Annotated in this window: 43 protein-coding genes (1 of these 43 running past the window's edge); 25 read left to right on the top strand and 18 right to left on the bottom strand. The window is 44.3% G+C overall.

Going from position 1 to position 57,671, the window contains the following annotated elements; genetic code table 11:
* Positions 1 to 207 precede the first annotated feature (207 nt).
* Entirely contained in the window at positions 208 to 1,299 is a 1,092-nt protein-coding gene (locus tag JGK11_RS05465; protein ID WP_293210886.1) for an ATP-binding protein, read from the bottom strand.
* A gap of 159 nt (positions 1,300 to 1,458) precedes the next feature.
* On the opposite strand from JGK11_RS05465, the gene JGK11_RS05470 reads away from it, so the two are divergent.
* Entirely contained in the window at positions 1,459 to 1,734 is a 276-nt protein-coding gene (locus tag JGK11_RS05470; protein ID WP_293210888.1) for a hypothetical protein, read from the top strand.
* Between the two features lie 80 nt (positions 1,735 to 1,814).
* Here JGK11_RS05470 and JGK11_RS05475 read toward each other — a convergent pair whose 3' ends face one another.
* From JGK11_RS05475 to lepA, 3 genes are all read right to left on the bottom strand, one after another.
* On the bottom strand, positions 1,815 to 2,234 hold the full coding sequence (locus JGK11_RS05475; RefSeq protein ID WP_293177042.1) for a type II toxin-antitoxin system VapC family toxin: 420 nt from the start codon (positions 2,232 to 2,234) through the stop codon (positions 1,815 to 1,817).
* Positions 2,231 to 2,803 (bottom strand): type II toxin-antitoxin system HicB family antitoxin, encoded by a 573-nt coding sequence (locus tag JGK11_RS05480; RefSeq protein WP_293177040.1) that lies wholly within the window; start codon positions 2,801 to 2,803, stop codon positions 2,231 to 2,233. The genes JGK11_RS05475 and JGK11_RS05480 overlap by 4 nt, the downstream gene beginning before the upstream one ends.
* A 275-nt stretch (positions 2,804 to 3,078) precedes the next feature.
* On the bottom strand, positions 3,079 to 4,893 hold the full coding sequence (lepA, locus tag JGK11_RS05485; protein ID WP_293177038.1) for a translation elongation factor 4: 1,815 nt from the start codon (positions 4,891 to 4,893) through the stop codon (positions 3,079 to 3,081).
* Between the two features lie 795 nt (positions 4,894 to 5,688).
* Here lepA and JGK11_RS05490 point away from each other — a divergent pair.
* The 3 genes from JGK11_RS05490 (at position 5,689) to JGK11_RS05500 (ending at position 10,710) form a co-directional block, all read left to right on the top strand.
* Positions 5,689 to 5,916: a type II toxin-antitoxin system CcdA family antitoxin gene (locus JGK11_RS05490; protein ID WP_293146178.1), complete on the top strand. Its 228-nt coding sequence runs from the start codon at positions 5,689 to 5,691 to the stop codon at positions 5,914 to 5,916.
* An 855-nt stretch (positions 5,917 to 6,771) separates the two neighbouring features.
* Entirely contained in the window at positions 6,772 to 8,688 is a 1,917-nt protein-coding gene (locus JGK11_RS05495) for a GAF domain-containing sensor histidine kinase (protein ID WP_293177036.1), read from the top strand.
* A 1,209-nt stretch (positions 8,689 to 9,897) separates the two neighbouring features.
* On the top strand, positions 9,898 to 10,710 hold the full coding sequence (locus JGK11_RS05500; RefSeq protein ID WP_293177034.1) for a GAF domain-containing protein: 813 nt from the start codon (positions 9,898 to 9,900) through the stop codon (positions 10,708 to 10,710).
* 595 nt (positions 10,711 to 11,305) lie between these two features.
* On the opposite strand, the gene JGK11_RS05505 is transcribed toward JGK11_RS05500, so the two are convergent.
* A complete protein-coding gene (locus JGK11_RS05505) occupies positions 11,306 to 12,844 on the bottom strand; it encodes a PAS domain S-box protein (protein ID WP_293210890.1) in 1,539 nt (512 codons plus the stop codon).
* Positions 12,845 to 13,161: 317 nt separating this feature from the next.
* On the opposite strand from JGK11_RS05505, the gene JGK11_RS05510 reads away from it, so the two are divergent.
* The 8 genes from JGK11_RS05510 (at position 13,162) to JGK11_RS05545 (ending at position 21,711) form a co-directional block, all read left to right on the top strand.
* Positions 13,162 to 13,812: a DUF3386 domain-containing protein gene (locus tag JGK11_RS05510; protein ID WP_293177030.1), complete on the top strand. Its 651-nt coding sequence runs from the start codon at positions 13,162 to 13,164 to the stop codon at positions 13,810 to 13,812.
* A 237-nt stretch (positions 13,813 to 14,049) separates the two neighbouring features.
* Complete coding sequence (locus tag JGK11_RS05515) at positions 14,050 to 14,289, top strand: NifU family protein (protein ID WP_193975189.1); 240 nt, start codon at positions 14,050 to 14,052, stop codon at positions 14,287 to 14,289.
* A 606-nt stretch (positions 14,290 to 14,895) separates the two neighbouring features.
* On the top strand, positions 14,896 to 17,142 hold the full coding sequence (locus tag JGK11_RS05520) for a glycoside hydrolase (RefSeq protein WP_293210892.1): 2,247 nt from the start codon (positions 14,896 to 14,898) through the stop codon (positions 17,140 to 17,142).
* A 294-nt stretch (positions 17,143 to 17,436) separates the two neighbouring features.
* On the top strand, positions 17,437 to 20,064 hold the full coding sequence (locus JGK11_RS05525; protein ID WP_293197172.1) for a PAS domain S-box protein: 2,628 nt from the start codon (positions 17,437 to 17,439) through the stop codon (positions 20,062 to 20,064).
* Positions 20,065 to 20,101: 37 nt separating this feature from the next.
* Positions 20,102 to 20,335, top strand: coding sequence for a hypothetical protein (locus JGK11_RS05530; protein WP_293177024.1), 234 nt, complete (start codon positions 20,102 to 20,104; stop codon positions 20,333 to 20,335).
* 232 nt (positions 20,336 to 20,567) lie between these two features.
* The gene (locus JGK11_RS05535) at positions 20,568 to 20,960 is read left to right on the top strand and encodes a response regulator (RefSeq protein WP_293210894.1); all 393 of its coding nucleotides are present in this window, start codon (positions 20,568 to 20,570) and stop codon (positions 20,958 to 20,960) included.
* A 212-nt stretch (positions 20,961 to 21,172) separates the two neighbouring features.
* A complete protein-coding gene (locus tag JGK11_RS05540) occupies positions 21,173 to 21,391 on the top strand; it encodes a hypothetical protein (RefSeq protein ID WP_293177020.1) in 219 nt (72 codons plus the stop codon).
* 107 nt (positions 21,392 to 21,498) lie between these two features.
* A complete protein-coding gene (locus JGK11_RS05545) occupies positions 21,499 to 21,711 on the top strand; it encodes a hypothetical protein (RefSeq protein WP_293210896.1) in 213 nt (70 codons plus the stop codon).
* Between the two features lie 195 nt (positions 21,712 to 21,906).
* On the opposite strand, the gene JGK11_RS05550 is transcribed toward JGK11_RS05545, so the two are convergent.
* Positions 21,907 to 22,050 (bottom strand): chlorophyll a/b-binding protein, encoded by a 144-nt coding sequence (locus tag JGK11_RS05550; protein ID WP_325314842.1) that lies wholly within the window; start codon positions 22,048 to 22,050, stop codon positions 21,907 to 21,909.
* Positions 22,051 to 22,795: 745 nt separating this feature from the next.
* Here JGK11_RS05550 and JGK11_RS05555 point away from each other — a divergent pair.
* Together JGK11_RS05555 and rnc are read left to right on the top strand one after the other, a co-directional pair.
* Positions 22,796 to 23,293: an NYN domain-containing protein gene (locus JGK11_RS05555; RefSeq protein ID WP_293197174.1), complete on the top strand. Its 498-nt coding sequence runs from the start codon at positions 22,796 to 22,798 to the stop codon at positions 23,291 to 23,293.
* A 150-nt stretch (positions 23,294 to 23,443) separates the two neighbouring features.
* On the top strand, positions 23,444 to 24,157 hold the full coding sequence (rnc, locus tag JGK11_RS05560) for a ribonuclease III (RefSeq protein ID WP_293210899.1): 714 nt from the start codon (positions 23,444 to 23,446) through the stop codon (positions 24,155 to 24,157).
* A gap of 217 nt (positions 24,158 to 24,374) precedes the next feature.
* On the opposite strand, the gene JGK11_RS05565 is transcribed toward rnc, so the two are convergent.
* Positions 24,375 to 25,310 carry a polysaccharide deacetylase family protein gene (locus JGK11_RS05565; protein ID WP_293146205.1) on the bottom strand — a complete coding sequence of 312 codons (936 nt, stop codon included), beginning with the start codon at positions 25,308 to 25,310 and terminating at the stop codon, positions 24,375 to 24,377.
* Positions 25,311 to 25,712: 402 nt separating this feature from the next.
* On the opposite strand from JGK11_RS05565, the gene JGK11_RS05570 reads away from it, so the two are divergent.
* Positions 25,713 to 26,141: a DUF1824 family protein gene (locus JGK11_RS05570; RefSeq protein ID WP_293210901.1), complete on the top strand. Its 429-nt coding sequence runs from the start codon at positions 25,713 to 25,715 to the stop codon at positions 26,139 to 26,141.
* Between the two features lie 173 nt (positions 26,142 to 26,314).
* Here the strand turns inward: JGK11_RS05570 and glgA are convergent, their stop codons facing one another.
* The gene (gene glgA, locus JGK11_RS05575) at positions 26,315 to 27,742 is read right to left on the bottom strand and encodes a glycogen synthase GlgA (RefSeq protein WP_293177010.1); all 1,428 of its coding nucleotides are present in this window, start codon (positions 27,740 to 27,742) and stop codon (positions 26,315 to 26,317) included.
* Positions 27,743 to 28,095: 353 nt separating this feature from the next.
* Positions 28,096 to 30,375 carry a tetratricopeptide repeat protein gene (locus JGK11_RS05580; RefSeq protein ID WP_293210903.1) on the bottom strand — a complete coding sequence of 760 codons (2,280 nt, stop codon included), beginning with the start codon at positions 30,373 to 30,375 and terminating at the stop codon, positions 28,096 to 28,098.
* Between the two features lie 327 nt (positions 30,376 to 30,702).
* Between JGK11_RS05580 and JGK11_RS05585 the strand changes: the two genes are divergently transcribed.
* The gene (locus tag JGK11_RS05585) at positions 30,703 to 30,930 is read left to right on the top strand and encodes a hypothetical protein (RefSeq protein ID WP_293210905.1); all 228 of its coding nucleotides are present in this window, start codon (positions 30,703 to 30,705) and stop codon (positions 30,928 to 30,930) included.
* Positions 30,931 to 31,302: 372 nt separating this feature from the next.
* On the top strand, positions 31,303 to 37,023 hold the full coding sequence (locus JGK11_RS05590) for a VWD domain-containing protein (protein WP_293210908.1): 5,721 nt from the start codon (positions 31,303 to 31,305) through the stop codon (positions 37,021 to 37,023).
* Positions 37,024 to 37,699: 676 nt separating this feature from the next.
* Here the strand turns inward: JGK11_RS05590 and JGK11_RS05595 are convergent.
* From JGK11_RS05595 to JGK11_RS05620, 6 genes are all read right to left on the bottom strand, one after another.
* Positions 37,700 to 38,530, bottom strand: coding sequence for a S1C family serine protease (locus tag JGK11_RS05595; protein ID WP_293176982.1), 831 nt, complete (start codon positions 38,528 to 38,530; stop codon positions 37,700 to 37,702).
* 492 nt (positions 38,531 to 39,022) lie between these two features.
* Positions 39,023 to 39,994, bottom strand: a complete 972-nt coding sequence (hemC, locus tag JGK11_RS05600) for a hydroxymethylbilane synthase (RefSeq protein ID WP_293176980.1) — start codon at positions 39,992 to 39,994, stop codon at positions 39,023 to 39,025.
* Between the two features lie 349 nt (positions 39,995 to 40,343).
* The gene (locus JGK11_RS05605) at positions 40,344 to 40,781 is read right to left on the bottom strand and encodes a type II toxin-antitoxin system VapC family toxin (RefSeq protein WP_293210911.1); all 438 of its coding nucleotides are present in this window, start codon (positions 40,779 to 40,781) and stop codon (positions 40,344 to 40,346) included.
* Positions 40,778 to 41,014 (bottom strand): type II toxin-antitoxin system prevent-host-death family antitoxin, encoded by a 237-nt coding sequence (locus tag JGK11_RS05610; RefSeq protein WP_293210913.1) that lies wholly within the window; start codon positions 41,012 to 41,014, stop codon positions 40,778 to 40,780. Before JGK11_RS05610 ends, JGK11_RS05605 begins: the two co-directional genes overlap by 4 nt.
* Positions 41,015 to 41,084: 70 nt before the next feature.
* Positions 41,085 to 42,089: a hypothetical protein gene (locus tag JGK11_RS05615; protein WP_293191440.1), complete on the bottom strand. Its 1,005-nt coding sequence runs from the start codon at positions 42,087 to 42,089 to the stop codon at positions 41,085 to 41,087.
* A 158-nt stretch (positions 42,090 to 42,247) separates the two neighbouring features.
* Positions 42,248 to 42,808 (bottom strand): hypothetical protein, encoded by a 561-nt coding sequence (locus tag JGK11_RS05620; protein WP_293210915.1) that lies wholly within the window; start codon positions 42,806 to 42,808, stop codon positions 42,248 to 42,250.
* Positions 42,809 to 43,000: 192 nt separating this feature from the next.
* On the opposite strand from JGK11_RS05620, the gene JGK11_RS05625 reads away from it, so the two are divergent.
* From JGK11_RS05625 to JGK11_RS05635, 3 genes are all read left to right on the top strand, one after another.
* Positions 43,001 to 44,086 carry a T4 RnlA family RNA ligase gene (locus tag JGK11_RS05625; RefSeq protein ID WP_293197190.1) on the top strand — a complete coding sequence of 362 codons (1,086 nt, stop codon included), beginning with the start codon at positions 43,001 to 43,003 and terminating at the stop codon, positions 44,084 to 44,086.
* A 106-nt stretch (positions 44,087 to 44,192) separates the two neighbouring features.
* A complete protein-coding gene (locus JGK11_RS05630; RefSeq protein WP_293176971.1) occupies positions 44,193 to 45,041 on the top strand; it encodes an AAA family ATPase in 849 nt (282 codons plus the stop codon).
* Positions 45,042 to 45,182: 141 nt separating this feature from the next.
* Complete coding sequence (locus JGK11_RS05635) at positions 45,183 to 45,749, top strand: Uma2 family endonuclease (protein ID WP_325314844.1); 567 nt, start codon at positions 45,183 to 45,185, stop codon at positions 45,747 to 45,749.
* Between the two features lie 166 nt (positions 45,750 to 45,915).
* Here the strand turns inward: JGK11_RS05635 and JGK11_RS05640 are convergent, their stop codons facing one another.
* A complete protein-coding gene (locus tag JGK11_RS05640) occupies positions 45,916 to 47,451 on the bottom strand; it encodes a mercuric reductase (protein ID WP_293210917.1) in 1,536 nt (511 codons plus the stop codon).
* 16 nt (positions 47,452 to 47,467) lie between these two features.
* A complete protein-coding gene (locus JGK11_RS05645) occupies positions 47,468 to 48,199 on the bottom strand; it encodes a TVP38/TMEM64 family protein (protein ID WP_293210919.1) in 732 nt (243 codons plus the stop codon).
* Positions 48,200 to 48,399: 200 nt separating this feature from the next.
* Here JGK11_RS05645 and JGK11_RS05650 point away from each other — a divergent pair, with 200 nt between their 5' ends.
* Positions 48,400 to 49,443, top strand: a complete 1,044-nt coding sequence (locus JGK11_RS05650) for an isochorismatase (protein ID WP_293192337.1) — start codon at positions 48,400 to 48,402, stop codon at positions 49,441 to 49,443.
* A gap of 243 nt (positions 49,444 to 49,686) precedes the next feature.
* Here JGK11_RS05650 and JGK11_RS05655 read toward each other — a convergent pair whose 3' ends face one another.
* Positions 49,687 to 50,709 carry a cysteine peptidase family C39 domain-containing protein gene (locus JGK11_RS05655; protein WP_293192335.1) on the bottom strand — a complete coding sequence of 341 codons (1,023 nt, stop codon included), beginning with the start codon at positions 50,707 to 50,709 and terminating at the stop codon, positions 49,687 to 49,689.
* A 483-nt stretch (positions 50,710 to 51,192) separates the two neighbouring features.
* Between JGK11_RS05655 and JGK11_RS05660 the strand changes: the two genes are divergently transcribed.
* The 4 genes from JGK11_RS05660 to JGK11_RS05675 all read left to right on the top strand — a co-directional run.
* Positions 51,193 to 53,961, top strand: coding sequence for an HAD-IC family P-type ATPase (locus tag JGK11_RS05660; RefSeq protein ID WP_293176959.1), 2,769 nt, complete (start codon positions 51,193 to 51,195; stop codon positions 53,959 to 53,961).
* A gap of 834 nt (positions 53,962 to 54,795) precedes the next feature.
* On the top strand, positions 54,796 to 55,179 hold the full coding sequence (locus JGK11_RS05665) for a response regulator (protein WP_293210922.1): 384 nt from the start codon (positions 54,796 to 54,798) through the stop codon (positions 55,177 to 55,179).
* Between the two features lie 5 nt (positions 55,180 to 55,184).
* A complete protein-coding gene (locus JGK11_RS05670; RefSeq protein WP_293210924.1) occupies positions 55,185 to 56,528 on the top strand; it encodes an adenylate/guanylate cyclase domain-containing protein in 1,344 nt (447 codons plus the stop codon).
* A gap of 755 nt (positions 56,529 to 57,283) precedes the next feature.
* Positions 57,284 to 57,671: the 5' portion of a CmpA/NrtA family ABC transporter substrate-binding protein gene (locus tag JGK11_RS05675; protein WP_293210926.1), read on the top strand. It continues 1,010 nt past the right edge of the window; only the first 388 of its 1,398 coding nucleotides appear in the window; it begins with the start codon at positions 57,284 to 57,286; the stop codon falls past the right edge of the window.

Raw genomic sequence — 57,671 nt, forward strand, 5'->3', positions numbered from 1 at the left:
AGGCGATTATTGTTGGTGAACCTGCCCCTACGAGATATTGGATTGTGCGATCGCATATCTATCAATTTATATAGTCTAGTGAATCTTGGCTGGGGAGGGAGGGCAGGTTTATGAGATTGTCTGTTTTAGGCGATTATTGTTGGTGAACCTGCCCCTACGAGATATTGGATTGTGCGATTGCGGATCTATCATATTTTATATAATATTTTAGGGTGATTTAGAATCATTGAGATAACGATCGTAAGTTTGATAGCACAATTGCATCAATTTCTGAGGATAGCCGTTACTTTCGGCAATTAACTCCACAATTTCTGCCTCTGTAAAACTCACGGGTTTGTCAACAGGTGTTAACCAGTCAGCCTGGAGGCGACTAATAATAAATTCGCGGCTGATTTTTTCATCCCATTGCTTCAGATTTTCCTCAATGCAAATTCCTTTGAAAGGAGATGTCATATTTTTGTCTTGACTGTCAGGAAACAGTGTATCGAGAGAGGTGCAGGCGGCGACAACTAAACGCAATGGTGCATCGGTTCCCTCCGCCAAACCCCGCAATTGGCCGCGTACTTGGTTCGTAAATCCATCCCAGGTCATTTTCTCGACTTCATCTAAAAGCAACAGGAATCGGTGCGATTCTAGAGCCCGTTTTAGTTGATATCCTTTGACTGTCTCGATACCCGCTTCGCCACACAAAGCATCGTAAAAGTCATGTTCATCATAAACATTATTTAAGTTAAGGTAAATGGGTTGGCGCGGATGACGGAGTTCAGTTGGGGTTTCTCGGTAAAGGGCTTGTAGGAGGGAACTTTTGCCGATCGCCCTTTCGCCAATAATTGCTACACTACTACCACCATTCAGCGTCTCAAACACCCGCCGTATTTCTCGTTGTCTGCCAAAGAAAAATCGCGGATTGTCTATCTTGCCATGTTGGGGAATAAACGGATTGTTGTGGTTGGAATTATCAACTGCGATCGAAGAAACCGGGTTTTTCACCGAATCTATCGACTGCAACGAAGTATTGTCGTGAAAAAACCCGGTTTCTGGGCCCCGCGTAGTTGTATTGGGATTTGTAATGTCTTGCCAATCCAATCCTAAAGCCTTACAAATTCCAACAAAACACTGCGGGCTGACACGCTTCTGCTTGAAAAAATTATTAACTGTTTGAATATCAATACCTATCTTTAGACTTTTGTCTTCTCCCATTAAAACACGATCGGCTAAGTCTTTGCGACTCCAGCCTTTGTCTATGAGAGCTATTTTTGCTTTTTCGATTCCAGCCTCAGATGCTGCGATTCCCGCCATAGTCAAATTACAAACCTTTTAAGTATTATAACTGGCGATCGCGAACCAAACGCATCTTAAACGCATATCAAACTCATAGTATTTGAAACCCATACACACCTTGGCTTTCAAGGTTTTACCCTTTATGATTAAAACATCACCAATCAAAAGGTAGCAATTATGAAAGCTCAACCAAATATGACACCTGCTAAACCTAAATCTCCTAAAATGATTCGTAAAAATACCTCTCCTCAACCTCCCTCTCCTTTCGAGAAAGTCTTTGCAATAGTTGTCTGTATTACCTTACTTTCTGGAGGCGTGTCCTTATCGCTTAGTATGGAAGATCGGCTATCTCCGCAACAAATTCGCATTTTTGAGACTTGCAAGGATACTTGGAATATGGGTGTCGGTGCAATTTTCGGACTTTTAGGTAGTAAAGCAGATGATGATGAGTAATCTCTGATGGTTTATTTGCAAAAGTGCGATCGCCCTTAATGTCCAAAAGTGCGATCGCATTTAATCCCTCACCCAATTCCTCAAATTGTCCAATCTTCAAACCTCAAACCCGGTACTCGCTCAAAATCTCGCCGGTTCCGCGTCACCAGGATAGCATTTCTTGACATCACAACAGCAGCAATCCGTAAATCTTTTGTGCCGATGCGAATCTTTTGACGCACCAAATCTGTATAGCAATTGTAAGCATCGCGATCGAACTTCAACACATTCACACTGTTGAAATACTCTACTCCATCCAGAAATCCCTTATAACCCCAGATTACTCGCTCCGATTGAGAAGATTGATTGATCGCATTCAACCATCCCCGCATTTGTTCCTCAACGGTAATCACTGTTACTGCAATCTCTTCAGGATTAACCTGACTAACTCGCAGCTTTACCAGCGGATGATCGTTTTGAAAAAGCGTCAAACAATCCGTATCTAATACCCACAAACTCATTTTACTCCTATCTCCACATCAACTTGTGGGTAATCTGTTCCCATTTCCTCATCAAGGGTGTTGCGATCGGCTTCCATATAAGCAACCACCTCATCAAATAGCGGATTGTCTTTATACATTCCAGCAAACTTCATCCAAGGATGTTCCGGTTTGGGCGGTTGAATTGCCAAAGAAATGAGTTCGGCTTTCTCTAGCCGATCGCCCACAACTAAGCTAATATTGGTAATAACCTCTTCCCGGCTATTACCCTCTGCCTTACATTCTTCCCAACCCAAAGCCATCGCTTGATACTTTCCCTCTGTTTCCTGTTCGATCAGGATTGTCAAAGCTGGGCTATCGGGTTTTTGCTCTTGGATTTCTAGCGAAATGAATTCAGCTTTTTCTAAATGATTCGTCACAAGTTGGCTGAGATTTGCGATCGCCTCTTCGCGAGTATTTCCCTCAGCTTGACATTCAGGTAAACCCAATACCATCGCTTGATATTTTCCCTCTGTTTCCTGTTCGATGACGGCTGTCAATGAAAAGTTAGTTAATTTGTCCGACGACTTCAGTAATATTTTGGTAGTCATAATAGTAAATTCAAGTGAGAATTATATTGTTAATTATATCAACATCTTATATCATTTTCAATAAACCTTTTTGGCACGGGCAAGATGCCCATCCCACAAGAAAATTTACTCTTTGTGGAACAGGCATCTTGCCTGTTCGAGGTGATTGCAAAAAACTACGATAAAATTGACTCTTTGTGGAACAGGCATCTTGCCTGTTCCTAGAACCCCACAAGAAAAATGACTGTTTGTGGAACAGGCATCTTGCCTGTTCCTAACAAAGCCCTACAGACAAATTACGAATCGCGATCGAGCTTAAGCACAGCCATAAAAGCCTCCTGCGGCACATCCACAGTACCCACAGACTTCATCCGCTTCTTACCCTTCGCCTGCTTTTGCAGCAACTTCTTCTTCCGCGAAATATCGCCGCCGTAGCACTTCGCCAACACATCCTTCCGCAAAGCCGGAATATGTTCCGAAGCAATCACCTTAGCGCCAATAGTCGCTTGAATCGGCACCTTAAACTGGTGGCGGGGAATCAACTCCTTCAGTTTTTCCGTCAAGCCGCGGCCAACATTGTAAGCCTTATCCCGGTGCACGATCATCGCCAAAGCATCAACCGGATCGCCATTAATTAAAATGTCCAATTTCACCAACGGATTTTCGCGATAACCGATGATGTGATACTCCATACTTGCATAACCGCGCGATCGCGATTTCATCTGATCGAAAAAGTCCGTCACCACCTCCGCCAAAGGCAACTCATAAACCAACGTAGTCCGCCCCTGACTCAGATACTTCATATCCATAAAAATGCCCCGCCGACTTTGAGACAACTCCATCAGCGCCCCCACATAAGTTTCCGGCGACAGCATTTCTACCCGCACATAAGGTTCCTCAATCTTCTCCCGATATTGAGGATCTGGCAAGTGACTCGGATTGTCAATTGTTAACACTTCTCCCTTAATTGTTGTGACTTGATAAACCACAGAAGGAGCCGTAACAATCAAATCCAAATTGTACTCTCTCTCCAATCTTTCCTGCACAATTTCCATGTGCAGCAAACCCAAGAAACCGCAGCGAAAACCAAATCCCATCGCACTAGAAGTTTCCGGTTCGTAGGAAAGCGCCGCATCGTTGAGTTCCAGTTTTTCCAAAGCTTCCCGCAAGTCAGGAAATTGGTCTGCATCGATCGGGAATAAGCCACAAAAAACCATCGGCTTAGCCTCCGTATAACCAGGCCAAGGCTCCGGTGCAGGCTTTTTGACCAAAGTAATCGTATCCCCGACGCGAGCATCAGCTACCGCCTTAATTGCCGCGCCCAGATAACCCACTTCTCCCGCGTGCAGTTCGTCTACTTGTACTTGCGTCGGTGACAAAATGCCCAATTCATCGATGACATATTCCTTCCCCGAAACCATCAACAAAACCCGATCGCCCTTTTTGACACTTCCGTCCATCACCCGGAAATACACAATTACCCCGCGATAAGCATCGTAATAACTATCAAAAATTAGCGCCCGCAGCGGTTTCTCAACAGTATCCTGCGGCGGCGGCACCAATTCCACGATCGCCTCCAAAATATCATCAATACCAATTCCTTCCTTAGCAGAAGCCTCAATCGCCCCGCTACAGTCCAGACCGATAATTTCTTCAATTTCCCCTTTAACCCGTTCCGGTTCCGCCCCCGGCAGGTCAATTTTATTTAGAACCGGAATAATTTCTAAATTATTTCCCAAGGCAAGGTAGACATTTGCCAAGGTTTGTGCTTCCACGCCTTGAGATGCGTCTACCACCAGCAGCGCCCCTTCGCAAGCAGCGAGCGATCGCGAAACCTCATAGGAAAAGTCAACGTGTCCGGGAGTGTCGATCAGATTTAGCACGTACTCCTGACCGTCCTTGGCAGTGTAATTCATCCGAGCCGCTTGCAGCTTGATCGTAATGCCGCGTTCGCGTTCGAGATCCATATTGTCTAAAAACTGCTCCTTCATTTCCCGTGCCTTCACAGTCCCAGTCGCCTGCAACAGTCGATCGGCCAAAGTCGATTTTCCGTGGTCGATGTGAGCAATAATCGAAAAATTACGAATGCGAGATACAGGAACGTTTGTCATAAAACCTATCGGCAAAAGATTGACTTTTGTTATATTATAAAACTTCATTCAATCTACAGTCATTTATAGTCATTTAGAGACTTAAATAGAATTTAATTTTTTCTCGGTTGTGGGTTGACAAAGCCATTGTATTTATGCTATGTTCTATCGCCTCTCCAGCCTAGACGCCCTCCTCAGAAAAAGTTTTGTCTCTGTTGTTTTACAGAAAAGTCTGGAACAGTTGAGAAAAAGGCGATCGGCAGCATCCCGCATCAAACTTCCAGCCCAGTCGATTTGTTAGAGATTTTAGACTTCGGGGTGAGACTTCAACGAGCGCGAGCCTCGATTCGGAATACAGGAGAACGATTTTAGATTTACTGCACAACAGATTTGAGATTGGAGACAGCGACGTGAGACTTGAGCGAGCGCGAGCGTCGAACTCAAAAAAGAAGAGCGATTTTCAATTTACTGCACAACAGATAAATCTGGGAGATCGAGCAGGGGTCTAAAATTTTGGGCCGAGCACCACGATTGTCGGGCGCTTGTACCCATTTTTGGCGTCAGGTTACTCTACAGAGGCGGATAGCAAACTGAAAAATATTGGTGAGAAGTTGCTAGCGCTTGACAAGAAGCAGATAATTTGGTCAAATGACGGAAGCGGGGCGGCAAGGGTGTAAAAAATACAGGTTTTGAGCCGCTGTGCATCTCTACTAGGGATAAGGCATCACTTCCTTCAAAACACTTCCTTCAAAACAAAAAGGCGTAAATTCCTAGAAGGAATTGAAACTTAAGAATTAAAACTAGGATTTTTTAAGTATGAGCGAGTCAAGTATACACTCCCACAGTTCGTCAGAAAAAGTGGAACTATCTATCCATATAGATTCTGAACTGCTAGACCAAATTAAGCACTTGACAAATGACCCCAGCAAAGTCATTGAAACAGCAATCAAGCAGTGGCTCAGAGGCGAGCGTCGCGAAGACGATCAGGCTATGAGTTTGCGTCGCACCCCTCCTGTCCCGCCCCGCGGCGAATGGAACGACTGAGGTTGTCTCCTGTCTCGCCCTCCTACGGCGCGCACAAATCTGCTGGGCATAAAATTTCTGGGTGTGAAATTTAGATCGTCCGATCTCCGGCGAGATAACTCCGGCAGATTTCCGGGCGAAATACAGGTGGTTCGGAGCAATATTGGTTAAGTAGAAGGAGCTTTTCTATTGTGACGGCAAAAATGCGATCGCCAGTCCCCGACTTGAGTTTTTGGCAGCCTCAACTTTTGGCGGAATTTTTAAACTCGATAGTTAATATGTGCAGACTACTAATTCCTACATCTTAAGTTGTATTTTTAAATTACCGAAAACTGCTGACAACAAATAGTTTTGAGTTTTGAGTTGAGTTATAAATTAATTTTTTGGGAAATTATTGATAACTAAAAATGCTGTGGTAGAAGTCTAAAAGAGTTCTGAGTTTCGAGTCTCGACCTGTGAATCATTCATTAAAAAGCCAACTACTTTGCAGTCAATTAATATAGCCACCGTGCCCGATCGCGGGGAATTTATTAATTGCTAAAACTAATGCGCTCGATTGCATCTTCCATCTTCAATCTTGCATCTTCCATCTTTTTAGCTTGAGCGACTTATACGGCTTAGCCGAAGGAAGCCGCAAGGGCTTATTCCTTCTTCCTTCTGTTAACCCTTGTCTTGCGCGATCGGGCTCTTCTGTCAACCCAACGACCGGCTTTTCGGGCTCTTCTGTCAACTATCAACTGTCAACTCTCCACTCTTCCTTATTGCTTCTACCATAACTCACATCTTAATTATCAAAACCCAAAACAATTTTGAGTTTTAAATTTTAAATCAAAAACTCAATACTCAAAATCAGAATTACTTTTATCCCCTAATCTGATGGACTCTAACACAGATTTCCGGCGATCGAACCTCGCCTCTACAGCATTTTTTCAAGAGTTAGGGGCAGAATTAGTATTTACCCAAGACGCAAGGGGTCGATATCTGTCTTTTTACTGGCAAAAAGCCGAGGAGTACAACCTCACAGCAGAAGAAATTGTCGTTAGCGAAGCCCTCGAAGAGGATCGCCCCCTCAGCGAAACCCTGCAACCCATCGCCCCTGCACCTTATCTCGAACGCCTGCGGCGGGCGCTCGAAACCCTTGTCCCCCAAAGGTTTAGCTATCCATTTTGCCACGCCGAACAATATTTTCTCTTCGATTTGACAGTCACTCCGGCGATCGACTCCAATGGTAAAGCTACAAAAGTCTTAGTTATGGGCAGGCTGCTGTCGGACAAACCCGTACAATTGTCGGCAGATTCCCCAGAATTCATGGCATATCCAGCTTTGCCATCTTCCTCCGACGCCAGCCAACAAATGCTGTATCCAGCCAGCCTCATCGGTAGACCGCTCACTACCTACTCGGAAATCGATCGCAAAATTATCTCCCAAATCGCTCAAAACCTGCACAGAACCCTCGATTTACAGACAATTTGGCAGCAAACAGTTAACAGTTTGGGTGAAGTTTTGAACGCGAGCCGCTGTATCATCTGTTCCTCCAAAAAAGACAGCGAAAACCTCGAAATTTCCCCCTTCCCGATCTCAGAAAATCAGCAAAACTATCCAGATCTAGCAGCAGAATTGCAACACTCAATTGCCAGCGATGGATCGCCCCCGCTGTCTGCCGATCAAATCGAAAATCTCCAATCGAAAACTTTTAAAGTAGTAGCTGAGTACCGCCAAGAACCTTACTCTTCGATGCTGGGATTACAACTGCGCGCAGCCGAACAGCCGGGCTGGATTCAAACTTTAGCCACGTTAAAACCCGTAGCAGTCGATTACGCCTCCCCCATTGTCGATCGCTTCGATCGCCATTCCGTACTCGTAGCAGCTACCTTCTATGAAGACCAACCCAATGCCCTGATATGTTTGCACCGCTGCGGCAATTCCCCGAAATGGAGTCCTGTCGAACTCGAATTTGCCCGCGAGTTAGTCGCTCAAGTCGGCAGCGCGATCGCCCACGCTACACTTTACCAAGAATTAGAACAAGCCCGTGCCGAAGCCGTCGCCCTTTCCCAACTTAAAAGTCAATTTCTTGCCAATACTTCCCACGAACTCCGCACCCCCCTCAACGGCATCCTCGGTTTCCTGAAACTGGTTCTGGATGGCATGGCAGATGACCCCGAAGAAGCGCACCAATTTATCGAAGAAGCTTATCAATCGGCATTACACTTGTTCAATGTGATTAACGATATTTTGGATATCGCTAAAATCGAAGCTGGCAAAATGGAGTTAGACCTCGCTCCAGTCAAACTCGGCGAACTTTTGCAGCAAGTGGAGAACTTTACACGGGTTCAAGTGCAAGAAAAGCGATTGCAATTTCAAATCCAAACACCAGCCATCGAGGACGAGATTATTTTGTATGCCAACTACCAACGCCTGCTTCAGGTAATTTTGAACCTCACCGGCAATGCAATTAAATTTACCAAGGAAGGCGGAATTCGCATCAGTGCCGAAGTTATTAAGAAAAAAGTAACTGTTAACAACCAGGAGTTACCCGGAATTGTGAAAATCCGAGTTGCGGATACTGGCATTGGGGTTTCTCTAGACAAGCAATATAAATTATTTGAGTCATTTTTTCAGGTGGACGGCGCTCGTACCAGACAATACGGCGGCACTGGTTTGGGATTGGCTATTTCTCAAAAACTGGTAGAAGCCATGGGTGGCACAGTAAATTTTTACAGTATGGGGGAAGGACTCGGATCGACAGTTACTTTTACTGTGGTGCTTTATCAAGAACCGCTCTTGAAAAATTAATTATTGGTAATTGGTAATTGGTAATTGGTCATCGGTAATTGCTTCAGTTCTGGGTTATCCGAAGAGAGGAACGCTATCCATAAAAGCGATATCCGATCTATGAAAACTTTTGTGGGGTAGGCATCCTGCCCGCCCCAAAGATCAACTCATTTGATTAAAACTCTTGTGGGGTAGGCATCCTGCCCGCCCCAAAGATACAAACTAAATGCAAGACATTGTTTTTACCAGAAAGAATTGGTTGAAAGCCCCAAGTCTTTGAGGGAGAAATTAAAATCAGACTATTCATTACTCCAATCCTCTTCCTTCTAGGTAGAGGTCGCTCTCCTTCGGTCAACTGTCAACTATTGAAAGCTTATCCCAAGCGTATTGGATCGTCGCGACGTTCAAGGACGTGGGGAAACGAATCAGTTTCAGGGATTTGACCGATTTAACGGATAGATGTTGAGGCCAGAAGTCCGAGATCAGAAGCCCGAGCAAATCACCAAGAAGCAAAACTTGTCCGCAGCCAAAGGAGGGAATAAGCAAGAAGCAAGAAATAAAAAATAGCTATAGCTGTTCTCAACTTGGGTGTCTCGCCAGTTGTCTTACCACTTACCAATTACCACTTACCACTTACAAATTTGTATATCACTCAGTTGATTATGTCGGGATCGGTGTATCCCTGATTACAAATTCGCGCATAAAAATCATTGATAATTGGTGGTTTTCATAATAACACAGTTATATTGCCCGTCGCAGTATCAAATTTTACCTTGTCCGCCACCAATCTCCCTCCTTCGGTGTTTTCCACTCAGACCGATCGCCCCACCGCTGCCGAACCCACGCAGAATTCGCATCAATGGCATTGGGGGGGGTAGGACAACAGATCATCTCGCTCTGTCTCTTCGCGGCTCACACCTGCGAATAAACCCCCCCAAAAAATCGCTAACCTTACCAGAACTGAATGCCCACCCATAGGACTGATTTAACTTCCACAGCCCTATTGTAAAGTTATATTAAGAAAACTTGACGTTCTTAGTTTTATGTGAGAATTGTAAAGATATTGTAAAGATCCTTGCAATAGATAGTATTTTTTGACTAAGTGTGGGAACATTTAAGTGTAATTACGCAAACCTCTATTTGAACAGTTTGCGTCTGGCAAATTAAGTAAATTTCTGCTGTGTTGGTGGAGTGGTAGACTTTTGCCAGTCTAGTAGAAAGAGGGTTGCTATGAATCAGCAAGTATCAGCTCAATCGCAAAAACTTTTGCTCCAAATTGGCAGAAAGATTCGTCGAACTTTGGATCTCGATACCATTTGGCAACAAACAGTTAACTCTCTCGGACAAACATTAGGTGTCAGCCGTTGCATCATTTGTCCCTATCAAAGTTCTAGCCAGCAAGTCACAGTGGCTGCTGAATACTGCCAAGAACCATTTCTACCAATGCTGGGAGTGAAAATCTCGCTCACGTCAGCACCTCATATTACTCAAGCTCTAGAGACCCTAAAACCGGTGGTAGTAGAATCGTTAGGAGCCGACGATCCTTTTGAACGGCATTCGCTGCTAGTGGTCGCTACCGCTTATCAAGATAAACCTAATGGCATAATTAGCTTGCACCGGTGCGAGGGCGGATTGTCAGGGAATGATGGTAATGCCGATCGACCTTGGACTCAAGACCAGATCGAATTCGCAGAAGAAGTTGCGGATCAAGTCGGAAGTGCGATCGCCCTAGCCACCCTCTACCAAGAGCGCAGCCAGCGAACAAAAGAACTATCCCAGTTTAAAAAAGAGTTTTTGTCAACCGCATCCCACGAGCTGCGAACTCCACTAAATCACATCATCGGCTATCTACAACTAACTGTAGATGATATGGCCGACGATCCAATAGAGGAAAGAGCTTTTATCCAAGAAGCTCACCGTTCGGCTCTCCATCTTTCCAAGGTAATTGGTAATGTCTTAGATTCCATTCAGTCAAGTAAAGCTTGTCAGGCTCACGTAGAGTTAGATGCTTTGAGGAGTCAGCAAAAATCTCTAAACAAGTAAAGATGCAATTCCCGCATTCAAAAACTCGAATATTGATCGGGCACACAAGTCTTCTGCCTGGAAAATGTGACACTTGCATCTATATAGCAATATAGCAATACTAATTTATTTGCTAGTTCTAGAAAAATTTAAATCCTTGTTCAACAAGGAGTCTAGCCAGACAAAAAAGTTTTTATCTTGTGCCAATCCGCTCTGATTGCTATAGATTTTTTCAAGAACTTCGATAGCTGGTTACTAAATTATTTTTAGGTCATTAGGGTTGTGTCTAACACAGCATAGCAAATAATAAAGGTAGAATCAGGGTGTATTTATTATGATATTATGTGGGATCGATCGAATAGCTTTGTAGTGAGGAAGTCCGTACTAATAAAACTCAGAATACCGACTTCCTTACTACAAATCTGCAACGGCTATTTTACCGGAGATGATATCGCCAGCAGAAGATTGCTGCTTCGGACTTTTAGTGTTTTTAACTTATAGCCTTTCTCAAAAAGATGAGGTATGACTGACAGCTTATATAACCGCTTAAACCAAGAGGGCCCAAGCCCAACAACATCCGCGAATCTTTCTGAGAACCGCTATATGCTTGAGGGAATTAGTTATCCCCATCTTTTTTCTTGGTTGGCGGGCGGCTGACATAGCGGGCCCAAAAAGGTTCTTCCATATTTTTCAGGGATGCTAGTTTTTGGCGCTCATCTTCTATGCGCTTGCGTTCTGAAAGGTCAGAAAATATGTTGATACTGCCGACTGTCTCGCCGCCTACATCTTGTACGGGTGCGGCAAACAGCCAAAGGTCGATCGAACTACCGTCTTTTTTGGGCAAAGACACTTCCAAACCGTTTTCCGGTTTGCCATTACCCGCAGACTTCAGCAGCGCGTAAAAATCTTGCTTTTGTCCTTCAGGAATATTCGGCAATGGTTGGCCCAAAACCTCAGCAGCAGTCCAGCCAAAAAGTTCTTCGGCGGCGCGGTTCCAGACAAGGGTGCGGCCGTCATTGTCGGTACAGTTAATCGCCAGCGGCGCCGATGCAATCTGGGCTTGCCAAACTCTGTTAACGAGTTGCAGTTTCAATTCTACTTGCTTGCGATCGGTAATTTCCTGACAAGCGCCCCACAAACGAACAACCCGCCCTTCAGTTTTGTCCCACACGGCTTGCCAGCAGTCCCGCACCCAGCGCACACCACCATTTTTGTTAACAATTCGATACTCATTGACTCCCATACCTCTAGAAGTACAGCCTTCTAATTGTTTAATTAACATTTCCCTATCATCAGGGTGAACGATATCTGAACTCCACCAGCCCGAGGCAGTTAATTCTTCAGGGAGATGACCGCTCACGCGCGCCAAAGCTTCCGTTACCCACTCACAAACAAAGTTACCGTTGGGAAGTGCCTTGAAAGAATAGGCAAAATCCGAAGTAATTTGTGACATAATTTTGTAGTGCCGTTGCGACTCCAGGAGTGCGCTTTCTGCTTGCTTGCGTCCCTCAATTTCCCGGGAAGCAATCAGAATTCCCTGTACGCTAGAATCGTGAAGCAAACTATTGCCGATCGACTCCAAGTAGATCCAAGAACCGTCCGCGTGGCGTTTGCGATATTCGATCGGCTTCCCAACTCCAGGAAATTCTAGCAACTTGCCAAAATATGCCTTCCAACTCAGCAAATCGTCTGGATGGATCAACTCGCCATGAAACTTGCCAATTCTCTCTTCTGGCTTGTAACCCAAAACTCTCTCTAGCGCTGCGCTGTGATATCGGACTCGCCCGTCGGAGCCAACAATAGTAATTATATCTGGAGAATTACGGAGCGCAGCCTGAAGTTTGGCTTCGCTTTTAGTTAATGCTTTATTATCCCGGCGGTGCTGGTTGATTTCTTCGTTCAACTGCTCCTGTAGCTTTCTGAGTTGCGCCGCTTGCTGGGCGACAGTGCGTTCCAAAAGACGATTTAAATTTTCCGCCTCAACTAACTTTGCCGCGTTATTTGTCGCACTTTCAAACTGGCGGCTGGTTGCCATTTCTTGCAAAGAAGTTGACAGAGTTTCCACAGTTTTTATTAAAATTGCCTGTTGGGGAGGTGGTAAATGCTTAACTTGTTCCTGCAACGTTTCTAGGTATTTGTAAATTGTTTCTAGCATTTTATTAATTAGGGAATCTAATAGTTGCCACAGGTGAAAACTCTAAAAAGCGGACAGAAGTTTTTTTTAAGATAACCCATAACTAAGAGTGATGTATGGCGATCGATCGCGATCTTAATCACCAGTCATTGCGTGACTTTATTTTGACATCATAGCAACTGAGACTGAAAGTAATTTTTTGTGGCGGTAAAGTTAATAGCCTAGCGTCAGCACCCCATTCGGGAACCTGCGAGAGTCGGCAACCCGCCCCTGCCGTCAATGCAGGGCACAGGAGCGGTTACGCTAAACTAGATGGGTGTAAATAGAAAGAGAGATTTATGACAGAGCCAGCCAACGCTCGCGATTTGTTTCGCGCTGCTTACGAACACCGTTACACCTGGGATGCCAACTTTCCCGGTTACAGCGCCGATATTGAACTCAAACAAGGCGACGAAGTATATACGGGTCATGTTTCCATTAAACCAGACATGACAGTGGAAGTCAGTGGCATTGCCGATGAGGAAGTAAAGCAGAGCGTTTACACTCAAATGCGCGATATTGTGACTCACCGGAAGCGATCGACATTTGAAAAATCCCACGGCAAAAACAGCTTCACCCTCGGCGAGAAGGACAGTACCGACGCTGTGGATATTTTAGTGCAAGGCGACTCAATGGGCTCGAATTATAAAATCCGAGGTCTGTCAATTTGTCAAGTCAGCCGGGTGATGGGTCGCATGGCTTTCGTCATTGACACGCACAAAAGCTTAGAGACACCCGAAGGTTCTTTGGCTAGTCATTACGATGCCGTTTTTCGCAACCCCGAAACCAACGAAATCACCAGAGAACTGGAATTTGAAGATACCTTTGACAAGATAGGCGACTATTATGTCATGACCAAGCAAGTAGTGCGATCGAAAGAAAAAGGTCAACTGACAACAACCGAGTTTAACTACTCCAACGTCAAACTGCTAGAACCAGCAGTAGTCTAGGGTTATACCCTTTTCGAGTTGCGCGTTGAAGATTAAAGACTTGGCAACGATGGATGACAACCCAGGTGGGGGAATCTCTCCTACAGTTGCAGTCATTCTGGGAAGGATTAATTGCAAAATCCGTTTTGTTGGAGCAAGCGGGTTTTGCGATTAGTGTCTCGGACTCAACTTCATTTAACGGCAAGTAACGGTACGATCGAACTAAGTCAATTGTACGAATAATTTTTGAGGCAAAATATGACAACACTAGCACTAACCAGAGATAACGTCGAAACAGTTCTCGATGAAATGCGCCCCTACCTGATATCAGATGGTGGCAACGTCGAACTGGTAGAAATCGACGGCCCAGTAGTACACCTGAGACTGCAAGGAGCTTGCGGCTCTTGTCCGAGTTCCACAATGACTCTGAGAATGGGCATTGAACGCCGCCTGCGCGAAGCAATCCCTGAAATTTCTGAAGTCGAACAGGTAATGTAATTAGTCAGTTGACAGTTGACAGTTGACAGTTGACAGTTGACTGTTAACGGTTGACTGTTACCTTTTTTCAATTCCTTATATAGCGACAGGTGATTTTAATCCAGAATTTACCAGCCTGAGTGTTAATTCATGACTGTACGGAAATGAAGATAATTCTAGTTGACTGGCTATTAAAGCTTTTACCGCTATTACCAGAAAGAATTGGTTGAAAGCCTGTCCATTTTAAGGAGAAATTAAAACAAGACGATTCATTACTCCAATCATCTTCCTTCTAGATAGAGGCTGCTGTCAACTGTCAACTGAATCCAATCCTCTTCCTTCGAGTTAAAGGTCGCCCTCAAGCGGTCAAATATCAATTGAATAAAAGCCCTAGATACAAAAAGTAGTTTTATGTGCTACTCGATGGTAGTAATGTGTGCAGCATCAACCTGCAATTGAGAAGTTGGAAGCGCTACTTAATAGGGACAATCTGCGCTGTTCATCACCCTAAAGATAGAAGTTAAGCATTCCTGACAAAATTACAAAATACCAATTACAAAATACCAATTACAAAATACCAATTACAAATTATAATTACCCATTACCCATTACCCATTACCAAAATCAATGTCTCATCCACTTTACGTAGCCTTCATTTGGCACCAACACCAACCCCTCTACAAATCAAGATCGTTCACTAGCGCCGGAGCATCCGAGTATCGACTGCCTTGGGTGCGCTTGCACGGAGTCAAAGATTACTTGGATTTAGTCCTAATTCTGGCAAAATATCCCAAGCTGCATCAAACTGTAAACCTGGTTCCGTCCTTAATTTTGCAGATAGAAGACTGCATCGCCGACAAAGCATTAGACCCTTACTTGGCGGTAACTCTCAAGCCAGCAGAAACTTTAAACATCGCTGAACAAGAGTTCATTTTAGAACACTTCTTTGATGCCAACTACCATACCCTGATTCAGCCGCATCCCCGGTACGCTCAACTCTACACTCAGCGGCAGGAAAAAGGGATTCAATGGTGCTTGGCAAACTGGAAAGTGCAGGATTTTGGTGACTTGCTGGCGTGGCACAATTTAGCTTGGATCGATCCGCTGTTTTGGGATGACCCCGAGATTGCAGGGTGGCTGAAACAAGGACAAAATTTCAATCTGGCCGATCGCAAAAAGATCTATTCAAAACAAAAAGAAATTCTCGCCAGAATCATTCCCCAGCACCGTAAAATGCAAGCTGAGGGACAGTTGGAAGTGTCCACAACCCCCTACACTCACCCGATTTTGCCGCTGCTTGCTGACACAAATGGCGGCCGCATAGCGATTCCTAACATGACTCTGCCAGAACATAGGTTCCAGTGGGCTGAAGATATTCCCAGACATTTGAGAAAATCTTGGGATATGTATCAAGACAGATTTGATTGTAAACCGCGGGGTTTGTGGCCGTCGGAACAGGCAGTTAGCCCGGAAATTTTGCCCTACATTGCTAAACAAGGGTTTAAATGGATTGTCTCGGATGAGGCGGTATTGGGGTGGACAATTAAACACTTTTTTCACCGCGATGGGGCGGGGAATGTTTGCGAACCAGAATTGTTATATCGCCCTTATCGTTTAGAAACTCCTGATGGCGATTTGGCGATCGTATTTAGAGACCACAGATTGTCGGATTTGATTGGTTTTACCTACGGTTCGATGGAACCGAAGAAGGCAGCGTCGGATTTGGTGGGACACTTGGAGGCGATCGGCAGAACTCTCAAACACCGACAACCCGACGGCCACACATCTTTAGAAAATCCGTGGTTGGTGACGATCGCCCTAGACGGCGAAAATTGCTGGGAATTCTATCCTCAAGATGGCAAACCGTTCTTAGAATCACTCTATCAAACTCTCAGCGACAATCCCGATATCCAATTAGTCACAGTGTCGGAATTTCTCGACAAATTCCCCGCCACCGAAACAATACCCGCCGCCCAACTGCATACCGGTTCCTGGGTAGACGGTTCCCTGACAACTTGGATCGGCGATCCTGCGAAAAACCGCGCTTGGGATTTGTTAGGGCCAGCCAGACAAATGCTGGCAAACCATCCAGAGGCTACGGAAGAAAGCAATCCCGAAGCTTGGGAAGCGCTTTATGCGGCGGAAGGTTCCGACTGGTTTTGGTGGTTTGGCGAAGGCCACACGTCGAATCAAGATGCTATGTTCGATCGGCTATTCCGCGAACACGTAGCAGCAATCTACGAAGCTCTCGGCGAGCCTGTACCCCCGGAAGTGCTGCGACAAGTAGAGGCACACGAGGTTCAAGGCGACCACCAACCGCTGAGCTTTATTCACCCGATTATCGACGGTATCGGCAACGAACAGGATTGGGACAAAGCCGGCCGGATTGAAGTTGGGGGAGCAAGGGGTACGATGCACCGGAGTGCGGCAATTCAGCGGCTTTGGTACGGCGTAGATCACTTGAATTTTTACCTTCGCGCCGACTTCAATGCTGGGGTGCGGCCGGGCATTGATTGCCCGCCGGAGTTAAACTTGTTCTGGTTTTATCCCGATCGCACGATGCACAACAGCTTGATTCCGCTGTCAGGTTTGCCCGATGAAGCACCCATCAACTATCGCTTCCACCATCAGTTAGAGATTAATTTGCTGACGAAATCGATTGGGTTTCACGAAGCAGGAGAGGGCGATGAGTGGCAGCCCCGCCTCAGCCGGGCCCAAGTGGGATTGGATAAATGTTTGGAGATAGCAGTGCCCTGGGCGGATTTGCACATTATGCCAGACTGGCAAATGAGGCTGATTGCGGTTTTATCGTCCGGGGAGCGCTACTCTAGCTGTCTGCCCGAAGATGCTTTGATTGGAATTGGAATGCCTTAAAGAGTCATGAGTCATGAGTCCTGGCGTCATTAGTCATCAGTCATTAGTCCGATCGCGTCCGGTCGATCGAGCGCTATAAAATAGGTTTGTAGTCAGGAATTCAGTCCTCTGTTTTTTGAGGACTGAAGTCTTAACTACAAACCTGCTATAAAATAGGTTTGTAGTCAGGACTTCAGTCCTCTGTTTTTTGAGGACTAAAGTCCTCATTACAAACCTGCGCTAGAAAATTGGTTCGTAGTAAGGAATTCAGTCCTCTGTTTTTTGAGGACTGAAGTCCTCACTACAAACCTAATAATGGGTGAATTTACTGGACATCTAATCATTAGTCATTGGGAAATCATCAAACTAATGAGCCGCATTTTGCTCTCGCTCGATCGCTACCAACAACCCTTGCAGATCGCACACCTCAACACTGAGCATGAGGTGATGCTACTCGATTGGACTTCCGAACCAAACTCAGAATTTATTCTTCCAAAAATAGCTTTTGACTTGTGCATTCTCGACGAGGCAAACTTCGATCGTATCGGGCACATGGTTGAAACATTAAAAACTGCGGTGGAGCCTAGTTTTTTACCGTTTTTGCTATTGATAAATTCCCAAACGCCGACTCTTTCCGAGCAGCAGTTTTTGCTGAGTTCCAAACAACTCGAAGGCAGAATTGATGATTTGATAGTAAGTCCCATAGATGCCAGCCAACTGCACTTGCGCGTAGAAAATTTGTTAGCTCGCAGGCAGCTATCGTTAGAACTCCACAGACTTCAACAAGTAATTAAAGAACGCACTTTTACAGAAAGTTTGTTGATCGACTCGCTGCAAACGGCAAACGAAAATTTGCAACGGGAAATCGCCAAGCGGGGAGAGGTAGAAGCTGCACTCCAAGAAAACTCCTATCTCGAATCGCTGATGAATGCCATGCCAGATATTGTCTGCTTTAAAGATGGCGAGGGCAGGTGGCAGGAGGCAAATCAAGCAATATTGGAATTGTTTGAGCTATCAGCAGATAACTACCGGAGCCTCACAGATACTCAGTTAGGAAAACTCAGCAGTTTTTACGGGGAGGCTCTACAGGCTTGCGAGGTGAGCGATCGAGCAGCGTGGGAAAAAGGTACTCTTTGTAGGGGAGAAGAAGTGGTTCCCCGATCGAACGGTACTGTAAAAATCTACGATGTAATTAAAGTACCCGTATTTCATGCCGACGGCAGACGTAAAAGTATCGTGATACTGGGCCGCGACATTACTGAATACAAGCAAGCTAGAGATGAACTCGTGCGCTTGGCGTCGATTGTCGAGTCTTCCGACGACGGCATCGTGGGCAAAACCCTCGCCGGGACAATTCAGAGCTGGAATGCAGGAGCCGAGAAGATTTACGGCTACTGCGCGCAGGAAGTCAAGGGACAGTCGATCGAGATTTTAGCAATTCCCGAACGCCCCAAGGAAATCCCCCAAATTCTGGAAAATATTCGGGCTGGAACTACGATCGACCATTACGAAACCGTACACTTGCGTAAAGACGGCGAACAGATAGATGTGTCTCTGACGATTTCTCCGATTAAAGACGCCACAGGAGCAGTAACGGGCATTTCAACTATCGCTCGCGACATCACCGATAGCAAGCGAGTTCAAAAAGCTCTCGAACAACTCCGCCACCAAACAGAAATGATTTTGTTCTCCGCAGCAGAAGGAATTTGCGGGTTGGACAAACAGGGAAAAGTAACTTTTGTCAATCCGGCGGCGGTGAGAATGGCTGGTTGCGAATCGAAGCAATGGATCGATCGACCTTTGTCTGAAAGCTTACACCGTTCGCAGGCAGAATGCTCGAAGGCGATCCTCTTCGAGGGCTGCGCTAACGAGCAAATGTCACCTGCAACAGATATCAATTCCGGCTCTCAACTTGCCCCCGAGGGCGCCACACCAACCACGGGAAAACTCTCGAACCCAGTATGTTCTCAAATTTTAGACACCTTGAGAGACGGAGAGGTTCGGCGTGTCACGGATGAGGTTTTTTGTCGGCAAGACGGCAGCAGTTTTCCAGTTGAGTACGTTGTCGCTCCGATGCGAGAACAAGGCGAAATTATTGGCGCTGTGGTGACTTTTAAAGATATCACCGATCAGCTTGCGGTCGAGCACATGAAAGATGAATTCATATCTGTTATCAGCCACGAACTGCGGACGCCCATGACTTCGATTCACGGGGCACTCGGTCTCCTCAACAGCGGCCTGCTTGAGGCTCACCCCCAGAAAGCCAAGCGGATGCTGGAGATTGCGATAGCTAATACTGACCGGTTAGTGCGCTTGATCAACGACATCCTGGATTTAGAGCGCATGGATTCTAATTACAGCACTGCCATCAAACAAACTTGCAATGTCGCGGATCTGATGTTGCAGGCGGCTGACGAGATGCAGGGAATGGCCCAGCAGGCAGGAGTTACTCTGTCTGTGAGACCTGTGAGGGCGCAATTGCTCGCTGTTCCCGATCGGCTAATTCAGGCATTGACAAATTTGCTCAGCAATGCTATAAAATTTTCGCCCGCAGGTGCTACGATTTGGCTGAGCGGTGAGTCGATCGAGCATCCGGATTTGGCAGAAAAAGCTGAGTTGAAGTCAGTGTCGTCTCCTTGTTTGTTGTCTCCCGAGACTGCCACCAATCCGCACTTACCCGTGAGTTCGGAAATCCTGATTGCGGTTAAAGACCAAGGACGCGGCATTCCGGCGGACAAGCTAGAGATGGTCTTTGAGCGCTTTCAACAGGTTGATGCTTCTGATTGTCGCCAAAAAGGAGGTACTGGTTTGGGGCTGGCTATTTGTCGCAGTATCGTGCAGCAGCACGGGGGCCGGATTTGGGTGGAGAGCATTTTGGGGGAGGGCAGCACTTTTTTCTTACGTCTGCCAGTTATGGGGGAGGGAGATGATATTCCCCATTAGGTAAATTGCATTAGCCATGACTAATGAAAAAATATTAATGCAAAAATTTTCATACCATCCTGGATGCAGAAACCAGGCTTTTTTACCAAAAGACTGGGTTGCAGGCAGCAGAAACGCTAAAAAACCAGCTTTCGAGGCGTCTGAAGTGCGTCCGGGCCAGTCATTTTTGGCAAAGACGGATTATACAGGCAGGGACGGGCAAAATCGCGATTGTCGATCGAACAGCGGATTTTTGGGGACTCCGTTGTATAGCAACGGCCAAGGCGGTTAGGACGTTCTTAATTGCTGAAACCCTTGCGCTAGATAGCTTCTATCGCGAGGAAGAAGGAAAGATTTCCTTCTTCCTTCCATCCGTTACATCCCGTACATTGCTCGTTGCCGAACTTCATTCTTCTGTACAGTTTTGCAGCTTTACAGTAAAGTTCGATCGGTAAAAAAAGTTTGCTTTACAAAACATTCACATTTCGCCTCTAGTCTGTAATCAGTTCTGATTCTTAAAAAAGATGTTAATTTTGACTGCCAAACGCATCTTGGTTATTGACGATGCCGAAGATATTCGGGAAGTGGCTCAAGTCAGTCTTGAGGTGGTGGGGGGCTGGGAAGTCCTGACCGCAAGTTCTGGTCGCGAGGGTGTGGCTAAGGCTCTTGCCGAACAGCCTGATGCTATTCTCTTGGATGTGATGATGCCCGACCAAGACGGGCCTACTACTTTTAAACAGTTACAAGCTAATGATGCTACGCACCACATTCCGGTAATTTTATTGACGGCTAAGGCTCTCGCTAGCGACAGGCGGATGTTCGCAGATTTGGGGGTAGTGAGTGTGATTGCTAAGCCTTTTGAACCGATGGCTTTGGCTGCTCAGGTGGCTGAAGCTCTGGGCTGGCAGGAAGCATAGGTCGATTGTGCGCCTTAAAATCTGTGAAATCTCTAACCAAAAAAACAAATTATTTCTGCTCGGTTTTTATGCTGAATATAATCGGGCAGAATTATATTTTTTTTTGTAACAACTTACTTATCTTCATAAGTTCTTCAGGTTTAAGTTTTAATTTAAGCACATCGTCAGGAATCGATCCTGACTGTTTGCCAAAACCTTGGGAGAAGACGACTATGCCCTCAGCTTACATTTTGCTACTGATAGTTTCTCTGGCAGCCGTCTGGATTTACTGGCAAACCTCTCAAGATATTTTTGTTCTTGTGGCTTTGGCCGGACTGGGTTGTTTTATTTGGGGTTTCTCTTGGGCTCCTTGGGGCGTTCAGGTTCTAATTGTGGTGTTGCTGTTGGGCATCCAAAAGTGCTACTTGTCAGACGCTCAAAGTTTGGAGTGAAAAGAGCTTTTTTATTGTTGTGCCTGGAGTAGAGATACAGCGGCATTCCTCAATCTCTGTAATCAATTGGTTTATCGATCCATATCTTAAAGAAGGTTTAAAATATCATGAATAGTTGCCCTTGTTGCTCCTCTCAATTGTTACGCCACGCTCGCCACAATCGCGTTTATTGGTTCTGCTCGCGCTGCTGGCAGGAAATGCCGGATCTGTCGGAGATGATTTTAGGTAAAAGCCTGCGGACTCACAAACAAGAAGGCTTGGTGAAGCTTACTGGTTTGACTCCTAAAGCGAGAATTTTGGATTCAGTAGGAATTGCTTAGGAAAGATCGAGTTTGACTGACGATAAATATTGAGACGAAAAAGTTTTTTGATTGTGCCATCGGTTTGAATTTTTAATAAAAAATGCAAAAGTCCCTTCACTGTGAGTGAAGGGACTTATTTGCGTGCGGGCGATCGCACTTGTAAGGGGGTCGATCGCCCCCACAAATTACAGCTCTTGTATGGAGTTAAGCTGATTACATCAAACCGATTTGAGAGAGAATGCCTTGACCGGTGAGGAATTCGGTAGCTAAGCCGATCGCAAAGCCTAGCATTGCCAAACGACCGTTCCAGGTTTCAGCGAACTCGGTGAAGCCTACTTTTGCGTCTTTGTTTTCCATGACCATAAACCTCGTTGTATTTCAACCTTATGTAACTAAACTTAACATAGCGAAAGAAACATTGCAACATATTTTTACATTTATTTTTCAAATGCTGCTTGTCAGCAGGATGAATCGACGTGTAGAGGGGCTTGTGGGCGATCGCACGGGGGTGAGAAACCGGGTTTCTCCCGATATGTTCTGTGAGTAGTCGCCAAATCTCGTAGAAACGGGGTTTCACTCTTGTCGCAAGCGCGTAACTTGCGATCGGTGTCAGGTTCACGAAAATATTGCTCAGAGGTCTAAGAATGTCAGAAAAATAATTTTTACTAAATACTTGACATCAAAAATTCAAAAAGCTAGATTAAAGGCAGAGCTAAAACTAAATATCGCATTCAAAATTAAGGAATGTTGATTGAGTCGTCTTAGCTGCACGGTTGATAGAACTGTAGCAAGTTTCTAGAATCCCGTTGAGCGGAAATTAAGTCTAATGTCGTTTTAACAAGTTAATACAAGCTTGACATAAATCGAAACATTATAGAGTTAGATTTCCCTTCAACGGGCTGCTACTAAGCTCGTTACAGTTCTATCAACCCTGTAGCTAAGACGCTAATCAAATCCCTACAAAATCAAAGTGTTTTATGGTAACAGATTGTCTTGTGCCGAGATGTTCATTTTTGAGCAAATCCACAGACAACACTCCATTAATGCTAGATGCGTGATATGTCGAGGCTGTCCAGCCCACCAAATTTTAGGAATTACTCAAATGGACACTCATCGAACCTCAAATGGATTAATCTACCAACAGCAAGCTTTAGTTTCCATTTATTGGGATTATCAAAACATCCCAACCTTAAAACTATCCCCAGATTTATTGCTCTTGGCTAATAAATTTGGATATGTAGTTAACCGCAAAGTTTACGATAATTGGCAACAACAAAATAAGGCAGCACAAGTAAATTTGCGCTCTCAAAATTTTGAATGTTTTCATGTATCCCAAAACATTAAAAATGCTGTAGACTTTCATTTGTCAGCAGACTGCTTTAGTGAGGCTTCAAGTAGCCTATACCCACACACATTTATTATTGTCTCTGGAGACGGCTACGGTGAGATTTTGATTCAGAAGCTGCATGAAAAGGGGAAGAAGGTAATAATTGTTGCCCGCAAAGGTAATGATAGTCACAATCTCAAAAAGCTTGCAGATAGATTTTACTTGATCGATGAATTGCCAAAGTCGATCGAGACTTACAAAGTCACAGCATAAACAACCTCGACATTTACCCCGCCGCAGATAGCAAAAATCTAGTTTATTTGATAAACTAAATTCTCCAAACCAACCGCCATCTGCGGCTCTTTCATGTCCGCCAACATAACAACAAGAAACTCCAAAATCAATAACAATTATCAAACTCCCATGCCATCAACTAATCAAACACAAGAACTCCAAATAACGATTCCCCAATTCAACAATGAAAAACTGCTGCGCCAAGCACTAACCCACCGTTCCTACGTCAACGAAAACCCCACATTCCGCGAAGCAGACAACGAACGCTTAGAATTTCTCGGCGATGCTTTGCTGACATTTCTCAGCGGCGAATATCTCTATCAGCGTCACCCAGAAATGGGAGAAGATCAAATGACTCGCCGACGTTCTGCATTGGTAGATGAAAAACAATTAGCCAGATTTGCTACTGAAATCAGTTTAGACTTAAAAATGCGGCTCGGCAAAGGAGCTTATCGAGAAGGTGGAATTACTAATCCAAATTTGCTCAGCAGCACCTTTGAAGCATTCATTGGCGCTTACTATCTCGACACGGAAGATATGGACAAAGTTCGCGAGTTTGTGTGGCAAATGTTTGATTCTGTTCCCGACAATGTGGTGGAAACGCGATCGACTGTAGACTCGAAAAACCGCTTTCAAGAATGGGTACAAGCCAACGGTGACACGACTCCGCCCAAATACGTGACAGTCCAAGCAGGAGGAACGCCCCATCAGCCCGAATTTCTCGCTAAAGTTTATGTTGGAGACAAATCCTATGGAGAAGGTAAAGGCAAAAGCAAGAAAGATGCTGAGAAAAATGCGGCTGAAGATGCGTTAGCAAAGCTTAAAAAACGCGGACTGATCTAAACGTGAAAACACCGATAAAAACTACTATAGCCTTTCTCAGAAAGATGAGGTACTCATGGGCATGGGGCATCGGCCAAACAGGGCATCGGGGATACCTAACCACGATTAAGAACCGCTATAGTTTGTTTTCCAGATGACACAATAGACGCGCGCCTCAGTGGCTCTGGGGATACATCAACTCGCCCAATCAAAGAGATATAAAAACCCGAAATGCTGCCTAAAGCCACTCTTTCTTTCTCAAAGTAGAAGCTCTTTTGGCTATCCTAATTAAATCTGTAGGCGACGTATTTTTATCGACAGTGATGCGAGAGATGCGGTAGTTATTTTCCAGTCGGTTTACTCTAAATAAATGGTCATTGTACAAAAAGCCACTTAAATGATATTTAGGCAAAATATCTTCCACTTCCGAGTCTGATGCGCCGTAGGGATAGGCGATGTGAGCGCCGATAACTTTATTTTTGTCTAAATCCCCCAGACATTTTCTCAACTCTAACTTAGATTTTGCAATTTCAAATTCTAATTCTTTTCCGCTCACCTTAGTTAAGTCTTTGTGAGTAAAACCGTGTGACTGAATGTCATAAAAACCTTTTTGATATCCATCTCTTAAATCGTTGCAAGTAGTGTGTGCTAAAAAATCTTTGCCCATATCAATACCTAAAAAGTGAGGGTTGACAAATAACACAAATTTACCCTTTTCTTTGTTGGTTACAGACAACTTTTCTAATATTGGAAGTGCATTTTCATGAACGCCTTTGTAGCCGTCGTCAAAGGTTATCATGATTGGTTTTTGACCGAGATTTTTAGCGGGTATTGGCTGCGACTTGTCAATAAAGTATACGTACAAGTCTTGAGATGATAAAAACCAATAGTTTTCTTTAATTAGATATTCTAAAAATACTGACAAGTCTTGTTTGGTGTAGTTAGTGGGAAAAGCGAGCCTCCGAGGTGGTAAGTCGGCGGGATTGCGAGTGTCTACAATGTTGTGAAAACCGATTATAGGGATTCTGGTGAAGTTAGATTCTACTGTCCAGCCAGAAATACCTATACTGATGGCAAATATCACCAATAAGTAAATCAGTTTGACTTTGTGTAGCAGTCTAAAAAGAAAATTTTCCAGGAATTTTATGTTTTCTAACAATTGCTCGAAGCTCATACTTTCTTTACCAAGTTGTGTGCTTTTTACCTCTACCATTAATAGAGGCAAATTCAGCTAACTTGACATTTTTTTTGGTATTTCTTTGGAATCTAGGTAGAGTGTGGATGCCGTAAGCCGATCGCCCAAAATGCTTCCGAGAACCCAAAATGCGTTATAATCGGGGCTGGCGCGAGTGTTACGGCTGTCGATCGAGGGTTGCAATGGCAGAAATCCGTTGACCTCACCTGGATAGGGATGCAAGCCCTTGACAGGAGTCGTAAAGATTCCCCAAATTTAGACTTTGGTTGGATCTCCCAGATTCATCTATGGAGTCAATCTAAAATCTAAAATCTAAAATCTAAAATCGACTGACGAATACCCGAGTGTCGATCGTACTTTTTGGAAATATCAGAGCAATTGATGTCTACTCACAACCCGACTACCCTAACTGTAGAAGCAGCACAGCAAATCCTCAAGGATTTTACTTGTCTGGATATGCAATCTGTAGCATCGCCACTGGAAAAACAGGCGCTGCGTGAAGCGATTTTGCTGGTAGCAAGTTTGTCGGATTACCAAATGCTTGGAGTTTGCGCGACTTCGACGGATGAGGGTTTTGCAGCTTTAGCAACTTATTTGAAGGCTTTGGGATATGATGCTGTTTTAGATCCAAGTGCTTTTGCTGCATTTAGTGGTTCGGTTTATATTAAGTTCAATACTTTGAAGGGTTCGTATTATGTTGATGGCTATCCTGGAACTTATCGGGGCGTGTTAGTATCGTGCCAATCTTCTGAAGAAGGTGGAGTTAGCGGGACTTACGGTCATTTACCTTTGGATGTATTTGTTGATTAATTGGGAATTGGGCATTGGGCATTGGGCATTGGGCATTGGTAATTGGTAATTGGTAATTGGTGATGATGCGGACGTGAATCAACTTCACTATTACAGTTACTGTAGGGTGCGTCAGCAAATATCCTACTCATTAAAGCGACAATAACGCCTGACGCACCCTACAAAGAAAGAGATTAACCTTTACCAATGATTAATTCGGTTTCCGGTTCCGGTGCGATTTCGTCTGGTGAGATGCCGAGAATTTCGCTGTACAAGTTGACATATTTTCTGGCAGAAATGTCCCAGCCAAAATCTTCTTTCATGCCGCGCTTTTGCAGTTCTTTCCACTTATCTTTGTAGCGGAAACCTTCCCATGTTCGGATCATGCAGGTGAATAAGTCGAGGGGTTCGTAGCGATCGAAACAGTAACCTGTGCCGGTATCATTAATCGGGTCGTTGTGAGATACAGTATCGACTAAACCGCCGGTGCGGCGCACCATTGGGACGCAACCGTAGCGGAGGGCGAGCATTTGGCTGATGCCGCAGGGCTCGAAACGGCTGGGCATCAGGAAGGTGTCGCAGCCTGCGTAAATGCGGCGGGAGAGGGCGTCGTTGTAGAGTAATTGGGTGGACATTCGGCCGGGATAGCGGGCGGTCATTTGCCAGAGTTGGGTTTCGTAGTAGCGATCGCCAGTTCCGAGTACAATAAACTGAGCGTCGGTATAGGCCATGAAGCGATCGAGCATTTGAATGATCAAATCCAGCCCCTTCTGTTCTACTAGCCGCGTCACCATGCCGATTAACAGGGCATTTTTATTCACTTCCAAACCGACTTCTTCTTGCAGCGCAATTTTGTTAACTGGGCGCTTGTCAATAGTATCAACACTGAATTGTTGGTGGAGGTACTTGTCAGTTTCTGGGTTGTAAGATTCTGTATCAATTCCGTTCAAAATACCTGATACTTTGCCGCCGAGGAAAGATAGCAAACCTTCCAAAGTTTCCCCATAGGCTGGGGTTTTGATTTGTTCGGCGTAGGTGGGCGAAACTGTATTTACGCGATCGGCAAACTGTACAGCCGCAGCCATTGTATTGTGACCTTGCATATACCAAGGGCACCAAGTCATCTGATCCAAACGCCAGCGCCACGGCCCTTGATAAGCTAAATTGTGAATAGTAAAAACTGTGCTGATATCGGGGTCTTGCTTCATCCAAACAGGTATCATCCCCGTATGCCAGTCGTGACAGTGCATAATTTGTGGTTTCCAGTGATTCCAGGCAAATTCAGCGGCAGCATTGGCAAAGAAAGTGAACCGCCAATCTTCATCGACGCCGCCGTAAACCCGGCGTGGTAAGAAAGATGGATGTTGCAATAAGTATAAAGGTACATCGGTTCCCGGCAAAAGAGTTTCAAAGACGGAGAAGCTTTGGAACATGGCCGCCCCATTCCAAACAGGTTTTTTGGGAACGTCCATTTTGTCGGGGACGAAGCCGTAGTAGGGCATGAAGATGCGGACATCGTGACCCATGCGGCGCAGAAATTTAGGCAAAGCGCCGACGACATCGCCCATACCGCCCACTTTGGCTAGGGGTGCCGCTTCGGCGGATACAAATAAAATTCGCATTATTTTTTTGTGTTCCTTGGGATAGTTAGGCTAGATCAAGTTTAAATGGGTAGCGGCACAATGTTAACGTGCCGTGCAAAAAACAAGTATAAATCTGAGTTGCTGTGTGGCGAGACGTTATAAATCGGTGTCTCTACAAGAGTAAGTCCTAACCCAGAAACCCGGTTTCTTTAAGCTACCCGCGCGGGACACGGCTTAGCCTCAGTGCATAAAGATGCTCGCGTAGAATCTATAGGTGGCAAGATGTTTCATAATAGGTATTAGTTAAAGCTGCCAGTACAGGCTGTGGAGTAAATCTCAAATCTCAAATTTCAAATCTTTTTTAGAGTTAATTTTAAATCTCAAGTCTCAAATTATTTTAGACAATCGAGAACTTTATTCACTTGCTTAGGACTTTTCATTGCCTCGAATATTTTAATAGCTTTTTGCCAATGTTTTGCCGCTATTTCTAACTGTCCCAAGTCGCGATATGTCAAGCCAATGTAATAATTGCTAATCCCTAATTCGTACTTAGCACCAATTTTGGTATAAAATTCAATAGCTTGGTTTTGATATTTCAAAGACGCTGAAAAATCATTACTTTCTCGAAAAACGTCACCTAAAATATACCAGGCACGGGCGATGTCTGATGTAAAGTTGCAATTTTGTGCGATCGCCACAACTTGCTCTAAAGTTTGCTTAGCTTGTTCGTACTCGCCAATATGTTTTTGAGCTAAACCAGCCATATTCAAATCCCAGCAAGCTTGCCAAGGCGGAACACTTTCTAAAGGTTGTTGCAAGTGTCTTGTAGCTTCTTTCAATGCTGCTTTCGCCTCACTCGCTTGTCCTAAATAAGAGTGCAACAGAGCAACTTCGCAATAGCAACTATTTAGCCGAGATTGAATTGCAGGAGATACAGGAGATAAAGCTAGATTAAGTTTGGCCTGATAAATCGCTAATCCTAACTCGTATTCACCAGCAGCAATATAGCACAAACCCATATCACTAAAAGAGTTAAATTCTGTCCATTTATCGCCTTCACGCTTAGCAGCAAATTGAGCTTGGCGGTGATATTCTAAAGCTACTTCAAAACCATCCGCTAGTAGATAGGCGTGACAGTCACCGATGCAGCGATACAGACTTGCCTCCCGGTTAGGCGAAACTCGATTTACCAGTTTTTCTGCTAATTCTAGTGTTTGGCTGATGTATCCCCAAGATAAAAAATATAGAAATAATTCTTCTGGTAAAATAGGTATAGCAGGACGGCACAATACATCCCAAGCTGAATCATAATCTTCAATTTCTCGGAAATGATAATAAGCTTCTAAAACTTGCAAACCTAATTGAGGGGATTGAATGTGTTCTACACTAGAAAACCAATGTTGTGCGATCGCCCTTTGAGTTTGCTCCCATTCGCTGCTCTTTTGCAACTGATTCAAACCCGCCGCCCGAATTGCTGGGTGCATTCGGTATTTACCCCGATGTAATTGTAGCAAGGAATAGTCACACAACCGCCGCGTTACTTTCAATTGTTCTGCTGGTGTCACATCCCACAGCAAAGCTTTGATGCAAGTATCTGGCAACCATTCAATTTCTTGATACCGACAAGCTCCCAAACGACATAGCAAACGGTAAGCTTGATGAGAGTGAGCATTGAGGCGATTTAATTGATTGTTGATAAGAAACGAAAATGGATCTAGCTGCTGTAATTCTTGGCGGTTTTGTTGCCAAGCTTCGGCAATATCTCCATCATAATTATTTTGAATATCATTATACAGCACTTCCATTGCCAGAGCATTGCCTTTATAGAGTGCGTGCATTTCTTGCAGAGATTGTAAATCTTCTGAAGTTTTGGGATATTCAAAATATTGTTGCCATGCTTCTGGACTCAAGCCTGTTAAAGTGTGAGTTTGAACACCTCTGATGTCAGGTTCTTTTAATTTTTCTCTACTGGTGATCAGCGTGACTCCTTTGATTCTTGGATCGCTGAGTACCCGCAGCAATTCTACATAATTGCGGTATTCAGGTAAAAACATACCGTTGCGTAAAGCAGGCTCTAAGTTATCTATGAAAATTGCAACTTTGATTAGACGCAATTTTTTTTCTAGTAAGTTTAAACTAAGGCTAAAATCTCTGGGTGCATCTTCTTGAAAATCTTGTTGCAGCCAAGTCTGCACAAATGAATCGGCACTCCGCAAGTTTTCGGGAGTTAGGGCAATTTTCATATCTAAGATTTTTTCAAATTGGCAACTGGCCAAGTATTGCTGTGCTAAGGTAGTTTTGCCGATGCCGCCTTCTCCTACTACTATCAAAATTTTGAAATTTTCTGATGTCCATTTTTGGAGTTTAGTAATATCTGAAGTTCGTTCTACCCAGCGAGAATTTAATGGTTGTGGTTCTAGTTTCGTTGGGATTAATTCGGGCATGAATTGAAAAAACAATGACTGCAAATCTGACCAGCTAGAGCGCTTGTCGTCTCCTAAGCCAAATGCTTGATATGCTGTTGTCAAATGTTGGCGTACAGTTGCTTCTGATTTAATAGGGATAATTTTGATGATTTGTTTATTTGGTGTTCCAGCTAGTTTTTGCTTCAAAACTTGCTTGCATTTGTTGCCTAAATTATTGTAAATGGTGATAAATTCTGCTTGATTCATGGGTGGTTTGCCTATGGGTACAAGTGCGATATGGTGGTGTATTTAGGGGTGGCTAACCCCTGGGATGTTTGAAAAAGTGTGATGTCTTAAGTGCGATCGCGTTGGGCTGCGAAATGTCAGAGGTTGGTGACTGCTGCCTGTGACTGCACAATTGTGAGTTTTGAATGTTTATTGATTTTACACTAAGTTACGGGTTAAAAGTTATTCAATAATTAAATTTTTGCAAATACCATTTTGGAGCTGAGAAGTATGGAGTTTTTGTCGGATGCGATGGATTCGGATAGTTCGGATGCAAACCGTGTCAAGTCCCATGGGGGAGTAAAAGATATGGCAGCACTGCCAGAAAGCAGAGAGAATCCGATCGATCGGGTTTTCGATCGAATTGAGGACATTTTGTATGAGACTTGGAAAGAAACAGGGTTTGGCAAGGTGACGATTGAGAGTGAGAGGGTGGAAAAGGGTAAAGGTAAGATTCAAGTGACGGTGAAGGGTTCAACTTATTATCGGCACTATATTACCGATGCAGATGTTAGGGAGTGGAATTCCAAGGAATAAGAAATTAGGACACGGCAGTGCCGTGTCCCTACAATATTATTTTGGGGTAGGGAGACGGCACGTGCAGTCTCCGACCTATCATTCCAGTGTAACCGAAATTGATATAAGTCCCTGTAGGATATTGACAAACAGACGAGAATGGTGTATGTTATTTTGTCAAGGTGAATAAAGCCTAAGTGTATCTACGCTGCACGGCTGCGATGGCTGGCGGTCTTAAAAGTTTGAATCAATTAAATAAACACAAAACCTAGTTCGGGACGGATGTGAGTTTCGCGGGGCTGGGGAAGTGGTGATTTCGCATTATGTGCGATCGCCGCTTCTCCGGCTTTTTGTTTTTTGGCAAACAAATAGTTTTTTTGAGGAGATCGGATTATGAAATGGCTAACAGATGATGAGTTTTTCGGTACTGAAGTGGGTACGGGTGTTGAGGATGGCGCTTTGAGTATGGGAAGTGCGATCGCGCAGAATTCCCTCAGCAGTTTTGCGACAACTCCAGATTTTCTGGCCAAGATGCAGGTAGCATTCGGCAATAGCTTTGATGTTGAGAAAGCAGTCAAGTTAGCATCAGCTTGGGCACAGGGAGATTTTAGCGAATTTCCAGAGATTGAAATTCGTTCCGAAGCTGAGATTAATGGTGCTTTGGGTGCGTTTGCGGCTGCGACTGGGAAGATTTATCTGTCGCGGGAATTTGTTGCCAAAAATGCGGGGAATGTTACGGCTGTTGCGGGTGTTTTGCTGGAAGAGTTTGGGCATTTTGTTGATTCGCAGATTAATAGTGTAGATGCGATCGGGGATGAGGGGGAGATTTTTTCGGATTTGGTTCAAGGTAAGGCGTTGAGTCAGGGGGAATTGGCGGGGTTGAAGGGTGAGGATGATTCTGCGGTGGTGGTTTTGGATGGGGAATTGAGGGCGATCGAGCAGGCTGAGACGACGAGTCAAACAGATAAACTGGACTTTTTTGCTGGAGAGATTAAAGATTGGGGAACAGGAATATTTAGTAACGAGCCATTTGAGAAAAAAATTATTGACGGAGACAAAGAAGGAAAATTTAGTTTCCCAGTTCAAAATGTTGATTTAGGTTTTCTGAAGTATGATCGGGAGGTAGATGCTAGCTTAAACTTTTCTGTTTTTGCTTCTTTAAATACCTTCGGAAATGCTGGGTTTGACTATCCTGTGGATCTAACAGTTCAAATACCAAAACAAGTTAACTCAGGCGAAAAGTTTTCCATCAGACTTGATGATATCAATAAAAGCTCGTCTGCATCATTCAATCCCAAGTCCAAAGGTTTTGAATTGCCCAATGCAGGAATAAAGTTAGAGTTGAACGTAGGAAAGGTTAAATTGAATAATTTTACCCTAACTCCACCATTGTTAAAACCGAAGAATATAGATGGAGGAATTGATTACAATATTGGAAAAGCAGAGATAAATTTAGATGTAGATACTTTTCTTACTTCTGAAGCAAATAGACTGCTTAAGAGTCTAGGTCTTGGTGATGTCAAAATTGAAAAACCCGCATTTGGTGATGAAGAAAAGTTCCAGCCAGTACCTCGTGACACCAGCAATACGAAGTTACCCGATATTGCAGCTAGGGCAACAACTAATAATTTTGTGAAAGCAGAATTTGATTTAGACGAATGGCTTTTGAATTTAATTCCTGGGTATAAGGCGGCAAGTATAGGAGGAAAGCTTTCAGGTGTTGAATTAAAGGGTCTCGGCTTTGAAATCAATATTCCTAGTTTTGCAGAAGAAGATGGAAAAGCAGAACTGGCAAAAGAAAATGCAAACCAAGCACAACAGAATTTACAAAATGCACAGAGTAGGTTAAATAATCTACAAACAACATCAGGTTCAGCTCCAGAGGTACAGCAAGCACAGGAAAATGTGCAAAAAGCCCAATTTGAAACTGACGTTGCCAACAATTCAGCACAACTACGTGAAACAATAAAAAATGTTGCACAAAAAAACTCAGATCAAGAAAGAGTGAGAGTCTCAGCTAATGGCGATCTCGTTGATATTAAAGCAAATGTAGGACTTGCTTTCCAACAAGATTTTATTTTCGATCCTGGTCAAGTAGAAGTAACAATGTCAGTAGATGGTCAGCCATTTCAAAAACCACAAAGTTTTGATGGTTCAAATCAACCAGTATTTGAATTCAATGCTCCTTCTCAAGGTTCTGGAGTCGTAAAAGTAAAAGCAAAGTATGAGCTAGCAGGAGATGTCAAAAACTATATTAGTCCTGCTCTTCAGGGTTCTCTTGATTACAAAGCTTTTCAATTGGCAGTACAGGCACAAGCATTGGGACTGAATTCGAGTCTTTCATTGGGTCCTCTTTTTCAAGGAGAGTTACTAAAAGGTTCTATTGCCAAACCTGAGCTATTATCTCTGGTCGGTAGTCCTAAAGTTAAGGATGGCGATCCAGACCCTCTGTTTAAGGTTTTGAAAGCGATTGATATTACTACACTTGCTTCTGCTACCGAAAAAGATGATGGCAACCCCAATGGAACCAAAAATACAATTGTTGAAGTTGAGTACCAAATTCCCTACAATTTGCCATTTTCTATCTCAGATGCGAGTGCAGATGAGGGAAAAAACCTAGTATTCACAGTATCCCGCCGTGAACCGTCAAATGAAGCAGTAACTTTGGTACTCGAATATGAAGATAAAACAGCTAAAAAAGGCAAAGACTATTCCCCTGGTCAAACAACAGTAACAATTCCTGCGGGACAAGTCAGTGTTGACGTTACTGTACCAACAGTTGGAAACGATAAGCCGGAATCAAATAAAACCTTTAAAGTTACTCTCAAAAAACAGGACGGTTCAAGTTTCGCTACAAAAGATCCTGTTACTACAATAGATGCAACAGGTATCATCATCGACAACGACAAAAAACCCGAACAGCCCAAAAATGGAGGCAAAACCTTCAACGATCCCCGCATCGTCACCATCGACAAACAATATCACGACTTCCAAGCTGCCGGAGAATTCACCTTAATCGAATCAACAACAGGCGACCTAAAAATCCAAGTCCGACAACAACCTATTGGCAACAATCCCCGCAGCAACGTTTCTGATAACACTGCCGTAGCAACAGTTTTAGGTGGAAAACGCATAGGAATTTACAAAGACCAAGGACTTTTAATTGATGGTCAACCAACCCAAATTGCCAACGATGATGCACTTGCCATTGGAGAGGGTCGCATCTATCGTGAAGGGAACACCTATACCGTTGTTTATCCTACAGGCGATCAATTAGTTGCAAAGGTAGGAAGTCGCGTCAATGTCGAGGTTTACTTAAAAGATGAACGGGAAGGCAACGTCAAAGGACTACTCGGCAATTTCAACAAAAACCCCAAAGATGATCTAGCAAAACGCGACGGAACTGTATTGACAGGATCAGTTTCTCCCAGTCAACTTTACGGCGAATATGCTGATAGCTGGCGAGTCAATCAAGCTGAATCCTTATTCGACTACAAATCAGGTGAAAATACCAACACCTTTACTCTGAAAAATTACCCCCGCCAGAAAGTTAAAATCTCCGACTTAACCCCCGCCGATGTTGCAAAAGCCGAACAACTAATAGGCGATCGCATCAAAAATCCCACCACCCGCGAAGCTGCTATCATCGACCTCGTACTCACTAACTTCGATCCTGACATTCTTGAGGAAGCACTCAACGCACCCGATCCAGATAGCATACTTGCGATCGCCCTTCCATTCACCGCCAACAGCGACTTTTCCACCACCACCGTCAACACAGCCACAAAAATCGATGTCCTAGCCAACGATACCACCGCAAAAGACCCCCTCTCCATCAAAGAATTCAACACAAAATCCCTTGCTGGAGGCATCATCACCCTCGACAACAACAACACCCCAGACAATAAAAGCGATGACAAACTCACCTACACCCCACCGCTAGACTTCACCGGCACCGATAAATTTAACTACCTCCTAACAGACGGCAAACAAATACAAGCTGCCACCGTTAATATCAACATCAACAGCCTCAAACTTGACAACCTTTCCGGCAATAACGGCTTCGTCCTCAACGGCACAGAAGCAGGTAACTTCTCAGGAGTTGCTGTTAGCAAAACCGGAGATATCAACGGCGACAAAATAGACGATATCATAGTCGGATCGTTCGGTGCCGACCCCAATAACGTCAACGCCGCAGGCAAAAGTCAAGTCATCTTTGGCAATCAAAAATTCCCCGCCAGCGTCAATCTTTCCCAACTCAACGGTCAAAATGGTTTCACCCTCAACGGCACCGATGCCGAAGGTTTCAGCGGCGGCACAGTCAGCAGTGCCGGCGATATCAACGGCGACGGCATCAAAGACTTTATTATTGGTGCCTTCGGTGCTACTGTCAACGGTCAAAATAATGCCGGAAAAACTTACATTGTCTTCGGCACAAACCAAGGATTTCCTGCTAACTTCAACCTCGCTAATTTGAACGGAAATAATGGTTTTGCCGTCACAGGAACCAACACCTTTGACTACGCCGGCCTCTTTGCCACTGGCATTAGCGATATTAATGGCGATCGCATTGACGACATACTCATCAGCGCACCCGGCCCCCTCGGTGGCACACCCGGTAAAAGCTACGTCATCTACGGCCGCACCACAGGTTTTTCTGCTAACTTAAACCTAGCTGAAATTAACAACAACAACGGCTTTGTTATTAACGGCATTGACGGCAATTCTAGCGGTACTGCCAGCAGCGGCGATATCAACGGCGACGGCATCCCAGACCTCGTAATTGGTGCAGATGGCGGCAACACCAGTGGCGGCATTAATGCAGGCAAAACCTACGTTATATTCGGTCAACCAGGAGGATTTACTGGTAGCGTCAACGTCCCAGAATTAAATGGAACTACCGGATTTGTCATCGCCGGTCTCACTCCCCAAGAACGTTCTGGAATTGCCCTTACCGCCACAGGAGATATTAACGGTGACGGCAATAAAGACTTGGTAATTGGAGCTCCAGGTGCGACAGTGGGCGATCGAATTAACGCAGGCAAAACCTACGTAATTTTTGGCAAAAAAGCAGCATTTCCTGTCATTGTCAACCCGGCTGACTTGAACGGCAGTAACGGCTTTATAATTTCTGGTTTCGATCCAGAAGCATCTGCCGGAAATGCCCTTAGCTATGCCGGAGATATCAACAAAGACGGGTTTGACGACTTGTTGATCGGAGCCTCCAGCGCCAACTCTGACAGCAAAAACAATGCAGGCAAAACCTTTGTAATTTTTGGGAAAAAGGAATTTCCAGCTAATTTCAATTTAGGACAAGCCAACGGTAAGAATGCCTTAGTTTTAAATGGAGTAGAAACCGATGGTTTAGTTGGCACTGCTGTCAGCGGTGGGGGAGATATTAACGGCGATGGCATCGACGATATAATCGTTGGCGCACCTGGCAGTTTATTTCAAGATTCTCCCGGCAAGAGTTATGCCGTTTTTGGTAGTCGAGGTTTCGGTTTTGCTAACCCGAATAATGGTTTGCAAGGCACGGTTCAAGATGATATTATCAATGGAACCCAAGCAGATGACACGATTTCCGGTCAACAAGGAAATGATAAAATCTTTGGCAATTCAGGTCAAGATGTGTTATCGGGAAATCTCAATGATGACTACTTAGATGGTGGAAAAGGGCAAGATATCCTAATAGGTGGAGATGGCAATGATACCCTTGTCGGCGGACTTGGCAATGATGTACTTAAAGGCGACAATGGTAATGATATCCTCACGGGAGTTGACATCAATGCCATTAACCCCGGAATTGAGGAAATTGACACTTTAACTGGTGGAGGTGGGAGCGATATTTTCGTCTTGGGAGATGTCAATAACACTTACTACGATAACGGCGATAGTGACTACGCGCTGATTACTGATTTTAATGCCAGTGAAGATAGTATTCAATTGCAGGGTAAAGCGGATGATTACCTGTTAGTTCCTTTCTCGCAAGCCAACCAAACTGGTACGGCAATTTACCGCAAAGATTCGGCTCAAAATGAATTGATTAGTATTCTCCAAGGAGGTGCAAATTTGAGTTTGACTGGTAATTATTTCAAATTTGTAGGGGCGGGTTAACCGATCGATTCTGTCACCCACAGATAATTTTTGTAAACCCGCCCGACCCCATCAATAACCCCGATTGACTTTAAATTGAATTTATTTTTGATTTCTGGGTTGGGTTGGGGCGGGTTTAGATAATTTGTCGATGGGTGTCAAATATCTAGGCGAACCCGCCCCTACAGGCCTGTAAAATCTGAAAATAATATATAATTTTAAATTGACTATACTAATCTTACAAAATCAAGTAAGTGAAACTACCTGATGATACCATTATTGCTGAGGCCAAAATAACTCAGTATTTGCTCAAGTTTTTATTACAAGATGATAAATCTTTATTTCTTGCACAAGCCAACTATACCCAAGACAACTAGAAAAAGACTTAAGAGAACAAATTTTGCCTCTAGATGCAACACCAAGCGAACAAACGCGCTATGGTAATAAGTATGAAATTCGCGGCACATTAACTGGCTTTAATGGAACTGTTTGACCAGTAGTGACTATTTGGATGACTGAGTTTCTATCGCAAAAAACCAAGTTTATTACCCTATAGCGTTGTCGGCGTTTATAAGGACTCAAGGGTTTACCTGTTAACTCATACTCAGTATATTATGCTGAAGTCAGCGATCGCCCTTTTCACATCTTTTCACAAAAAGTGCGATCGCCCGAATCACAGATTACCGACAACTAGCGACTATTCCTCATCAGGTTCACCCTCAAAAGTTTCTTCAAATCCAGCCAAGAAGTCATCCAATGCAACAGAGGCGATCGCCAAATTAATAGTATCAGCATCTTCCAATCCCCACGTGTTCACCCCAACAACTTGACCGGCCATATTAATCAACGGGCCGCCCGAATTTGCCGGATTAATCGCCGCATCCGTTTGCAACACCTTCACCTCGGCAATCTCATCCTCATCATCCTCGCCCACCTCATACTCTTCCGGTTCGCGAATTGCACTAATAATACCTTGAGTTACAGTTGCAGCAAACTGTCCCATAGGATTCCCCACAGCAATTACCCGATCGCCCACTTTGACATCAAAAGACAATTCTAGGGGAGGATATTCTTCGGGAGACTCCACTTGTTCCCCTGTTGCCGGATCGATGATAAAACCAGTAATTAACAGCAATGCTAAATCCTCTTCCGCATTACCTGTAAATACCACCTCTGCCATTCTCAACTTTCCGTCGTAAGTTTCCACTAAAACCTGTTCGACTTCATCTTCCTCGTAGAAGTAATCTTCATCGGCAATATCTTCGATAACGTGATAGTTAGTGACAATTACGTCAGGAGATACAAAAAAGCCACTCCCGGAAGAAATTTCTTCTCCTGTATCCCAATCCATCACGTAAACTGAAACTACGGAAGGCAAGACTTGCTCGACGACATCGGAAAAGTTTCCTGTCTGAGTTTTAAACTCTTTCAATTGCTGCTGCAAAGCTTTCCGATCGGCCTGCATTTTGCGATAAAGTTGCTGAACTTTTGCCAATTCTAGCTTTAATTGAGTTTCCTGAGCGCTCATATTTTGCATTTCCCTGAAATAGGTTGTTGATTTATTGTCGATGTTTGATTGGAGATTTTGGATTGTATATTGACAATGATAGGGCTGATGCAAAGAAACCCAGTTGCTACGAAAAATCCTGGGCTTTACAGCAATTTAATGTGAAGTTGCACATATCCGGATCCCCCTAAATCCCCCTTAAAAAGGGGGACTTTGAATTCTTGCTCCCCCTTTTTAAGGGGGCTGGGGGGATCAGATTCTACGGGGCCTCATAAAAAATTGGTATTACAGCAAGGTATCTATCCATAAACCGGGTTTCTCAACATCCTGCGGAGCATCCTAAATTAGTCAGATATTTGTGAATTTGGCAATTTTATTTAAAATCACCATCTAAAATCTACAATCAGACTGCTATTGTACCTGTCAAAACAAAAGCGAACCGCCAGTTATTTTTATTTTACCAAATGCGATAAATCGCGTCTCAAAGCCGTGAAAAACAGATGTCGATCGCATTTATGAACCGCGTTGAACTTCGACAAAAATTTCCTCTAAAATAACACTCGCTCCCTGGGCGCGCAGGCGGTGAGCGAGGTCTATTCCCAGCATTTCAGCAGTCTCGGCTGCGCCGGAAACAGTATCTTTGACGAATCGCTGGCCGTCGAGACTGGATACCATTCCAGTTAATGTTAATTGACCGTTTTCTATATTGGTATTGACGCCAATGGGTACTTGACAGCCGCCTTCTAATTCCCGCAGAAATGCGCGTTCAGCATGACATCTTTGGGCGGTTTCGGAGTGTTCGAGAGCTTTAATAACTTCCAGGATTTCTGGATCTCCGGCGCGGCATTCGATGCCCAAAGCACCTTGTCCGACGGCGTGGAGGGAGATTTCAGGATCGATAACTTGGTGGATGCGATCGCCCATTCCCAATCTTTCGAGTCCGGCAACTGCTAAAATAATCGCGTCGTAACCGCCATCATCTAATTTAGCGAGTCGAGTATTGAGATTGCCGCGAATATCTTTGAATACAAAATGAGGGAAATGGTGCCGCAGTTGAGCCAGCCTGCGGAGGGAAGAAGTGCCGATTACTGCACCTTCGGGGAGGGTGTCAAGTTGCTTGTCTTTGTGCTTGGAGTGAACTACCAGGGCGTCAGCGGGATTTTCCCGTTCGGTGACACATCCTAATATTAAACCTTCGGGTAAGTTGGTCGGTAAATCTTTGAGGGAATGCACGGCAAAGTCCGTTTCACGGTTCAGCATTCCCGTTTCTAATTCTTTGGTGAAAAGTCCTTTGTCGCCGATTTTAGCGAGGGCGACATCAAGAATTATGTCCCCTTGGGTGGACATGGTGTGGACTTCAAAAGTGTGTTGCGGGAAGCGTTTCTGTAATTCTGCTTGCACCCAGTGGGTTTGAACGAGGGCGAGTTGGCTTTTGCGGGAACCGATGCGGACGGTTCGGGAAGGGGCAGATGTGGTTGGGGACATAAGATCGATCGCAGGATAGCTTGAAATGAGCCAGTATATTCACCTGATCTAGCGTACCGCAGGTGGGGACTTTAATTGCTGGTTGGGACAATTCGGGCGATAAAATAGTAATACCAGATATTGATCGGCAGCAGCGAGCTTTAAGGGTGTTTCCAATTTTGCGTTGGCTTGGGTGGCTTGAGTCGATCGGCATTTCGAGCCAAAGGCAGCCGAGGATGTATGATTTTCCTAGAGTTAATGCGGATGAACGCGGTAGAAGCCGGCGGCAGAGTTAGCTCAAAGGTGGCGGGATTTGGAGAGAGAAATATAGACAGGAGGGGAAAAGGGCGATGTAATTGCGATCGAACTTTTAGCTCTCAGTTACAGCAATCAATAACTGAACTTCAATTCCTAAAGTCTGAGCACTGCGAGCCAGAGCCTCATCGCCAGTAACCAAAAGCAACTGATTAGAACTTGCTACTGCTAAATGTAGTGCATCTAAAGTACGCAACGGTACTTCAAAGCGACTAATCCAATCGCGAGCTAAATTGTAATGAATGGGCTCTAACGGGATGCGAGTATAAAAATTTTCATCCAAGTCAGTTTGAAAATCGAGCGCTATTTGTCTTGCCTCTTCAGCAGAAATTTCTCTCATTCGCAATTTGCGGGCAATTGCTGAAAACAATTCCACCTCAACTAATTGACTTAGTGCAGGTTTGTCTTCAATCCTCAGTAATTCATCAACAGCATCGCTGAGAGCTTCTGGTAAATAGAAGGGGACAAGAACGCTGGTATCTATATAAATCAATACCGTGCTTCCTCCCTTAGCCTAATGACTGTTGCGCTCAGGGGTTCGCCCTTGACATTAATGGAGTTTCGGAATGCTTTACGCCTAGCTAACCGCTGCTCCTTGGATAGGGGCGGGACTACACGAGCTACTACTTTGCCCTCCTGTACGATTGTCACTTCTTCTCCTTTTGCCACCTTTTCCAAGATATCTTGCAGACTCTGCTTGGCTTCTTCAACGCTAATCGCAGGCATCTTATTAGTTTTTTAGGTACAATTAAATTGTACATCAAATGGAATCGAAAATCGAAAATCGAAAATAGTATTAACGTTGTCCTGCTTGAAGTGCAGAATTTACCATCGCAACAACATCTGACTGCCGTCCGTTTTTGAGACTTACTCGATACAACACCCCCAGCCTTTGCCACTCAACAGAAGCAATGCAGTAATTACCGCAACTATTGAAATAAGTTCCCTTCATTCCGCCTGCTAATTCAATACTTCTGTAAGTATCTCTCGGCAATTGCGAAGGAGGCGAAATCGGTTCATCTCTTTTCGCTTCAATTGTGCCGAAAGTACAGGCTCCCCCGCGACATCCTTTGCCGAAATACATTCCAACAATGTAGCCGTGGGAGCCAGCTTTGATATCAAAATCAAGTTGCTGAGTATCCGATAGAGGAAGCATACTCGGCAGAAAAACTGGTACTCGTGTTTTGCCTTTGATTTGCCCAAAAATGTTACTTACAGGAAAACGAGTTTTAGCTTGATTTGTACCTGACTTATTGGGGATTGGGGGAAACTTTTGGACATAATCTCTCCACTGTAAAACTCTATTTTTAGCAACGTTCAGAGTGGGAATTGAATATTTTACAACTGCAAGAGAAGGGCGGCCGTCTTTTTGATCGAAGTTGCGGCGAATGACTGTATTTTCGAGTTTGCCTAATCCGTAAGTTATGGCGGTGGAACGGGCTTTCTCGCAGCTAATTTTGAAGATTCCCATGTCAATGTTGCCATTTTCGGCTTGGTAAGACCAATTGTAACCTTCAGAAGTGCGATCGCGATCGCACAAAAAACGCGAAATCTCGAACATCTTGGCAAGATGAACGTCGTAGGGGCGCAGCTTGCGGCTGCTGGTAGATTGTGCAGTATTGCGATCGGGCACAATAAATTGGATGGATTGCCAGCCATCTTTGGAGGTATAATTAAACCAGCGAATTTCTGTCACAGACACTTCTGGACGTGCTAGCGCGGAGTTGGGCGTCAAAAGTGCGATCGGCAAAGCAGTCACCACACCAGCAAAAATCGCCCAAAATAGTCCTTTTCCCCTCATCCTGATTTCCCTGTAGACATCACAACCATTCTCTCTTGCTTCCCCAGCTTAACTGGTTTCAAGGCTCCCAAAATATATAATATTCTCTGTCATTGCGAGGAACGAAGCAATCGCCAGGACTAAAATTGCTTCGTTTCTCTACAAAATCGCAAATTATCTTAGCGTTTACCAGCTTGAATAGCAGAATTTGCAATCTTAATTAAATCTGCTTCACCTCCATTTCTAATGGCTAGAGTATACATAAAACCCTGAGTTTTCCACTCAAGATTAGCCGTACAGTAAGCCCCGCAACCGTCGTGAAAATTTCCTTTCACTCCGCCCGCAAGTTGAACAGTTTTTAATGTCTTAGTTACCCCTTCCATTTTAGTAGAAAACTCACCACCTTTTTGACCTCGAATTTCCCCAAGAGTGCAAGCGCCCGTACCTTTGCAATCTGCTGTAAACTCCATAGAAACAATATAGCTGTCGGGTTTACTTTGGGTTCGATAGTAAAGTTTCTGCGAAACAGGAACCAAGCTGGGGATAAAAATAGGTACTTGCGTTTTGCCTTTTAACTTTGGCAAAATTTCACTTACAGGCACGGCAGCATCAGCTTTAGCAACAGGCTTTGTTTCCGCCAGCATCTGCGGCAACTTGCCCGCACCGAAAACTTGTGATACAGGTACTAAAGCAGTCAATACGCACGCAGAAGTCGCCAAAAGTAATAATTTATTGTTCACTATTTTCGTCCTCAATGTCGAAACAGTCCAGTTTGGCACCCAAGCGTGTTCACTTAATTTACAACACAACTCCCAAATACAAAAGCCACAACAGGCATTCAGGAAAAAAGCAAGTTTAAATTTTCTTTACAAATGCACGGAAATATGCAATTTCCGATAAAATAGAGAAGGCGAGTAATTTAGGAGTCAAACGTGGAACTGCAAGAGTATTTACGCCAGCACGGATTAGAAACTTTGTGCGAAACTTATCATATCAAAGTTACCCGCCACCGCCAATATCCTCATCTAGTCTGCCTGAAATACTCGCAGATAGAATCCCCGCTGGGCGAAAAAATAGTCCAGCAGTGTCGAGGTATTATTTTAGATTCATCTCAAAACTGGGAAATAGTTTCTTATCCCTACGACAAATTTTTTAATTACGGGGAAGGCCACGCCACAGCGATTGATTGGAGTCACGCCAAAGTTTATGAAAAGTTAGACGGTTCTCTGACTGTACTGTATTTTTATCAGGGAGAATGGAGAGTGCAATCTAGCGGCACTCCCGATGCAGCGGGTGAAGTTAATGGTTTTGGATTTAGCTTTGCCGAACTGTTTTGGAAAGTCTGGAAAGAATTGGGCTATGAATTACCGGAAGCAACCGATGAGTGTTTTATCTTTGAGTTGATGACACCTTATAATAGAATAGTTGTTCAGCAAAAAAACAATGATATCGTGCTGCACGGGGTTCGCAATACTGAAACCTTGCGAGAAACAGATCCCCTTTTCTGGGCAAACAGATATGTCTGGAAAGTAGTCAATTCGTATCCTTTAACTAGCTGGAAAGAAGTTATCGAAGCAGCTCAACATTTAGATCCAATGGATTTAGAAGGGTATATTATCTGCGATGCTAACTTCAACCGAGTTAAGGTTAAGTCTCCGCAATATGTGGCGATTTCCCACCTTCGCGAAGGGTTTTCGACGCGGCGGATGATCGAAATTGTTTTGACTAATGAAGGAGAAGAGTTTTTAGCTTATTTTCCCGAGTGGATTGACTTGTATCAAAAAGTTAAGAGTAAATATGAATTGTTAGTTCAAGAAATCGAGGAGGTTTACCGACAGCACGAATCTATCGAAGTGCAGAAAGATTTTGCCTTCGCTGTCAAACATTTGCCGTATTCTGGGATTTTGTTTTCTTTGCGGGCTCGCAGGGTTGCGGGAGTGAAAGAAGCTCTCCGCGATGTTACGATTCATAAGATAGAGGAGTTATTGGGTTTAGATTATATCAATTTAGGTTTGTGAGGTTCGCAGAGAATCGGCGGTTGAAACCGCTACTACACAAACAAAGTCCGCCTCCGCGGACTAAAGAATTAAGTTGCAAATTACCAATTATCCATTACCCATTACTATGAAAAGAGTTATTGTACTTGTCGGCTTACCTGCTTCTGGAAAATCTCTATTTGCGAGAGAATTGCTGCTGTCTGAACCTGCAAGATGGGTGCGTAGCAATAAAGATTTACTTCGAGAAATGGCTCACGCTTCTCATTGGTCTCCGGCGAATGAAAAGTTTATTGTGCAGTTGAGAGATACGATTATTCTGATGGCTTTGGAAAGTGGCAAGCACGTGATTGTGGACGATACTAATTTCGGGCCGCATATCGAACATATCAAAGAGTTGGTTAAGGGTAAAGCCATCGTTGAAGTTAATGATTCTTTCCTGCAAGTTCCGGTGGAGGAGTGTATTAAACGGGATTTGAAAAGACTTAATTCGGTGGGTAAAGATGTGATAATGAAGATGTACAATAAGTACGTGCGGGTTCCGGTTGCGCCGCCGGAATATAACCCGGATTTGCCGGATGCAATTCTTGTGGATATGGACGGTACATTAGCGCTTCTCAATGGTAGAAATCCTTTTGATGCTTCAAAGTGCGATCGCGATTTACCGAATCAGCCTGTCCTAGATACCATCCGCAAGTGGCAGTCTAGCGTTAATATTATCGTAGTATCGGGCAGAACCGATGACTGTCAACCTCAGACTGAACAATGGTTGCGGCAATACGAGGTGAATTATGCAGGTCTCTATATGCGGAAAACTGGGGATATGAGGAAGGATGCGATTATGAAGGAGGAAATCTATCGGCAGCAGATTGCAGGGCAATATAATGTTAAGTTTGTATTGGACGATCGCCAGCAGGTGGTTGATATGTGGCGATCGTTGGGATTGACTGTATTTCAAGTAGATGAAGGGGATTTTTAACGAAGGATGGATTCGGGCGATAAATCGCCCTGGCCGTGATGCTACAATCGAAGTAAGATTGAATCCAAATTTTACCTGTCAACTGTCAACTGTCAACTGTCAACTGTCAATATGATAGCTATTCCCCAACAACCCCCAAGGATGACCTTCGAGGAATATCTCGAATGGGAAGCGCAACAAGACATTCGCTACGAATATGTCAACGGCGAAGTCTTTGCGATGACTGGCGGTACAATTCCCCATAACGATCTTGCACTTAATTTTTACACGGCTGTGCGCCCTCATCTGCGTTCTAGAGGTTGTCGCGCGAACGTGTCAGATGTTAAATTGCAAGTCAGTCCTCGCAGCCGTTACTATTACCCGGATGTGATAGTTAGTTGCGATCCTGAAGATATGAATGCGCGCAAGTTTATTCAACATCCGAAACTAATTGTGGAAGTTCTCTCGCCCGGTACAAGTGGTAAGGATCGGGATGAAAAATTCACGGCTTACCTGAAAATTCCGACTTTACAAGAGTATATCTTGATTGATTCTGAAAAAATCTCCGTTGAACGTTACTGTCGGGGTGAGGGTAAAATGTGGCTTTACTATTCTTATAGTGCTGGAGAGATTGTAACTTTGTCAAGCATTGAATTTGAATTGGCGATCGAGCTTTTGTATGAAGGTGTTACCTTTGAAATAGAAACGGAAACAGAAACTGAAAAATAGGCTATTTCACATTTAAATTGCATATTCGGGACAGGCTAGAAGCCCATCCCACAAGAAACATCAACATACATAATTTGTTTCACCTTTAACTTTTATGTTTCGGACGGGCTAGAAGCCCATCCCACAAGATTAGATACAATTTGTGCGTAAATTATAATGGCATTTTTTACCGCGTCCAAGCCAGCCATTTATTGAACAAATTTTTTACAAACGGAGTCAAACGAGTGCGATTGTAAGCATCTCCTGCTTTCCGAATTGCTTCGGCTTGCGTTGGATACGGATGAATGACGCTAGCAATTTTTCCTAAACCAATGTTGTTTACCATTGCTAAAGTAATCTCGCTAATCATATCTCCCGCGTGTCGCGCCACAATAGTTGCACCTAATATTTTATCGCTGCCTTTCTTGACGTGAATTTTCACAAAACCTTCATCTTCACCATCTATAATTGCTCTATCGACTGTATCGAAAGGAATCAAAAACGTATCGACATCAATCCCCGCGGCTTGCAATTCTCGATCGCCCATTCCGACGCGCGCCACCTCTGGGCTAGTATAAGTACACCAAGGTATCGTCAAAGTGCTGAGCTTTTTGCGTCCGAAAAACAGGGTGTTTTGGATGACCATTCTGGCGGCAAAATCAGCAGCATGGGTAAATTTATCCTTCATACAAATGTCACCGGCGGCGTAAATGCGGGGATTGGTTGTTTGCAAATTGTCGTTGACAAAGACGCCTTTTTCTGTATCGTACTCCACGCCGACAGTTTCTAGGTTCAATCCTTCCACGTTTGGCGATCGCCCTACGCTGACAATAATCTCATCTACCGTTACCGACGCTTCCTTACCTTGAGATTGATAATAAACTACTTTGCCTGCATTTGTTTGTTCAACGCGCTCTATTTTTGAGTCTAAAATTAATTGAATATCTTCCCTGACAAAAGCTTCCTGCACAATGGTAGCAGCATCGACATCTTCCTTGTCCAAAATCTGAGCATTTTTGTGCAGCAACACGACTTTGCAACCCAGGCGCCGAAAAGATTGGGCTAATTCGCAGCCGATCGGCCCACCGCCAATTACCGCCAAACGCTGAGGTTTTTCTGTGAGGTTAAATACAGTTTCATTTGTCAAATATCCAGCTTCCTTCAAACCGGGAATTTGCGGTTCTAGCGCCCTTGCGCCTGTGGTAATTACTGCTTTTTTGAATTTAAGAGTTTGACCTGCAACTTCTATGGTAGAATTGCTAGTAAAACTACCGGAACCTAAGAAAACATCGACTCCTAATTTGTGCTGGTAGCGATCGACTGAATCGACATCGCTGATTCCCGCCCTAATCCGGCGCAGCCGTTCCATCACAGCAGCAAAATCCACTTCTGCACTGTTAGGAACATTAACACCAAATTTACTCGCATTCCAGATATCGCCGACAGCGCGGGCCGATCGAATTAAAGCCTTTGACGGGACACAACCGACATTCAAACAGTCGCCACCCATCAAATGTTTTTCAATCAAAGCAACTTTCGCACCCAAACCTGCGGCGCCCGCAGCCACAATTAATCCGGCGGGCCCGGCGCCAATTACTACTAAATTGTAGCTGCTAGCGGGCTGCGGGTTTACCCAATCCGGCGGGTGCAAGTAGGAGACTAATTTTTGGTTGTATTCGTCCATCGGGGGGACTGTTACGCGATCGACTTTTGACTGCGACATGAGCAAATCTTCCTAATTAAATAGTTTCATCTAAAGCTTTGCGAGCAATCCTAGTTATATAGACGGTGACGGCGACAGCAGCCGTAAAACTGATGGTATTAATCAACCATTTTACAAGTTCGGCTTGAGGATTTGCAGGCTGATTTACCGTACATATAGCAGCAATATTTCCTACCAAAGAGCCTGAGTAAACGTACATCACGGTTCCCGGAATCATGCCGGAGGAACCTAATACATAATCTTTCAAAGAAACCTGAGTAATCCCCAAAGCGTAATTCAAGAAATTGAACGGAAATAAAGGACAAAGACGAGTTAAAAAGACTATTTTTAATCCTTCTTTAGCAACGGCGCGATCGAGGGCTTGAAACTTTGGGTGAGCTTCCATATATTTTACCACGCGATCGCGCGACAGGTATCGCCCGATCAGAAAAGCAAAGGTCGCCCCTAAGGTGGCGGCGATTAACACGTATATCGAACCCCACCACAGCCCAAACAGCACTCCGCCTCCCAAGGTCAGCACGGAACCAGGTATAAATAGTATCGTAGCGAAGTTGTAGGTAGCGATAAAGGCGATCGGGCCCCAGACGCCTAAATGCTCGATTTGGATTAAAACAGCTCTTAACAGTCCTTGAACGTAGGCGGATCTAGTTGCTACAATTAACAGAGGGACTGCAAGGGCGATCGACAAAAACAACAATCTGCTTTTAAAAGTATAGCTGCTAGAAATCTGACTTGCTTCTGGCTCCATAATTGACCGATAAATAAATAGATACCAGCATTATATAGCAGTTGTTAACTTACCAGAAAGAATTGGTTGAAAGCCTCTCCCCTTGAGGGAGAAATTAAAATCAGAATATTCATTACTCCAATCCTCTTCCTTCTAGGTAGAGGTAGCTCTCAAACTGTCAACTGTCAACTGTCAACTGTCAACTGTTGAACATATCAACCATGACCACAAAAACACAACTCCCAATTCCAGAATATTTCGATGCCCATAAAATCAGTCAAATCTGGCGAGTTCCCTATCAAGAAAGAGCGAATGAAGCTAATAATTGGGCTTTAAAACATAGTATTCAGCCAGCAGCTAGCGACGAAAAGCGAATTTGTTTGCTAATAATTGATGCCCAAAATACATTTTGCGTACCGGAATTTGAACTATTTGTCGGCGGGCGTTCCGGTAGCGGTGCTGTTGATGACAACCTGCGCCTATGCGAATTCATCTACCGCAACTTAAACGCAATTACCACGATTGCGCCGACAATGGATACGCACACCGCCATGCAAATTTTTCATCCCATATTTTGGATCGATGATGCAGGCGAAAACCCCATTCCCGCCGCCACATTAATTACTCTGGAAGATGTGCAGCAAGGAATTTGGAAAGTCAACCCAGCCGTCGCCGATAGCATCGCGGGTGGGAATTATGCGGAACTACAAAAACACTGCCTTCACTACGTACAGAAACTCAGCGACAATGGCAAATTTCCCTTGACAATTTGGCCGTATCACTCGATGCTGGGTGGGATTGGACACGCCCTGGTTTCTGCGGTGGAAGAAGCGATATTTTTTCACAGTATGGCGCGCCACAGTCAAGCACTTTTTGAGATTAAAGGTGGGAATCCCTTAACTGAAAACTATTCGGTTTTGCAGCCGGAAGTCTTAGATGGGGCCGACGGAAATCCGATTGCTCATAAAAATGCTGGGTTTATTGATAAGTTGTTAGAGTTTGATGCGGTAATTATTGCGGGACAAGCGAAGAGTCATTGTGTTGCTTGGACGATTGATGATTTGTTGACTGACATTGTGGCGCGGGATTCTATGTTGGCTAGGAAGGTTTATTTGTTGGAAGATTGTACTTCGCCGGTGGTTGTTCCTGGTGTTGTTGATTTTACTGAACAAGCAGATGCGGCTTTTTTAAGATTCGCGCAGGCGGGGATGAATGTGGTTAAATCTACTCAGTCAATTGATAGTTGGGCTGGTATTTGTTTGTGAGATATTTGATGAATGCTATGATACAATACGCTTAACTGAAAACCGATTCCCCTAACCCCCCCCTTAAAAAACAGGGTGGTTTTATTGTCGTTAGACAAATTAGGTACGTAGTTGCGCTTCAGCGCTCTTTATAATATTAGGAAAGAGCGCTAAAAGCCCGGGTTTTTCGTGAGGATTTCAGTCCTCAAAAACTTAAGAGGACTGAAGTCCTCACTACAAACTTGAGCGCGGTATTTTTTATAACTATTTTCCATCCAATCTCGGCACTCCTTCCAAGAAAGGGCCGCTCAACATTAACTCAGTCATTCTATCTAATTTGCCGCTGACTTTCATTTTTTTGTCTGTTTGAAATCGCTCGATGTCTGCTGGCAAATTACCAGAATTATATCCTAACTTAGTCAAATAATCAACAGCCTGTTTGTCACTTAACAACATATCCGTAGCACGAAAAATCGGCACGTACTCCTCCCGCCAAATCATGGCAAAAGTCGCCCTGTCTAAATAGAAAATCCTGCCCCGCGCCGGATCTCCAATCGCTGCTACACTGTCATTCATTCCCAGCAAAGCCACGGCGTGCGGTAACTTCCGAGGGCCGTCAAACAGCCAAACCGCCAGCACGCCAGGGCGATTAATTTGCTGCATTTGCTCCCAAGTCGGCCTCAATTCTATTGCGTTCAAACCCAACGCTCTTGCTGCTACGATTAACTGCGGCATCGAAGTTCCCAAGCGACTGGTTCCTGCTAAACGCGCTACACTCGATTCCGTCGCCTCGATTCCCCAACGCCTCAACACGGTTGCTAGCGCCGCAGGCGCACAACTGCTGCTAGATGTTTGCCGAAATACACCGTTTGGCTGCAAATTATCGATTAAATCAGCGTAAATTGGCTCCAAAAAATAGGATTCAGCGCTTGTAAATCCTCCCAATCCCAACAAGCCAATTAAAATTACTGCGATTACTTGCGATCGCGCCGTCAGCCAACTTACAGTAAACCCAATACCGCAGACTCCCATCAGCATCACCCGCAGCAGAGTCCAAGTTACTCGCATCCCATGGAATCGCCACTCGATCGGCAAAACAGGCATTTGAGGCAGATTTAACGCCAGCAGCAGCAAGCCAAAGTAAAAACCCAAAAACAGCAGGGCGATCGAGTTTCGGCCCTTAAACAGATCGTTAGCCGTCACTCCCGATCGCACTAACGCCTTTCCTGCGCGCATTCCCCAGACAAACAGCGCCGAACCCAGCAGCAGCGTTACCACTATTTCCATGAGATCACAATTTTGTTCCTTAGCCTAGGTTGTAACACGCGCGCACTCGCGATCGCCCGTGGGCGCAGGGCGACAGTCGGAAAATCTCACAGCAGAAAACTGCCAAATAAACAAGACAAGGAAGACATATACCAGTGGATAGTTGACAGTTACAGAGTACGGAAATCAAACTGTTTATGCTAAATTGTTCAGGAATCTATACAACCTAAAACTTGCCATCTGTCAAGAAGTTGAGTAGCTTTTTTTACCTGTTCGGAAAACTCCCAAAAAAGATTTAGCACCGAAAAGAATTTCCCAAACCAATTGGCAAAGACAGACACATCTGCTGTAAGATAGATTGAAGTCAAAACGCCTTCAAACAATTAATCAACCCTCTTGTCGCTCAATATATTCACGCTCCAACGAGCGAGGAGTTGTATTGAGCGCGCTGATTCAATATCGATAAAAGAAAGCTCGCCAAACAACAAAAATCCAGGAAAAATTATGCCAGCAAAAGCCGCCAACGATGTAGACGTAGCAGAGCAATATTGGCACTACTTAGAAAGATCCAAAGTTGCAACTCAATTAGAAACCAATCTGGAAAACGGTATCGATCCAGCAGAAGCAGCCAGTCGCCAACAAAAATTCGGGCCAAACGAACTAACAGTTAAAGCAGGGAAACCAGCCTGGTTAAAATTTATACTGCAATTTAACCAACCCCTCCTGATAATCTTACTGAGTGCCGGTTTAATCAAAGCACTGATTGGAGAATGGCTGAATGCCAGCGTAATTTGGGGCGTAACAACTACCAACGCTATTATCAGTTTCATCCAAGAAGCTGGGGCTGAGAAAAAAATCGATGCCCTAGCTAAAGCTGTTACCACAGAAGCCACAGTCATTCGAGGTGGCAAGAAATTAAGAGTTCCCTCAAAAGAACTTGTTGTGGGCGACTTAGTAACCCTGACTTCCGGTGACAAAGTACCCGCCGATTTGCGCTTAGTGAAAGTCCGCGACTTGCAAATAGATGAATCTGGACTTACAGGCGAATCCGTTGCTGTTGAAAAACAACTCGGACAGGCGGGAAACTTGGTTTTGCCAGAAGAAACGCCGCTCGCAGAACGCGATAACATGGCCTATGCTGGCAGTTTTGTTACCTTCGGCCAAGGTAGCGGTATCGTAATTGCGATCGCCAATAAAACCGAAACCGGCAAAATCTCCCAATTGCTCGATCGCCACATCGACCTCACCACGCCCCTCACCCGCAAATTTAATCAATTCAGTCAAAACTGGCTGCTATTTGTCCTCGCAATGGCAACCTTGACCTTTGCAGTGCGTTTAGGGCGACCAGTCCCAGCCGGAGTTTCAGCCTTTAAAGAAGCAGTCGAACCAGCAGTCGCCCTCATCGTCGGCGCCATCCCCGAAGGCCTCCCCGCCGTCATTACCGTCACCCTCGCCGTCGGTGTTTCCCGGATGGCCGCCAAACACGCGATCGTCCGCAAACTCCCCGCAGTAGAAACCCTCGGCGGCGCCACAGTCATTTGTTCTGACAAAACCGGAACTTTGACAGAAAATCAGATGACAGTGCAAGAAATCTATTCTGGTGGCAAATCCTACTCCGTTACAGGTACAGGTTACAGTCCAGAAGGCGACATTGAACTCAACCAACTACCAATTAGTGTCAATCAATCTCCAGCTTTGCAAGAATGTTTGCAAGCCGGAATGATCTGCAACGACTCTCACTTAGAATTCAAAGATAACGATTGGATTGTCGTCGGCGATCCGACAGAAGGAGCTTTAATTGCAGCAGGTAAAAAAGCAGAACTCAGCCAGCAAGTCTTGGAAAAATCCATGCCGCGCCTCGATTCAATTCCCTTTGAATCTCAGTTTCAATACATGGCGACACTGCATCGAACTCCGACAAGCGACAAAATTTTGTATGTCAAAGGTTCCGTCGAATCAATTCTCACCCGCTGCGGTTCCAGTCTCGACACTGAAGGAAATTCGACAGAAGTCGATCGCCAGCAAATCCACCACCAAGTCGATGCAATGGCCGATCAAGGCTTGCGCGTCCTAGCTTTTGCTAAAAAAATCGTTCCCCACGAACAGGGATCCGTTGCTCACTCAGACGTAGAATCAGGGCTAGTTTTCCTCGGACTCCAAGGCATGATCGACCCGCCGCGGGCCTCTGCGATCGCCGCCGTCCAAGCCTGCCAAACCGCCGGCATCCAAGTTAAAATGATTACCGGCGATCACATCGCTACCGCCAGGGCGATCGCCCGCCGCATGGGATTCCGCAAAACCAAACACAATAGAGAACTTGTAGCCTACACCGGCGCCCAACTCGCCGCCATGGACAAAAATGCCCTCGCCGAAGCCGTAGAAGCCGGCTCAGTTTTTGCGCGCGTCGCCCCAGAACAAAAACTGCGCCTCGTAGAAGCTTTGCAGCAAAAAGGCGAAATTGTGGCGATGACAGGAGACGGCGTTAACGACGCCCCCGCCCTCAAACAAGCCGATATCGGCATCGCAATGGGTAGCGGTACGGAGGTTTCTAAGGAAGCCGCCGACATGATTTTGACCGATGATAACTTTGCGTCGATCGAATCTGCGGTAGAAGAAGGGCGATCGGTCTACAAAAACCTACTTAAATCCATCAGCTTCATTCTCCCAGTCAACGGCGGAGAATCAATGACAATTTTGCTCAGCACTCTACTCGGCCGAGAATTGCCGATTTTGTCGCTACAAATCCTCTGGCTGAATATGCTCAACTCGATCACCATGACTGTGCCCCTTGCTTTCGAGCCCAAGTCTCCCGGAGTGATGAAACAGCAGCCGCGCCCAGTCAACGAACCTTTCCTGACTGAAAATCGGATCAAACGCATCTTAGCTATTTCTCTGTACAATTGGACAATAATTTTCGGAATGTTTGAATGGGTGCGTCAAGCCGATTGGGGAACTTTGCCACTAGCCCGAACAATGGCGATTCAAGCTTTAGTAATGGGCAGAATTTTTTACCTACTGAGTCTCAGCCAATTGTTACCTTCTTTGATGGCTAAATTTAGCGGTTCTCAGGAAAAAGTTAGCGGAGCTCCCGCCCTCGGTGTCGGCATTGTCGTAGCTGTAATTTTGCAGATTATCTTTGCTAATTCTCCGTTTATCAATCGCATCTTCGAGACAGCTCCAATGAACCTAGATCAGTGGCTGATTTGCTTCGGCGTCGCGTTACCCATGATTGGCGTTGCCCTCTCTGTCAACCGCTTCGATCCGCCAAACTAATAGGATTCAGCCTTCGCTAAAGGTTCGTAGTGAGGAATGCGAGTCCGCATCCATGACGCTTGACTCGCATTCCTCACTACAAACCAATGATGGTTTATTATCAAAAGTGCGATCGCGTAATATCAATTCCGTTAGCATCGCTATTATTCATCTCTCTCTTCACTCCCTCTGCATCCTCTGCGGTAAATTATTCCGATAAAAAACAATTATTGTTATATACATACACCGAAGCCAAAGTCAAGCTCAGAATCAAGAATTAATACTCAAAATAAATTATAAATATCAACCAAATTAAAAAAATTCTGATATACTGCAAAGCAGTTGTAAAGATAATGAAGTTTCTGCTTCAGGAATCATTTTCTTGTCTCTACTCCATTAGGTATCTCTACATTCAGATCCATCAGGTCTGACAAATTTAGCAACTAATATCATGTCCAGTCGATTCGTGCTGGTTGAAATCGTGCATCATTTTCAACAATCTGTAGGGGCAGATTAATCAATATCCCAAAGCGCGCAAACAGGTTAAACAAACCCGCCTCTAACCACAAAAAAGCCCCGAACTATATTAGTCTACAATTTAAAATTCAACAAATCAAGCATATATTTAAACCGATTAACATCAATTTAAACAATGGTTCAGCAATTGATTTGCGTCGCGGGTTGCTCCGCCAACAGTTACCGCAAAGAATTGGTTTAAAGCCCCAAGCCCGATCGAGAGAAATTAAAATCAGACTATTCATTCCTCCAATTCTCTTCCTTCCTTTGTCAAGTGCTATCAACCGTCAACCGTCAACCGTCAACCGTCAACCGTCAACCGTCAACTGATTAACTACCATGTCTAAACCCGTTATTTTGTGTGTTGATGATAAAACTGTAATTTTGGAAAGTTTGAAAGCCAAATTGAGAAAAGCACTAGGCAGTTCCTATGCTTATGAATTTGCCCAAGATGCTGAAGAAGCGCTAAATATTGATGAATTAAATAAACATCATATTAGCATTTTATTGGTTGTCTCTAATTGGCTAATGCCCGGAATGAAAGGCGACAAATTTCTAATTTCAGTTAATAATAAAATCACTAAAATTGTCAAATTTTTATTGACAAGACAAGCAGATAAAAAAGCTATCGAGCGGGCTTATGCAGCAGCTAAGGTAGATAAATGTTTGTTTAAACCCTGGTCGCCCAATCAGTCGATCGATATCGTCAAGTATGGATTATAAAAACTATGACAAAAGTTGCAAAAAAACCTGTCATTGTTTGTGTAGATGATGAAATTACCATTTTGACGAGTTTGAAAGCGGAATTGAGAAAATCATTTGGAGAAGAGTATCGAGTCGAGATCGCTGAAGGGGGAGAGGATGCGTTAGAATTGCTTGGAGAATTACTTGAAGATGGAGATGAAATTCCCTTAATTATTTCCGATTACATTATGCCGGATATGAAGGGAGACGAACTTTTGCGCCGCGTTCACGAACTTTCCCCAAAAACGCTGAAAGTAATGCTGACGGGTCAAGCTACTATTGAAGCGGTTACTAATGCGGTCAAATACGCTAAACTCTATCGATACATCGGTAAACCTTGGCATAATGAAGATTTAAGACTAACGGTAGCAGAAGCAGTTCACAGTTACATTCAAGATAAGAAACTGGCAGAAAAAAATGCTAAACTTCTAGAAATGAATCAAGAGTTAGAAGCGCTGACTCGCCAGCAAGCTAAACTAATTGCGGAACTTCAAGAAAAAGAAAGTTATTTGCAAGCACTCAATGAATCTTTTTTACGGTTTGTTCCCCGTCAGTTCCTTCAGTTATTGGAAAAAACGAGTTTTCTTGATATTCAATTAGGCGAACATATTCAGCAAGAAATTTCGGTGTTGTTTTCTGATATTCGAGATTTTACAAGTCTATCAGAAAGGATGACGCCGGATGATAATTTTAAGTTTATTAATGGTTATCTCTCTCGGATGGAACCAGCAATTATTGAAAATCATGGGTTTATTGATAAATATATTGGTGATGCAATTATGGCTTTATTTAGTGGAGATGCAGATGGGGCAGTTAGGGGTGGAATTTCGATGCTACAAAGACTAGCTGACTATAATACCACGCGCACGATACCGGAACGTCCGCCAATTAAAATTGGGATTGGTATTAATACTGGGACATTAATTCTAGGAACGGTGGGTGGTGCATCTCGGATGGATGGTACTGCGATCGGGGATGCGGTGAATTTAGCATCTCGTTTGGAGGGATTAACCAAACAGTACGGTGTGCCTTTGTTGATTAGCAATCGCACATTTATGGTATTGAAAAATCCGGGAAAATATCACATTCGTTTGATCGATCGCGTTCGAGTCAAGGGGAAGTCCGAACAGGTAGCTGTGTATGAGGTTTTCGATGCAGATTTACCCGAATTGCGAGAGGGGAAGTTAGCCATGAAAAGCACTTTTGAACAGGCGATCGTTTTCTATCATTCCTCGGATAAAGAGACTGCCTTTCAACTGTTTGATAAATGTTTGCAAGCTAATCCTGGGGATATGGTTGCGAGGATGTATCTGCAACGCTGTCAGTAATGTAGATTCAAGGGGCTGCGCCAAGAGGGCCTGCCTGGGTTCTTGGTGGCGACAAACCAGACTCGACCAATACTGCTGTTGGGTGGCTTTGTACAGGTTTTTACGATCGCACGATTTGAATTCCCGATCGCCATTTCAATCCCTAAGGGCGATCGACTGTTTTTGATGATAAATTTTCTGCATAACATTATTGTACCATAATTCTGTATCGCAGAATACTTTTTTCTGGTTTTGCCAAAAATTAGAGAATTATTAAGTAATATTAATGAGTGGTGGCAGCCTAATTTCCGGCTTATTGACAATGAGGTGGGAACCCCCTCAGAGGGTATTACGCTAAAACTCTTATAAGCAAAGGAATTTTATGCAAATATTGCGCGAATTAAAACCCGACCTGCAAAAAAAACGGCTACTTATTGAGAACAACTGCCTAAAACATTTACTTATAATTTAAATTTAATATTTGTTTTATAATCACAGCAAGAGTACGGTAAACTGAATAAACAAGCCAATTAAATGTAGAACTCGCTTTTGGCGAGTTAACACAACTTGGCCGATCGCAATATTGAGTTAATCAAAAGAGTCAAATCAGCAGGGATATCATAAAAACTTATTGTTACCATAAGTTTTTTCATCCTTACTGCCAACCTGCGCTTAAAACAGTTCTCTAAGCCTAATTTAGCGAACAGCAATAAAGTGCTTTGATAAACTTCAGTGATGTCGTTACAGAAGATTATGTATTGGAGCGAGGCTAGGCTATGACCAAATTTTCAGAAAATTTTTCTCGGCGCAAATTTATAGTTACAGCAGGTGCATCTGCCGTCAGTTCCATACTGCTCAAAGGCTGTTTGGGAAATCCCCCCGAACCCGGTGGAACTGCTGATGGTGGTGCTGGTGGGGCTGGAGGAGCCCCTGCTGCCACATCAGCAGTTGCTGTGGCCAACGAGAAAAGAGTAGAAGGCATCGAAAGCACGAAGATTACATTGGGATATATCCCGATCGTCGAATCAGCGCCTTTAATTATTGCCCAAGAAAAAGGCTTCTTTGCCAAATACGGCATGGTAGATGTCAAAGTCGCCAAACAAGCCAACTGGGGTTCGGCCCGAGACAACGTAGAAATCGGCTCAGCAGGCGGTGGTATAGATG

Origin of the sequence: Microcoleus sp. PH2017_34_RAT_O_A (assembly GCF_020737885.1) — a bacterium.
In the GTDB taxonomy this organism is placed as follows: Bacteria; Cyanobacteriota; Cyanobacteriia; order Cyanobacteriales; family Microcoleaceae; genus Microcoleus.

Excerpts from the sequence above, each read along its gene's own strand:
- JGK11_RS05465 (WP_293210886.1), bottom strand. The coding sequence starts at position 1,299 with ATGGCGGGAATCGCAGCATCTGAGGCTGGAATCGAAAAAGCAAAAATA.
- JGK11_RS05470 (WP_293210888.1), top strand. The coding sequence starts at position 1,459 with ATGAAAGCTCAACCAAATATGACACCTGCTAAACCTAAATCTCCTAAA.
- JGK11_RS05475 (WP_293177042.1), bottom strand. The coding sequence starts at position 2,234 with ATGAGTTTGTGGGTATTAGATACGGATTGTTTGACGCTTTTTCAAAAC.
- JGK11_RS05480 (WP_293177040.1), bottom strand. The coding sequence starts at position 2,803 with ATGACTACCAAAATATTACTGAAGTCGTCGGACAAATTAACTAACTTT.
- lepA (WP_293177038.1), bottom strand. The coding sequence starts at position 4,893 with ATGACAAACGTTCCTGTATCTCGCATTCGTAATTTTTCGATTATTGCT.
- JGK11_RS05490 (WP_293146178.1), top strand. The coding sequence starts at position 5,689 with ATGAGCGAGTCAAGTATACACTCCCACAGTTCGTCAGAAAAAGTGGAA.
- JGK11_RS05495 (WP_293177036.1), top strand. The coding sequence starts at position 6,772 with ATGGACTCTAACACAGATTTCCGGCGATCGAACCTCGCCTCTACAGCA.
- JGK11_RS05500 (WP_293177034.1), top strand. The coding sequence starts at position 9,898 with ATGAATCAGCAAGTATCAGCTCAATCGCAAAAACTTTTGCTCCAAATT.
- JGK11_RS05505 (WP_293210890.1), bottom strand. The coding sequence starts at position 12,844 with ATGCTAGAAACAATTTACAAATACCTAGAAACGTTGCAGGAACAAGTT.
- JGK11_RS05510 (WP_293177030.1), top strand. The coding sequence starts at position 13,162 with ATGACAGAGCCAGCCAACGCTCGCGATTTGTTTCGCGCTGCTTACGAA.
- JGK11_RS05515 (WP_193975189.1), top strand. The coding sequence starts at position 14,050 with ATGACAACACTAGCACTAACCAGAGATAACGTCGAAACAGTTCTCGAT.
- JGK11_RS05520 (WP_293210892.1), top strand. The coding sequence starts at position 14,896 with ATGTCTCATCCACTTTACGTAGCCTTCATTTGGCACCAACACCAACCC.
- JGK11_RS05525 (WP_293197172.1), top strand. The coding sequence starts at position 17,437 with ATGGGTGAATTTACTGGACATCTAATCATTAGTCATTGGGAAATCATC.
- JGK11_RS05530 (WP_293177024.1), top strand. The coding sequence starts at position 20,102 with ATGCAAAAATTTTCATACCATCCTGGATGCAGAAACCAGGCTTTTTTA.
- JGK11_RS05535 (WP_293210894.1), top strand. The coding sequence starts at position 20,568 with ATGTTAATTTTGACTGCCAAACGCATCTTGGTTATTGACGATGCCGAA.
- JGK11_RS05540 (WP_293177020.1), top strand. The coding sequence starts at position 21,173 with ATGCCCTCAGCTTACATTTTGCTACTGATAGTTTCTCTGGCAGCCGTC.
- JGK11_RS05545 (WP_293210896.1), top strand. The coding sequence starts at position 21,499 with ATGAATAGTTGCCCTTGTTGCTCCTCTCAATTGTTACGCCACGCTCGC.
- JGK11_RS05550 (WP_325314842.1), bottom strand. The coding sequence starts at position 22,050 with ATGGAAAACAAAGACGCAAAAGTAGGCTTCACCGAGTTCGCTGAAACC.
- JGK11_RS05555 (WP_293197174.1), top strand. The coding sequence starts at position 22,796 with ATGGACACTCATCGAACCTCAAATGGATTAATCTACCAACAGCAAGCT.
- rnc (WP_293210899.1), top strand. The coding sequence starts at position 23,444 with ATGCCATCAACTAATCAAACACAAGAACTCCAAATAACGATTCCCCAA.
- JGK11_RS05565 (WP_293146205.1), bottom strand. The coding sequence starts at position 25,310 with ATGAGCTTCGAGCAATTGTTAGAAAACATAAAATTCCTGGAAAATTTT.
- JGK11_RS05570 (WP_293210901.1), top strand. The coding sequence starts at position 25,713 with ATGTCTACTCACAACCCGACTACCCTAACTGTAGAAGCAGCACAGCAA.
- glgA (WP_293177010.1), bottom strand. The coding sequence starts at position 27,742 with ATGCGAATTTTATTTGTATCCGCCGAAGCGGCACCCCTAGCCAAAGTG.
- JGK11_RS05580 (WP_293210903.1), bottom strand. The coding sequence starts at position 30,375 with ATGAATCAAGCAGAATTTATCACCATTTACAATAATTTAGGCAACAAA.
- JGK11_RS05585 (WP_293210905.1), top strand. The coding sequence starts at position 30,703 with ATGGCAGCACTGCCAGAAAGCAGAGAGAATCCGATCGATCGGGTTTTC.
- JGK11_RS05590 (WP_293210908.1), top strand. The coding sequence starts at position 31,303 with ATGAAATGGCTAACAGATGATGAGTTTTTCGGTACTGAAGTGGGTACG.
- JGK11_RS05595 (WP_293176982.1), bottom strand. The coding sequence starts at position 38,530 with ATGAGCGCTCAGGAAACTCAATTAAAGCTAGAATTGGCAAAAGTTCAG.
- hemC (WP_293176980.1), bottom strand. The coding sequence starts at position 39,994 with ATGTCCCCAACCACATCTGCCCCTTCCCGAACCGTCCGCATCGGTTCC.
- JGK11_RS05610 (WP_293210913.1), bottom strand. The coding sequence starts at position 41,014 with ATGCCTGCGATTAGCGTTGAAGAAGCCAAGCAGAGTCTGCAAGATATC.
- JGK11_RS05615 (WP_293191440.1), bottom strand. The coding sequence starts at position 42,089 with ATGAGGGGAAAAGGACTATTTTGGGCGATTTTTGCTGGTGTGGTGACT.
- JGK11_RS05630 (WP_293176971.1), top strand. The coding sequence starts at position 44,193 with ATGAAAAGAGTTATTGTACTTGTCGGCTTACCTGCTTCTGGAAAATCT.
- JGK11_RS05635 (WP_325314844.1), top strand. The coding sequence starts at position 45,183 with ATGACCTTCGAGGAATATCTCGAATGGGAAGCGCAACAAGACATTCGC.
- JGK11_RS05640 (WP_293210917.1), bottom strand. The coding sequence starts at position 47,451 with ATGTCGCAGTCAAAAGTCGATCGCGTAACAGTCCCCCCGATGGACGAA.
- JGK11_RS05645 (WP_293210919.1), bottom strand. The coding sequence starts at position 48,199 with ATGGAGCCAGAAGCAAGTCAGATTTCTAGCAGCTATACTTTTAAAAGC.
- JGK11_RS05650 (WP_293192337.1), top strand. The coding sequence starts at position 48,400 with ATGACCACAAAAACACAACTCCCAATTCCAGAATATTTCGATGCCCAT.
- JGK11_RS05655 (WP_293192335.1), bottom strand. The coding sequence starts at position 50,709 with ATGGAAATAGTGGTAACGCTGCTGCTGGGTTCGGCGCTGTTTGTCTGG.
- JGK11_RS05660 (WP_293176959.1), top strand. The coding sequence starts at position 51,193 with ATGCCAGCAAAAGCCGCCAACGATGTAGACGTAGCAGAGCAATATTGG.
- JGK11_RS05665 (WP_293210922.1), top strand. The coding sequence starts at position 54,796 with ATGTCTAAACCCGTTATTTTGTGTGTTGATGATAAAACTGTAATTTTG.
- JGK11_RS05670 (WP_293210924.1), top strand. The coding sequence starts at position 55,185 with ATGACAAAAGTTGCAAAAAAACCTGTCATTGTTTGTGTAGATGATGAA.